General features: G+C 73.6%; 45 protein-coding genes, 3 tRNA genes and 1 rRNA gene (1 of these 49 running past the window's edge). 29 read left to right on the top strand and 20 right to left on the bottom strand.

What is annotated here, in order from left to right:
- Window positions 1-873 carry the 3' end of a RecQ family ATP-dependent DNA helicase gene (locus PU704_RS07170; RefSeq protein ID WP_277550829.1) on the top strand. The gene continues 1,311 nt to the left of window position 1, outside the view, so 873 of the gene's 2,184 nt are visible here — the last part of the coding sequence; its start codon lies beyond the left edge, outside the window; its stop codon occupies window positions 871-873.
- A 36-nt stretch (window positions 874-909) separates the two neighbouring features.
- Here PU704_RS07170 and PU704_RS07165 read toward each other — a convergent pair whose 3' ends face one another.
- From PU704_RS07165 to PU704_RS07155, 3 genes are read right to left on the bottom strand one after another with little or no spacing between them, the layout of a single operon-like run.
- On the bottom strand, window positions 910-2,379 hold the full coding sequence (locus tag PU704_RS07165) for a lipopolysaccharide biosynthesis protein (RefSeq protein ID WP_277550828.1): 1,470 nt from the start codon (window positions 2,377-2,379) through the stop codon (window positions 910-912).
- On the bottom strand, window positions 2,379-3,761 hold the full coding sequence (locus PU704_RS07160; RefSeq protein ID WP_277550827.1) for a hypothetical protein: 1,383 nt from the start codon (window positions 3,759-3,761) through the stop codon (window positions 2,379-2,381). Before PU704_RS07160 ends, PU704_RS07165 begins: the two co-directional genes overlap by 1 nt.
- Complete coding sequence (locus PU704_RS07155; RefSeq protein ID WP_277550826.1) at window positions 3,758-4,006, bottom strand: hypothetical protein; 249 nt, start codon at window positions 4,004-4,006, stop codon at window positions 3,758-3,760. The genes PU704_RS07160 and PU704_RS07155 overlap by 4 nt, the downstream gene beginning before the upstream one ends.
- Window positions 4,007-4,210: 204 nt before the next feature.
- On the opposite strand from PU704_RS07155, the gene PU704_RS07150 reads away from it, so the two are divergent.
- The 5 genes from PU704_RS07150 to PU704_RS07130 all read left to right on the top strand — a co-directional run bounded on the left by PU704_RS07150 (window position 4,211) and on the right by PU704_RS07130 (window position 7,585).
- A tRNA-Ser gene (locus PU704_RS07150) sits at window positions 4,211-4,299 on the top strand.
- Between the two features lie 159 nt (window positions 4,300-4,458).
- The gene (locus tag PU704_RS07145) at window positions 4,459-5,382 is read left to right on the top strand and encodes an ATP-grasp fold amidoligase family protein (RefSeq protein ID WP_277550825.1); all 924 of its coding nucleotides are present in this window, start codon (window positions 4,459-4,461) and stop codon (window positions 5,380-5,382) included.
- A gap of 5 nt (window positions 5,383-5,387) precedes the next feature.
- Window positions 5,388-6,497, top strand: a complete 1,110-nt coding sequence (locus PU704_RS07140; RefSeq protein ID WP_277550824.1) for a glycosyltransferase — start codon at window positions 5,388-5,390, stop codon at window positions 6,495-6,497.
- Between the two features lie 141 nt (window positions 6,498-6,638).
- Window positions 6,639-7,058 carry a spore germination protein GerW family protein gene (locus tag PU704_RS07135; protein WP_277550823.1) on the top strand — a complete coding sequence of 140 codons (420 nt, stop codon included), beginning with the start codon at window positions 6,639-6,641 and terminating at the stop codon, window positions 7,056-7,058.
- A gap of 116 nt (window positions 7,059-7,174) precedes the next feature.
- Window positions 7,175-7,585: a phage holin family protein gene (locus PU704_RS07130; protein WP_047802998.1), complete on the top strand. Its 411-nt coding sequence runs from the start codon at window positions 7,175-7,177 to the stop codon at window positions 7,583-7,585.
- Window positions 7,586-7,597: 12 nt separating this feature from the next.
- Here the strand turns inward: PU704_RS07130 and PU704_RS07125 are convergent, their stop codons facing one another.
- On the bottom strand, window positions 7,598-9,715 hold the full coding sequence (locus tag PU704_RS07125) for a prolyl oligopeptidase family serine peptidase (protein ID WP_277550822.1): 2,118 nt from the start codon (window positions 9,713-9,715) through the stop codon (window positions 7,598-7,600).
- Window positions 9,716-9,778: 63 nt separating this feature from the next.
- Between PU704_RS07125 and PU704_RS07120 the strand changes: the two genes are divergently transcribed.
- Entirely contained in the window at window positions 9,779-11,743 is a 1,965-nt protein-coding gene (locus tag PU704_RS07120; protein ID WP_277550821.1) for an FAD/NAD(P)-binding protein, read from the top strand.
- A gap of 76 nt (window positions 11,744-11,819) precedes the next feature.
- Here the strand turns inward: PU704_RS07120 and PU704_RS07115 are convergent, their stop codons facing one another.
- The 3 genes from PU704_RS07115 to PU704_RS07105 all read right to left on the bottom strand — a co-directional run bounded on the left by PU704_RS07115 (window position 11,820) and on the right by PU704_RS07105 (window position 16,945).
- Window positions 11,820-14,465, bottom strand: a complete 2,646-nt coding sequence (locus PU704_RS07115) for an ExeM/NucH family extracellular endonuclease (RefSeq protein WP_277550820.1) — start codon at window positions 14,463-14,465, stop codon at window positions 11,820-11,822.
- A gap of 75 nt (window positions 14,466-14,540) precedes the next feature.
- Window positions 14,541-16,688 (bottom strand): bifunctional metallophosphatase/5'-nucleotidase, encoded by a 2,148-nt coding sequence (locus PU704_RS07110; RefSeq protein ID WP_277550819.1) that lies wholly within the window; start codon window positions 16,686-16,688, stop codon window positions 14,541-14,543.
- Between the two features lie 169 nt (window positions 16,689-16,857).
- Window positions 16,858-16,945: transfer RNA gene (locus PU704_RS07105), tRNA-Ser, on the bottom strand.
- An 84-nt stretch (window positions 16,946-17,029) separates the two neighbouring features.
- Here PU704_RS07105 and PU704_RS07100 point away from each other — a divergent pair.
- From PU704_RS07100 to PU704_RS07085, 4 genes are all read left to right on the top strand, one after another.
- Window positions 17,030-18,466, top strand: a complete 1,437-nt coding sequence (locus PU704_RS07100) for a cryptochrome/photolyase family protein (protein WP_277550818.1) — start codon at window positions 17,030-17,032, stop codon at window positions 18,464-18,466.
- Window positions 18,467-18,621: 155 nt separating this feature from the next.
- A complete protein-coding gene (locus tag PU704_RS07095) occupies window positions 18,622-19,605 on the top strand; it encodes an NAD(P)H-quinone oxidoreductase (protein WP_277550817.1) in 984 nt (327 codons plus the stop codon).
- 113 nt (window positions 19,606-19,718) lie between these two features.
- Window positions 19,719-20,183 carry a hypothetical protein gene (locus PU704_RS07090; protein WP_139318423.1) on the top strand — a complete coding sequence of 155 codons (465 nt, stop codon included), beginning with the start codon at window positions 19,719-19,721 and terminating at the stop codon, window positions 20,181-20,183.
- Window positions 20,184-20,243: 60 nt separating this feature from the next.
- Window positions 20,244-20,576 carry a hypothetical protein gene (locus tag PU704_RS07085; RefSeq protein WP_277550816.1) on the top strand — a complete coding sequence of 111 codons (333 nt, stop codon included), beginning with the start codon at window positions 20,244-20,246 and terminating at the stop codon, window positions 20,574-20,576.
- A 38-nt stretch (window positions 20,577-20,614) separates the two neighbouring features.
- Here PU704_RS07085 and PU704_RS07080 read toward each other — a convergent pair whose 3' ends face one another.
- The 5 genes from PU704_RS07080 to PU704_RS07060 all read right to left on the bottom strand — a co-directional run bounded on the left by PU704_RS07080 (window position 20,615) and on the right by PU704_RS07060 (window position 25,180).
- Complete coding sequence (locus PU704_RS07080) at window positions 20,615-21,196, bottom strand: glycosyltransferase family 2 protein (RefSeq protein ID WP_047803004.1); 582 nt, start codon at window positions 21,194-21,196, stop codon at window positions 20,615-20,617.
- A 167-nt stretch (window positions 21,197-21,363) separates the two neighbouring features.
- A complete protein-coding gene (locus PU704_RS07075) occupies window positions 21,364-21,795 on the bottom strand; it encodes an ATP-binding protein (protein ID WP_047803005.1) in 432 nt (143 codons plus the stop codon).
- Entirely contained in the window at window positions 21,788-22,120 is a 333-nt protein-coding gene (locus PU704_RS07070; protein ID WP_047803006.1) for an STAS domain-containing protein, read from the bottom strand. Before PU704_RS07070 ends, PU704_RS07075 begins: the two co-directional genes overlap by 8 nt.
- The gene (locus tag PU704_RS07065) at window positions 22,104-24,059 is read right to left on the bottom strand and encodes a glycosyltransferase family 2 protein (RefSeq protein WP_277550815.1); all 1,956 of its coding nucleotides are present in this window, start codon (window positions 24,057-24,059) and stop codon (window positions 22,104-22,106) included. The genes PU704_RS07070 and PU704_RS07065 overlap by 17 nt, the downstream gene beginning before the upstream one ends.
- The gene (locus tag PU704_RS07060) at window positions 24,056-25,180 is read right to left on the bottom strand and encodes a PP2C family protein-serine/threonine phosphatase (RefSeq protein ID WP_277550814.1); all 1,125 of its coding nucleotides are present in this window, start codon (window positions 25,178-25,180) and stop codon (window positions 24,056-24,058) included. The genes PU704_RS07065 and PU704_RS07060 overlap by 4 nt, the downstream gene beginning before the upstream one ends.
- A gap of 88 nt (window positions 25,181-25,268) precedes the next feature.
- Between PU704_RS07060 and PU704_RS07055 the strand changes: the two genes are divergently transcribed.
- Window positions 25,269-26,963, top strand: coding sequence for a sensor histidine kinase (locus PU704_RS07055; protein ID WP_277550951.1), 1,695 nt, complete (start codon window positions 25,269-25,271; stop codon window positions 26,961-26,963).
- Between the two features lie 69 nt (window positions 26,964-27,032).
- Here PU704_RS07055 and PU704_RS07050 read toward each other — a convergent pair.
- A tRNA-Thr gene (locus PU704_RS07050) sits at window positions 27,033-27,108 on the bottom strand.
- Window positions 27,109-27,351: 243 nt separating this feature from the next.
- Here PU704_RS07050 and PU704_RS07045 point away from each other — a divergent pair.
- Both PU704_RS07045 and PU704_RS07040 read left to right on the top strand, forming a co-directional pair.
- Window positions 27,352-28,059 (top strand): HAD-IA family hydrolase, encoded by a 708-nt coding sequence (locus tag PU704_RS07045; protein ID WP_047803010.1) that lies wholly within the window; start codon window positions 27,352-27,354, stop codon window positions 28,057-28,059.
- Window positions 28,060-28,187: 128 nt separating this feature from the next.
- Window positions 28,188-28,826 carry a hypothetical protein gene (locus tag PU704_RS07040; protein ID WP_047803011.1) on the top strand — a complete coding sequence of 213 codons (639 nt, stop codon included), beginning with the start codon at window positions 28,188-28,190 and terminating at the stop codon, window positions 28,824-28,826.
- Window positions 28,827-28,865: 39 nt separating this feature from the next.
- Here the strand turns inward: PU704_RS07040 and PU704_RS07035 are convergent, their stop codons facing one another.
- The 4 genes from PU704_RS07035 to tmk are packed head-to-tail and all read right to left on the bottom strand — an operon-like array spanning window position 28,866 to window position 32,980.
- Window positions 28,866-29,480: a HutD family protein gene (locus PU704_RS07035; protein WP_277550812.1), complete on the bottom strand. Its 615-nt coding sequence runs from the start codon at window positions 29,478-29,480 to the stop codon at window positions 28,866-28,868.
- 31 nt (window positions 29,481-29,511) lie between these two features.
- Window positions 29,512-31,098 (bottom strand): alpha/beta hydrolase, encoded by a 1,587-nt coding sequence (locus PU704_RS07030; protein ID WP_277550811.1) that lies wholly within the window; start codon window positions 31,096-31,098, stop codon window positions 29,512-29,514.
- 32 nt (window positions 31,099-31,130) lie between these two features.
- Window positions 31,131-32,270: a DNA polymerase III subunit delta' gene (locus PU704_RS07025; protein WP_277550810.1), complete on the bottom strand. Its 1,140-nt coding sequence runs from the start codon at window positions 32,268-32,270 to the stop codon at window positions 31,131-31,133.
- On the bottom strand, window positions 32,267-32,980 hold the full coding sequence (tmk, locus tag PU704_RS07020; RefSeq protein WP_277550809.1) for a dTMP kinase: 714 nt from the start codon (window positions 32,978-32,980) through the stop codon (window positions 32,267-32,269). Before tmk ends, PU704_RS07025 begins: the two co-directional genes overlap by 4 nt.
- An 82-nt stretch (window positions 32,981-33,062) precedes the next feature.
- On the opposite strand from tmk, the gene PU704_RS07015 reads away from it, so the two are divergent.
- Genes PU704_RS07015 through PU704_RS07005 form a run of 3 tightly spaced genes read left to right on the top strand, consistent with a single transcriptional unit; the run spans window position 33,063 to window position 35,371 of the window.
- Window positions 33,063-34,232 (top strand): trans-sulfuration enzyme family protein, encoded by a 1,170-nt coding sequence (locus tag PU704_RS07015; protein ID WP_047803037.1) that lies wholly within the window; start codon window positions 33,063-33,065, stop codon window positions 34,230-34,232.
- A gap of 9 nt (window positions 34,233-34,241) precedes the next feature.
- On the top strand, window positions 34,242-34,556 hold the full coding sequence (locus tag PU704_RS07010) for a DUF2516 family protein (RefSeq protein ID WP_047803014.1): 315 nt from the start codon (window positions 34,242-34,244) through the stop codon (window positions 34,554-34,556).
- 56 nt (window positions 34,557-34,612) lie between these two features.
- The gene (locus tag PU704_RS07005) at window positions 34,613-35,371 is read left to right on the top strand and encodes a phosphoglyceromutase (RefSeq protein WP_047803015.1); all 759 of its coding nucleotides are present in this window, start codon (window positions 34,613-34,615) and stop codon (window positions 35,369-35,371) included.
- Window positions 35,372-35,471: 100 nt separating this feature from the next.
- On the opposite strand, the gene phoU is transcribed toward PU704_RS07005, so the two are convergent.
- Window positions 35,472-36,170, bottom strand: coding sequence for a phosphate signaling complex protein PhoU (gene phoU, locus PU704_RS07000; protein ID WP_047803016.1), 699 nt, complete (start codon window positions 36,168-36,170; stop codon window positions 35,472-35,474).
- 215 nt (window positions 36,171-36,385) lie between these two features.
- On the opposite strand from phoU, the gene PU704_RS06995 reads away from it, so the two are divergent.
- Both PU704_RS06995 and PU704_RS06990 read left to right on the top strand, forming a co-directional pair.
- The gene (locus PU704_RS06995; protein ID WP_047803017.1) at window positions 36,386-37,654 is read left to right on the top strand and encodes a sensor histidine kinase; all 1,269 of its coding nucleotides are present in this window, start codon (window positions 36,386-36,388) and stop codon (window positions 37,652-37,654) included.
- On the top strand, window positions 37,651-38,331 hold the full coding sequence (locus PU704_RS06990) for a response regulator transcription factor (RefSeq protein ID WP_047803018.1): 681 nt from the start codon (window positions 37,651-37,653) through the stop codon (window positions 38,329-38,331). The genes PU704_RS06995 and PU704_RS06990 overlap by 4 nt, the downstream gene beginning before the upstream one ends.
- 108 nt (window positions 38,332-38,439) lie before the next feature.
- On the opposite strand, the gene PU704_RS06985 is transcribed toward PU704_RS06990, so the two are convergent.
- Window positions 38,440-39,003, bottom strand: a complete 564-nt coding sequence (locus tag PU704_RS06985) for a hypothetical protein (protein WP_277550808.1) — start codon at window positions 39,001-39,003, stop codon at window positions 38,440-38,442.
- Window positions 39,004-39,157: 154 nt separating this feature from the next.
- Between PU704_RS06985 and PU704_RS06980 the strand changes: the two genes are divergently transcribed.
- Genes PU704_RS06980 through glgX form a run of 6 tightly spaced genes read left to right on the top strand, consistent with a single transcriptional unit; the run spans window position 39,158 to window position 45,639 of the window.
- The gene (locus tag PU704_RS06980; protein WP_047803020.1) at window positions 39,158-39,640 is read left to right on the top strand and encodes a CarD family transcriptional regulator; all 483 of its coding nucleotides are present in this window, start codon (window positions 39,158-39,160) and stop codon (window positions 39,638-39,640) included.
- Between the two features lie 7 nt (window positions 39,641-39,647).
- Entirely contained in the window at window positions 39,648-40,457 is an 810-nt protein-coding gene (gene ispD, locus PU704_RS06975; RefSeq protein ID WP_082157313.1) for a 2-C-methyl-D-erythritol 4-phosphate cytidylyltransferase, read from the top strand.
- Between the two features lie 3 nt (window positions 40,458-40,460).
- Window positions 40,461-40,952 carry a 2-C-methyl-D-erythritol 2,4-cyclodiphosphate synthase gene (ispF, locus tag PU704_RS06970; RefSeq protein ID WP_277550807.1) on the top strand — a complete coding sequence of 164 codons (492 nt, stop codon included), beginning with the start codon at window positions 40,461-40,463 and terminating at the stop codon, window positions 40,950-40,952.
- A 35-nt stretch (window positions 40,953-40,987) separates the two neighbouring features.
- A complete protein-coding gene (gene cysS, locus PU704_RS06965; protein ID WP_277550806.1) occupies window positions 40,988-42,418 on the top strand; it encodes a cysteine--tRNA ligase in 1,431 nt (476 codons plus the stop codon).
- 40 nt (window positions 42,419-42,458) lie between these two features.
- Window positions 42,459-43,433 (top strand): 23S rRNA (guanosine(2251)-2'-O)-methyltransferase RlmB, encoded by a 975-nt coding sequence (gene rlmB, locus PU704_RS06960; protein WP_277550805.1) that lies wholly within the window; start codon window positions 42,459-42,461, stop codon window positions 43,431-43,433.
- Complete coding sequence (gene glgX, locus PU704_RS06955; protein WP_277550804.1) at window positions 43,420-45,639, top strand: glycogen debranching protein GlgX; 2,220 nt, start codon at window positions 43,420-43,422, stop codon at window positions 45,637-45,639. The genes rlmB and glgX overlap by 14 nt, the downstream gene beginning before the upstream one ends.
- Before the next feature lie 87 nt (window positions 45,640-45,726).
- Here the strand turns inward: glgX and glgP are convergent, their stop codons facing one another.
- Entirely contained in the window at window positions 45,727-48,324 is a 2,598-nt protein-coding gene (glgP, locus tag PU704_RS06950; RefSeq protein ID WP_277550803.1) for an alpha-glucan family phosphorylase, read from the bottom strand.
- Window positions 48,325-48,468: 144 nt separating this feature from the next.
- Here glgP and PU704_RS06945 point away from each other — a divergent pair, with 144 nt between their 5' ends.
- The 4 genes from PU704_RS06945 to PU704_RS06930 all read left to right on the top strand — a co-directional run.
- Window positions 48,469-50,967, top strand: a complete 2,499-nt coding sequence (locus PU704_RS06945; RefSeq protein ID WP_075871263.1) for a maltotransferase domain-containing protein — start codon at window positions 48,469-48,471, stop codon at window positions 50,965-50,967.
- A gap of 107 nt (window positions 50,968-51,074) precedes the next feature.
- Entirely contained in the window at window positions 51,075-52,844 is a 1,770-nt protein-coding gene (treS, locus tag PU704_RS06940) for a maltose alpha-D-glucosyltransferase (protein ID WP_047803027.1), read from the top strand.
- 53 nt (window positions 52,845-52,897) lie between these two features.
- Window positions 52,898-56,827: a 1,4-alpha-glucan branching protein GlgB gene (gene glgB, locus PU704_RS06935; RefSeq protein ID WP_277550802.1), complete on the top strand. Its 3,930-nt coding sequence runs from the start codon at window positions 52,898-52,900 to the stop codon at window positions 56,825-56,827.
- Between the two features lie 542 nt (window positions 56,828-57,369).
- Window positions 57,370-57,671: ribosomal RNA gene (locus tag PU704_RS06930) — 16S ribosomal RNA — on the top strand; the annotation flags it as partial.

The raw sequence follows: 57,671 nt of genomic DNA, 5'->3' as shown, positions 1-57,671 counted from the left end.
CAGGGCGGCTGGCAGGCCACGGGCGCACCGTGGCGCTACGACGCCGAGCGCTACGGCCGGATCGCCGCCGCCCGGGTCGACGAGCAGAACGCCATGCTGGACTACGAGCGCACCACCGGGTGCCGCATGGAGTTCCTCGCCCGGCAGCTGGACGACCCCACGGCCGCGCCGTGCGGGCGGTGCGACACCTGCGCCGGCCCGTGGTACCCCACGACCGTCGACGAGAGCGCCACAGACTCCGCCGGGGCGGCGCTGACCCGGGTGGGCGTCGTGGTGGAGCCCCGGGCGCAGTGGCCCACGGGGATGCCGCGGCTCGGCGTGGACGTCAAGGGCCGGATCCCGGAGGACGAGCGCTGCGCCGAGGGCCGGGCCCTCGCCCGGCTCACGGACCTGGGCTGGGGCAACCGGCTGCGCGAGCTGTTCCGCACCGACGAGCAGGGCGCTCCTGTCGACGGGCCGGTGGACCCGGCCCTGGGCCGGGCCTGCGTGCAGGTCCTCGCCGAGTGGCGCTGGGCGGACCGGCCCGCAGCGGTCGTCTCGGTCCCGTCCCGCTCCCGGCCGCGGCTCGTGCGCTCGCTGGCGGAGGGCATGGCCGGGGTCGGCCACCTGCCCTACCTCGGGGAGCTCGACGTCCCCGAGGGGTTCCCCACCGGCGGGCACGGCGGCAACAGCGCCTACCGGCTGGCGGCCGTGTGGGAGAAGTTCCAGGTGGGTCCGGGACTCGCCGAGGAGCTGGACCGGCTCGGCGGACGGCCCGTGCTGCTGGTCGACGACCTCATGGACAGCCGCTGGACCCTGGCCGTGGCCGCCCGCGCCCTGCGCCGGGCCGGCTCCGGGCCGGTGCTGCCGTTCGTGCTGGCCGCCCAGGGCTGAGCCGCGGCGGACCCGGGACCGGGTCCGCTCCGTCGCTCAGCCCCGGGCGCGTCCCAGGCGGGCGGCGAGCGACCCGAGCAGCGGGCGGACGTCCCGGGCGCAGAGCAGCAGCCAGATCGAGAGGAAGGCCGCCGTGACACCCAGCGCGGGCAGCACCCGGAACTCGCCCCCCAGCAGCGCGAGCCCGGCCAGGACCATGGCGTAGCCGGCGAGGATGCGCAGCAGGACGCCGCCCCAGCGCAGGCGGTCCAGCCTCCACACGAAGAGCAGGGGCAGCAGGGCGCTGAGGAGCGAGCCGACGAGGTAGCCCACGGCCGAGGCGCGGATGCCGAGCTCGGGGCCCAGCACGAGGATGGTGGCGATCCCGACGGCCAGCCCCACGCCGTTGGACGCGGCGAGGACCTTGATGCCCCAGGACTCGGTGCCGTTGAGGCGGGCGTTGGCGGCGTTGAAGCTGGTCGCGGACACCGCGAAGAACAGGATCACCAGCAGGGGCTCGGCGGCCTGCCACTCCGGGCCGTAGACCACGTGCAGCACGGGGCCGGCCCACAGGATGCCCACGCCGAACACGGGCAGGAACACGGTCACCATGGTGCGCAGGATGGCGTCCACCTGCCGGGACAGCTCGTCGGTGTGCCCGGCGGCGAACATCCGGGCCACGCTGGGGGACAGCGCCGTCATCATGGCGCCCGAGAGCATGCTGGCGGGCGTGGCCAGGGACACGGCCGCGGCGTACAGTCCGAGGGCCTCCTCGGAGTCGTAGGTCCGGCCGATGACCACCGACAGATGGAGCAGTCCGCTCGCCGCCAGCAGGTGCGCCGAGCCCCAGGCGGTGAACACCAGGATCTCCCGGCGGCGTCCCGGAGCGAGGCGGGCCCGGGACCGGCGCCGCCAGGCGGGCAGGGCGAAGACGGTGTAGCCGGTGATCAACGGCAGCAGCAGGACCCAGTGCCAGCCCGCCAGCAGGACGAGCAGCAGCAGGGACAGGGTGGTGAACGAGCTGATGCAGTCCCACAGGGCCGTCGTCACGAACTGGTTGTTGCCGGCGCGCAGACCCCGCGTGTAGTTGTACGCCGACAGCGACAGGACCAGCAGGCCGCTCGAGACGGCATAACCCCAGGACAGGCCCAGGACGGCTGCGGTGAAGGCGGCACCGGCGGCACCGAGGACCGCCGCGCCGACCGCAGCGCTCCGGGCGGTGAACGAGGCCGCTGCCAGGTGCTCGTCCGGGTCCTGCCGCCCGCGGGCCATGGCCACGAACTTGGCCGCCGCGGTGCCCGAGGCCTGCGGCCAGAGCAGGACGAGGAAGACGGCGAGGGAGAGCACCAGATTGACCTCCCCGAGGGCCTCCTTGCCCATGAGCCGGCCCACGAGGATGCTGTACCCGAAGCGGGAGAGCCCCTGGACGAGGATCGCGACCACAGTGAGCCCGAACGAGGAGCCCAGGGACTGGTCCGTGCTCCCGTGGTTGGGCGGAGGGAACAGGGCGGCGCGCAGGCGGGACATCACCTGACCGGCGCCGAGTCCTCGGGGACGGCGCTCCCTCCGCGGGTGAGGGTCTCCCTCCCCGGGGCGTCCTCGGGCCGCGGTGGGGCAGCGGCGGCCAGGGCCGCGGCCGTGACGACGGCGAGCGCCGCCGGGACGTTGCGGTAGACGAAGAACTCGTGGATCTGGGAGTGGTTGCTCAGCACCGCGTACCAGACGGGCACCACGAGCGCGGGGGCACCGAGCACCGCGGCGACCGCGAGCCGCCGGGGGCCGCCGCGGACCACGGCGAGGACCAGCCCTGCCAGCACGGCGACGGTGCAGGCCACCAGGACCAGGGAGGACGTCGGGACCCTGTCCCACCAGTAGTCGAGGTTGCTGACGACGCCGGCGCCGAAGGCGTCCGACACCCCGTCCCAGGCGCCGCCCGTCCGTTCCGCGACCTTGCCCCGGACCACCGACAGGGTCTCGTCCACCCCCAGGAACACGACGGCGAAGAGCCACCGCGACGCCCAGGTGACGCCGAAGGCGACCACCCAGACGACTCCGGCGGTGAGCGTCACCAGCAGCGCCTCGGCCGTGCTGCGCCGGCGGTACCAGACGGCGGCGCCGAGCACGAACGCGGACATGATCCAGGGCACGGCCGGTGTGGTGAGCAGGTCCACGTAGCAGAACACCGCCGCCCCGAGCGCCGCCCCGAGGTACCCCAGGCGCAGGGAGCGTCCGGCGCCGACCGCGGTGAGCAGCACCGACAGGTAGGCGGCGGCGATGGCGAGGGAGTGGCTGAAGGACGTCGATGGGGTCGAGAGCATGTTGGTGCCCAGCAGGAACGGCAGGGTCAGTGCGAGCGCCACCGGTGTGGACGTGCGGGCCCGCACAGCCAGGGCCGCGCCCACGAGCGCCGCCACCATCAGGGCGCCGGAGACGATGCGCAGACCCTCCAGCCCGATGAGGGCCAGCGCCGGGCGGGTGAGGACCGTGTACCCGGCCCAGTACCGGAAGTAGTTGTTGTCGTCCGGGAGCTCCTCCCGGGGGACGGGGGCGTCGCCGGCGAGAGCGCGCAGATCGGCTTCGCCGCCCGCGCAGCTGGCGATCCGCGGCATGCGCACGGCTCGGCTGAAGGCGGACTCGTCGGGCTCGGCGCCGAGACCGGTGCCGACCAGCACGCACTCGGTGAACGTGTCCGAGATCCCGCCCACGCGGTCCGGCAGCGAGTTGGGTCCGTAGGTCCCCGCCTCGACCGAGGACAGGAGGTTGTCCACGATCGGCCGGTCGGGCACCGCCTGGGCGGCGGTGAGCAGGCCGAAGAACACGAACTGCAGCCCGAGCAGCAGTCCGATCCCGACGGCCCACGGGCGCCACCGGCCGCCGCGGCGCCCGTGCGCGGTCGAGCCGGGCCTCACAGCGCTTGCTCCCGGGAGCCGCCGTGCCGCGGTGCGCAGCCGATGGTCGCGGTCGGTGGCCCCGGGAGCGGGCGGCCGCTCAGCCGGGGGGTCGCCCGGTCGGCGGCGCCCTCGCTCCGGAGGTCCGCGCGGGCGAGGATTCCGGTGCCGGGCACCGTGGCGCGCCGGTCGGTGGCGGCCCTGCCGCTCGCCGCTTCCTCGTCGTGGCGGGGCGCAACGGCCACGATGCTCGGGGCGCAGGGCATAGGTCGCTCGTTTCTGGGGTCGAGGGGCGGGCCTCGCCCATTATCGCCGGGGCGGGTGCGTGGCCCAAACGGGTGGTGCACGCGGCCGGGGCCGCGGATCCGCCGCGCTGACCGGACGCCTGTCTCCTCCTGCTTTGACCCACCGCGCATCCTGCCGTTAAGCTGGCCTGTGTTGTCCGCACCAGCGCGGTGCCGGACGGCCCAGGAGACGTGCCAGAGCGGCCGAATGGACTTCACTGCTAATGAAGGGTCGGGGTTAAACTCGACCGGGGGTTCAAATCCCCCCGTCTCCGCACGTGTGATGTCTCAGGACATCGGAACACCCCGGACCTGTGGTCCGGGGTGTTCGTCTTTTCCGCCGCACCTGCCCGTCCGGGTCCGGCCAAGTGCGCGGCCGGGAATGGGTAACCTGTTCCGGACACCGCCCCCGCCAGGAAGCAGGTAAGGACCCCGTGGCCGAGCAGAGAGTACCCGGTTTCACCAAGAACCCGTGGATCGTGCGCGACGGCCCGGTGCCCGCGCTGGCCCGGAGGGCCATCAGCCTGATCCCGCTCCCGCTGCGCCGTCAGGCGTTCTTCCTCTACCGGCACCACCGCTTCTTCTCCTGGCGGCCGCGCACGTTCTCGGAGAAGGTCCAGTGGCGGATCCTGCACGACCGGCGGGACCTCATCGCGGTGGGCGGGGACAAGATCTCCATGAAGGAGTACGTGGCGGCGCTGGGCCTCGACATCCTGATCCCCCGCACGTTGTGGTCGGGCGAGGACCTGCACGCGATCCAGGACCGGAACTGGGGCTGCGCCTGGGTGCTCAAGCCCGTGACCGGATCCGGGTACGCCGCGTTCGGGGCCGGGAGCCTGCGCGAGAGCGGGATCGACGTGGACGAGGTCGGACGCTGGCGGGCCGATGACGCCCACCGGATCTACGGGGAGTGGCAGTACAGCCGGTCGCGGCCCGGGTTCCTCGTCGAGCAGCGCATCCCCACCCGGGACGGCGCCTCGCCGAACGACTACCGCTTCTTCGTCTTCGACGGCCTGGTGCACACGATCCAGGTCGACACCCCGCGCGCCGGGGACGTCCGGCGCCGCTTCTACACCCGCGACTGGCGGCCGCTCGAGGTGCGGCTGACCGGCATGGAGCTCGCGCCCGCGACCCCGCCGCCGCCGACCCTGGCGCGCATGGTGGAGCTCGCGGAGCGGATCGGCGCGGACTACGACTTCATCCGGGTGGACCTCTACGACGCCGACGGGACCATCTGGTTCGGTGAGCTGACGCCGACCCCCGGCGGCGGCCTGCCGCCGTTCGATCCGCCGGAGTTCGACCTCGAACTGGGGCAGCAGTGGAGGCTCCCCGTGTCGGGGCGCGGGGAAGAGGGCTGACCCGCGTGCGCGTCGTCGTTCTCACCACGTGGTACCCGTCCGCGCAGAGGCCGGGGGAGACCCCCTTCATCGCCCGGCACGTGCGGGCCATCGCCCGGCACCACGACGTCAGTGTGCTGCACGTGCAGATCCTGCGCACCGGGGCCTGCACCCGGGAGCAGTGGGAGGGGATCCCCGTGGTCCGTCTCCCGCTGCACCCCCTGCGCCCGGCCACCGTGCTGCGGGCCTACCGCTGGATCGGCCGCTCCCTGGCCGAGGCCCACGTCATGCACACCATGCCCTTCTCCGCCGCGCTGATCGCGCTGCTGTCCGTGCGACGCCGGCCCTGGGTGCACACGGAGCACTGGAACGGTGTGCTCACCCCCGAGCAGAACGGGCGGCTCTGGCGGCGCCTGGCCTGGAGCCGCCGGATCCTGCGCCTGCCCGACCGGACCACGGGGGTCAGCTCCGTTATGTGCGAGGTGCTGCGCCGGTTCGCGCCGGCCTCCCGGGTGGAGCGGATCGGCAACGTGGTGGAGCACGCCCCGTCCGTGACGGAGCCGCCGCGCGGGCGGACCCTCGAGCTGGTCTCCGTCGGCGCGCTGCGTGCCCTCAAGGACCCCCTGCTGGCCGTCGAGGCGGTCGCCTGGCTGCGCGCGGCCGGCCACGACGTCCGGCTCACCTGGTGCGGCGCCGGGGAGCTCGAACAGGACGTCCGGGCCCGGATCCGGGAGCACGGCCTGGAGGACCGGGTCCTGCTCGTCGGGAGCGTGGGGACCGAGGAGGTCCAGCGGCGGCTGGGCGCCGCCGACGTGTTCCTGCTCCCCAGCCGCTCGGAGACGTTCTGCGTGGCCGCCGCCGAGGCCCTGGCGGCGGGCCGGCCCGTGGTCATGGGCGCCGTCGGCGGGCAGCGGGACTTCGTGCACCCGGGCAACGGGCGGCTGGTGGCCGAGCGCACTCCCGAGGCCTTCGGCCGCGCCGTGCTCGAGGTCGCGTACGGCCACGGACTGCTGTCGGCGCAGGAGATGGCGGAGGAGGTCCGCGGCGTGTACGGGGCCGAACGGGTCGCGGCGGATCTGGACCGGTTGTACCGGTCCGTGGTCCCGCCGCAGGATGCCGGCCGCTGCCGCGCCTGAGCCCCCCGGGCACGGATGCCGTGGGACGTGCGCGCCCCGACGGCGCGCTCCGTCATACGCGGCCGTGCCCGTGACCGCCGCCGGGCCGCTTCCTAGGATGGTGCTCAGCACCGCCGGCGGACCGATCCCAGGGGGAAGACCATGTCCGAGCAGCAGCAGCCCTCCGTCCCGGCCGACCCGTCCTCGGGTCGCTCCGCCGCGCAGTGGGAGTCCGGCGCCCCCGACCGCTCCGTGCTGGAGCGCGCCCTCGACGCCGTGACGGTGCGCCGGGTGTTCGGCGAGGCCTACGAGCTCGACGGCGCCACGATCGTGCCCGTGGCCCACGTCCGCGGCTGGGGCGGCGGCGGGGGCGGCTCCGGCGAGCAGCACGGCGAGTCCGGCAGCGGATCGGGCCTCGGCTACGGGGTCAACGCCTCCCCGGCCGGGGTGTACGTGCTCCGGGACGGCGCGGTGACGTGGCAGCCGGCCGTCGAGCCGGTCCGGATCGCCCTGCCCGTCGGCCTGGCCCTCGTCGCGGCGCTCGGCGCGGTCGGCTGGGCCCTCGCCTCACGCCGCTCCTGAGTGGCCGCTCCCGCGTGGTGGTTGCCGCGCGGTCGTTGCCGCGCTGCCGCGCCGGGGCGCCGTCACCGAGCGTCCGCTCCTGTCGCCCCGGCACCGGGGCCTGACAGGATGGGGCCATGTCCTTCCTGCTCCGCGTCCTCGTCAACGCGCTCGCCATCTGGGTGGCCGCCTGGATCCTGCCCGGGATGCAGCTCACGGCCGACCCCTCCGTGGTCTCGGCCGTCGGCGGCGGGACCACGGCCTCCGTCCTGGCCTACCTCTTCGTGGGGCTGGTCTTCGGCCTGGTCAACGCGATCGTCCGGCCCGTGCTGACCATCCTGTCCCTGCCCATCACCTGCCTGACGCTGGGCCTGTTCGCCATCGTGGTCAACGCGGCGATGCTGTGGCTGACGTCCTGGCTGAGCTCGTTCACGCCGCTGCGGCTCGAGATCGACGACTTCTTCTGGACCGCGGTGCTGGCCACGCTGATCATCGGGGTCGTCTCCCTCGTGATGGGCTGGGTGGTGCCGGAGCGCGAGCGGCGCTGAGCCGGTCCGGGCTCAGTCCCGGTGCAACGCCGCCCAGAGGAACTCGTGGGAGAGGGCGTGCAGCCGGGCCGCCTGCCGGTTGTCCCCGGCGCCCGCGTGCCCGCCGTCGGTGGCCTCGTAGAACCACACGTCCTCGTGGCCCATCCCCAGCATCCGCGCCGCGGTCTTGCGGGCCTGCACCGGGCCCACCCGGTCGTCGCTCGTGGCGGTCCAGAACAGCACCGGCGGGTAGTCCCGATCCTCGCGCAGCAGGTGGTAGGGGGAGAAGGTGCGCACGGACTCCCACTGGGCGGGGTCGTCCGGGTCCCCGTACTCCGCGATCCAGGACGCCCCGGCGGACAGCTTCGTGTAGCGGCGCATGTCCAGCAGCGGCACCCCGCAGGAGACCGCGCCGAAGAGCTCCGGCCACCGGGTGAGCATGTTCCCCACGAGCAGCCCGCCGTTGGACCCGCCCGAGCAGGCCAGGCGCCGCCGCGCGCACACGCCGCGGGCCTGCAGGTCCGCGGCGACCGCCGCGAAGTCCTCGTAGGCGCGGTGCCGGTGCTCCCGCAGCGCGGCCCGGTGCCACGCCGGGCCGTACTCCCCGCCGCCCCGGATGTTGGCGAGCACGTACACCCCGGAGCGGCCGGCGTCGTCGGTGCGGGACAGCCAGGACCGCCCGAGCGCCCCGGAGTACGCGGGGGTCCGGGAGACCTCGAAGCCCCCGTAGCCCGAGAGCAGGGTCGGGTTCTCCCCGTCGAGCACCAGCTCGGCCGGACCCACCTGGAAGTACGGCACCCGGGTGCCGTCGGCGGAGACCGCGAAGTGCTGCTCGACGGCCAGCCCGGACGCGTCGAAGAACCCCGGCGCGGTCCTCGCCGGCCGTGGGGGCGCCCCGGCGCCCGCACCGGCCGGGAGGGTGCCCCGGGAGACGGTGGTCGGGGTGAGGAACCCGGAGGCCACCAGCCAGTAGTCGTTGCCCGCCTCCGGGTCCTCGTCGTCGACGGCGTAGGCGTCCAGGCTGGACAGCGCCGGCGCCCCGGGCAGCTCGACGGTGCTCCACGGGCCCGGTTCGGCCACGCGCACCACCGAGGAGACGTCCCGCAGCAGGTTCAGGATCAGCCGGTCGGCGGTCCAGGACCAGGACTGCAGCGCGGTGCGCTCGTCCGGGACGAAGACCGGTGCCACGGACCGGTCCCCGGCCAGGAAGGCCTCCAGCTCGGCCGCCAGCAGGGACCCCGCGGGGTGGACGGTGCCGTCCAGCTCCAGCTCCTCCTGGGGCCGCAGCAGCAGCCACTGCCGGTGCAGGTCCACCGTGACGCTGTCGGGCACGTCCACGTGCACCAGCTTGTCCCCGCGCACCAGGTAGGTGCGGGAGGCGAAGAAGTCGACCACGTCCACGGCCAGGTCCCGGACGAACCCGGGGGTGTGGTCGCGCACGAACACGGCCTGGACGTGCTGCTCGTCCACCTCGAAGACCTGGCGGGCCTGGGCGAGGTCCTGGCCCCGGCGGAGCACGCGCACCGTGCGGGGATAGGAGGAGGCGGTCATCGAACCGGGCCCGAAGTCGGTGCCCACGTGCACGGTGTCCGCGTCGACCCAGCTCACCGAGGACTTCGCCGTGGGGACGTCAAAGCCGCCGGGCACGAACTGCCGGCGCTCGAGGTCGAACTCGCGCACCCGCTTGGCGTCGCCGCCGTCGGGGGAGAGGCTGATCAGCGCCCGCCGGTGCTGCCCGCCGGTGTACTGCGGCCGCAGCAGCCGGGCGCCGCCGTAGACCCACTCCACGCCCTCCTCGGCGGCCAGGGCGTCGACGTCGAGCAGCAGCTCCCAGCGGGGCTCCTCGCTCAGCCAGGACTCCCACGTGGTGCGGCGGAGGACACCGCGCGGGTGCTCGGCGTCGCGCCAGAAGTTGTAGTAGTGCGGGCCGTGCTTGGCGACCATGGGGATCCGCTCGGTCGAGTCCATGACCTCGAGCACGTCCGCCTCAAGGCGACGCAGCTGCGGTCCCTCGAGCGCCGAGAGCGTGCGGGCGTTCTGCCGGGCGACCCACTGCAGGGGCGCCTCGCCCGTGATCTCCTCCAGCCACAGGTGCTCGTCGTGCGGCTGCTCGGCGGTCGGGCGGGCGGCGGTCTCAGCGGTCTCGGTCATGTCCGCCATCGTAGGCCCCGCTCCCGTCCGGCGCCGCCCGCGCGGGTCGATACCCTGAGGGTCATGAGTGCAGCGGGCAGGACAGGGACGGAACGACGTGTCACGGTGATCGGGGCGGGCCCGCGCGGGCTGTCCGTGGTGGAGCGGCTCGCGGCCCGCTCGGCGGCCTCCGGCACCCGGGTGCGCATCGACGTCGTCGACCCCTTCCCGCCCGGCCCCGGCCACGTGTGGCGGACGAACCAGTCCCCGCTCTACCTCATGAACACGCCGTCGCTGTTCCCCACGGTGATCGCCGACGACGGGGTGCTGCCCGTGGACCCGCTCGAGCCGCTGCGGAACATGAGCTTCGAGCACTGGCGGCTCGCGGCCGTGTCCGGGGGGATCGCCGTGGACCCCGACGACGCCGCGCACCTCACCCGGATGACCCCCACTTCCTATCCCTCCCGGCGGATGTACGGGGTCTACCTCGACTGGGTCTTCCGCGCCCTGCGGGACGCCCTCCCGGCCTCGGTCCAGCTGACCGTGCACCGGGCCGAGGCCGTGGGCGTGCACGTGCGCGAGCACGCGCGGCACCGCTACGACGTGGAGATCAGCGGCGGGCAGAACCTGCCGGCCGACGCCGTGGTGCTCGCCCTCGGCCACCTCGACGCCGACCTGCGCCCGGACCAGCAGGAGCTCGTGGACGGCGCCGCGGAGTTCGGGCTGACCTACTGGCCGCCGGCCGTGCCGGCCGACGTCCACTGGGACGACCTGCCGGCCGGGGAAACCGTCCTGGTGCGCGGGATGGGGCTGAACTTCTGCGACGTGCTGGCCCAGGTGACCGAGGGCCGCGGCGGGATCTACACCCAGGAGGGGGAGCGCTTCGTCTACCACCCCTCGGGCCGGGAGCCGGTGATCGTGGCCGGCTCCCGCCGCGGCGCCCCCTACCGCTCCAAGGCGGTGCTCGAGGGCTACTACGCGCGCTCCCTGAGCACCCGCTTCTTCACCCTCGACGCCGTGCGGGCGCTCGCGGTGCGGGCCGACGGGCCCCTGTCCTTCGAAGCGGACCTCTACCCGCTGATCCGCAAGGACGCCCAGTGGAACTACTACACGGCTCTGGCCAGGACGGCTCCCGAGGCCTTCGAGACCGACCCGGAGGAGTTCCTGGCCCGCTTCGACGCCGTGCTCGGCACGGGGGACGACCACCCGGAGGGGCCGTGGACCTCCCGCGCGGAGCGGCTCATCGCCTCGGCGGTGGTCCCGGGCCGGCAGCTGAACGCGCTCCGGCTCGCCCGCCCGTTCGAGGGGATCGGCTTCGGCTCCCACGACGAGTTCGCCGCGGCCGTGGTCCATCACCTGGACCGGGACGTGCACGGGGCCCTCGCGGGGGAGGACGACCCGCTGCAGATGGCGGTCGCCTCGCTCAACGCCGCGCGCACCGTGCTCAAGGCGGTGCTCGCGGACATCGGGATCGGCGACGCCTCCTGGACGGACGAGCTGCGCCGGAGCTTCGAGCCGTTCGTGGAGGGCCTCGCCTCGGGGCCGCCCGTGCTGCGGACCCAGCAGCTGGCGGCCCTCGCCCGGGCCGGGGTGGTCCGCTTCCTGGGCCCCGACCCGCAGTTCCTCGTGCACGAGGAGGAGGGCCGGTTCGTGGCCGGTTCGCCGTGGGTCAAGGACGAGCCCTTCCACGCCGAGCACCTGGTGGAGGCCATGTCACCGCCCAACGACGTCCGCCGCAACATCTCGCCGCTGCTGACCGCGATGCACCGGGAGGGCCTGGTCCGGGTGCGGGCGATGGAGACCCGGGACGGCGTCGCGACCGTGCCCAGCACCGGCCTCGACGTCAGCCGCCCCCCGTACCGGGCCGTGCGGGTCGACGGCGGCGTGGAGCCCGGTGTGCACGTGCTCGGCATCCAGCTCTCGGCGGTGCAGTGGGGCGTGGCGATCGCCGCGGAGGCCGGGGCCTCCGCGGAGCTGGGCGCGCGGACCCTGGCCGACGCCGACCGCATCGCCGAGGCCGTGCTGGCCCCCGCTGTGCGCCGCGAGTGACCACAGCAGGTCGTGATCCCTCGGGTGCAGCGGGGTCGCTCAGCGGCGGGAGCGCGATCGGCGTGCCGTGGGCCGGTCAGCCGAGGCGGCCCTGCAGCACCTCGCGGGCGCGGTCGCTGGCGTGCTCCCGGAGGCCCTTGCCGGGGTGCTCGCCGGAGTGGCCCCGGCCGGGGTGCTCGCCGGAGCTGCCCCGGCCCGGCTTCTGCGGGTCGGTGGGCTGCGCACCGCCGAAGGCCAGGCCCACGACCTCCGGGTTGTGGTCGGAGGCGCGGTACGGGTCCGCGGCGTAGAGGTCGACCACGTTGTGGTTGTGCCGGCTGTACTCCAGGCCCACCGACTCGTGGGCGTTGATCTCCCAGATGTCCGAGCCGGTGACGAGCTCGGCCGCGGCGGGGGAGGCCAGGACGTGGTCCAAGGAGCCGAGCATGCCGCCGTAGGCGTAGGAGTACTCGCCCTCGGGGGACAGATTGGCGTAGCCGGCGTCGTGCAGGACCCGCATCGGGTCCTCCTGGTCGTAGGAGTTGAAGTCGCCCGTGAGGAAGACCCGGTCCGTGCCCTGCGAGGTCTTCAGCTGCTCGGCGAACGCGACCAGGGCCTGCGCCTGCGCGGTGCGGTCGGCGTTCCAGGCCCCGGCACCGTCCCCGGCGTCGGCGTTGGGCCCGGTGCGGGGCGCGGAGCCCTTGGACTTGAAGTGGTTGACCACCACGGTGAAGTCGTCGTCGGCGCTCCCGCCGGCGGGGCGGAACGTCTGGGCCAGCGGCTCCCGGGCGTTGTCGAAGTTCTCCTCGTCCTGCAGGATCACGGACTCGCCCACGGGGCCGACCGCGGCCGGCCGGTAGATGAACGCCGTGCGGATGACGTCCTCGTCCTCGAGGGCGGGCCGCTTCGCCGGCGAGGGCACGTAGGCCCAGGTCTCCGCCCCCGCCGCCGCGTTGAGGGCCGCGACCAGGTCCGCGAGCGCCTGGTCGCGGTCCTTGCCGAACTTCGCGGAGTTCTCGATCTCCTCGAGGGAGACGACCTCGGCGCCGAGGGCGTTGATCGCGGCCACGATCTTGGCCTGCTGGCGCTCCAGGTCCTCCTGCTCGGCCGCGCCGCGGGCCAGGCAGCCGCCGCGCACGGAGATCGGGTCCCCGGCGCGGTCGGTGTAGTAGGAGCATCCGGAGAGCTCGTCCCCGGTGGTGCTGAAGTAGTTGAGCACGTTGAACGTGGCGAGCTGGAGGTCCCCTCCCACGTCCTCCGGGGCGGCGGTGCGGGTGTTCTCGGCGACGACCGGCGCGTCCTGCGGGTTGCTCCCGGTGAGGTGGGTGGTGGGCTGGAGGCGCCACTCGTCGAAGGAGTAGCCGAGCACCACGGGCGCCACGAAGTCGACGGGCGCGCCGATCCGCATCGGGGTCCGCGGGGTGAGATAGGGCAGCGGCACCGACGCGTTGGCGAAGCTGCCGTAGTTGGTCGTCGCGCCGTCGTCGAGCAGCACCCCGCGGGCGGCGTTGTCCGCGGCCTGGGCGGCGGCCTCCGGGGAGCCGGGGGCCCCGACGGCGGTGGGCTGGACCAGGGGCGCGCCGCCCGCGGCGAGCCCGAGCTCGCCGTAGGTGTTGAGGCCGTAGTTGTCCGTGATCACGAACTCACCGGCCGGGTCGAGCAGCATGCCCTCGAGGCTCTCGCGCCGGGCGTCGTCGGCCGGCCAGCCGACCGTGGCCGGTTTGACGGCCTCCACGGGTTCGTCCAGGACTCGCAGCCCGTCGGGGCGCACGCTGAGCTGGGTCTGGCCGTAGTACTCGGCGACCGTCCCGGTGACCTCCACGTACTGGCCGAGCCGCACGTCGGCCACGGCCGAGGGGGAGTACACGAACACGCCGTCCGAGGCCTCGTGCTGCTCGAGGTCGAGGTCCCCGCCGGTGCCCGGCGTCTGCACGTACCAGCCGTCGAGGCCCCCTGTGGCGTAGACGGCGGTGACCACGCCGCGGGTGGTCACCGTCCGCCCGGCCACGGGCGAGGCGTCCCCCGTGCCCTGGATCTCCCGGATCGGGAGACTGACGGGCGGGGCCGTGGGCTCGGCGGTGGGGTCGGGGGTGGGCTCGGGCGCCGGGCCGTCGCCGCCGGAGTTCTGCGGGGTCACGGTGCCCGTGGCGGTGAAGTCGGCGGAGTTGTCGTCGGTGTCGACCCCGTCCTGGCGGGTCATCGACCGCGGGTCGCCGTTCGTGGCCGGCCCGGTGGCCGGTGCGCTCTCGAACGTGTTGGACGTGCCGTAGCCGAGCAGGTCCACGATGCCGTCCGCGCCGGTCACCGAGCCGGTGGGCGCGCTCAGGCGCTCGGCGCCGTCGGAGAGGAGGATCGTTCCGGAGGCGCCCGCGGGATTGAACGAGGTGGTCAGATCCGGGGTGGGCAGGGGCTCCCCGCTGCCGCCGTTGGACCCGCCCTGGACCAGGAAGTAGCCGCCCGGTGCGATGGTCCCGGACAGTGCGACGGCGCTGGACGTGCCGGTGCCGCCCGCGGCCCGGTACTGCAGCGTCCAGCCGGTGAGGTCCACGGTCTCGGACGTGGGGTTGTAGAGCTCGACGAACTTGTGCCGGTGGACGGCGTTGGCCGAACCGCCGTTGGTGTAGGCCTCGTTGATGACCACGGCCGTCCCGTCCGGGGCGGCGTGGACGGGAACGGTCAGCGGCGCGGCGAGCAGCGCCGCCGCCAGGGCCCCGCTCAGGGGCAGGGAGAGCAACGTCTTCACGGTGGGAGGGTTCCTTCGGTCAGAAAAAGGGAGCGGAAGGGCTAGAGGTCAGCGCAGGGAGGAGGCGGGCGGGGGTCAGCCGAAGAGGCGGCCGAGGACCTGGCGGGCGCGCTCGGAGCCGTGCTCCCAGACGCCGCGGCCGGGCTCGCCCTTCCCGGGGTGCTCACCGGGCCGGCCCTTCCCGGGGTGCTCACCGGGCCGGCCCTTGCCGGGCTGCTGGGGCTCGGCCGGCTCGGTGGGCTCCGGCTCGGCGGGCCCGGGCGTCACGCAGTCCGCGGCCAGGCCCAGGACGGCGTCCGGGACCCGCACCCGGGTGCCGGTGGGCTCGGCGACCAGCCACACCGCGGCGCCGTCGGCCAGCTCGGCCGTGTCGAGGCGGACGGAGGCCGCGCCGTCGAGGACCGGCACCGTGCCGAGCTCCGTCCCGTCCGGGGCGCCCGCGCGCACGGACAGCGAGGTGGTGTCCGGGGCGCCCAGGGACGTCATGTCGAGGGAGGAGACGTCGAAGCGCACGGTGCAGGCCTCGGCGGCGGCCCCGGTGAGCTGGACGGAGCGGCGGTCGAACCGCGGGCTGAGCGGCGCGTTCGCGGCGAGGTACTCCGAGAAGGCCTCGCGGTCGATCCGGCCGGTGTCGGTGGCGGCCGTGCCCTCGGCGAGCGCGGTGAAGTTGTCGCCGCCGGCGGTCAGGAAGGACACGGAGCCCACCACGTAGCTGCCCGCGGGGTCGTAGGGCGCGCCGTCCACCGTGATGGAGGTGATCCGGTCGCCGGCCGGACGGGAGGGGTCGGCGGTGTAGGAGACGTTCTCCGAGAGCCCCAGCTGGAGATAGGCCCGGGAGGACCCGGCGGGCTGCCACTGCTGCTCGAGGACCTGCTTGAACTGGGCGCCGGTGAGGGTGACGGTGTTCAGGTTGTTGGAGAAGGGCATCACCTGGTTCACCTCGGCCTCGGTGACCTGGCCGTCGCGGTCGCCGTCGAGGGCCTCGCCGGGGTCGTCCGCCCAGAGCAGGTCCGCGCGCAGGCCGCCGGGGTTGATCAGGCCGATCTGCACGCCGTGGGGCTCCTGCAGGGTCGCGCGGATGGACTCCGCGACGAGGTTGCCCAGGCTCGACTCGGCGCCGCGGTCGTCGCGGGCCGGCTGGCCGTCGCGGAGGCCGTAGGCGGTGGTGATGTCACCGGTGATCTGCCCGACCGGGGTGCTGCCCCGCTCGACGGCCACGGCCTCGGCCGCGGCCACGATCTCGGCGACCCGGGCGACGCGGGGGTACTGGGCCACCAGCTCCTCCTCGGTGGCGGTGACGGTCTCGCCGACGTCGAGCACCTCGGTGGTGAGGTCGACGTCGTCGGCCGCCCGGTCGTAGCTGAAGGAGACCCGCCCGAGGCTGCCGCCGTAGGAGCCGGCCTGCAGCACGGCGCGCTCGAAGTCGCCGTCGCCGTCGAGATCCACGGCCTGATCGTAGACGTCGTGGGTGTGCGCGTTGAACACCACGTCCACGGTCTCCGAGGTGCCGGTCACCAGCCGGTCGGCCAGGACGTCGGAGGCGTCCGCGGCGCCCTCGTGGTAGAGGGCGACGACGACGTCGGCCCCCGCCGCCTCGAGCCGCTCGGCCTCGGCGTTGACCGCCGCGACGGGGTCCCCGAAGGTGAGGCCCGCGATCCCGGCGGGCGAGACGAGGGTGGCGGTCTGCTGGGTGACGGCGCCGACCACGCCGATGCGCACGCCGTCGACGTCGAAGGTCGCGGAGGCCTCGGTGACGGGCGCGCCGTCGGGGCCCAGGACGTTGGCCGCGAGGTAGGGGAAGTCGGCGCGCTCGGTGATGCGCCCGGTGAGGTCTTCCACGCCGCGGTCGAACTCGTGGTTGCCCACGGCGGAGGCGTCCAGCTCCAGAGCGTCGAGCACGTCCAGGGTGGGGTTGTCCTGCTGGACGGCCGAGACGTACTCGGAGGCGCCCACGTTGTCGCCGCCGGACAGCAGCAGCGTGCCGTCCTCGTTCTCGGCGCGCAGCTGCTCGATCGCGCCCGCGAACAGGAGCGGGTCGGAGGCGAGCCGGCCGTGGTAGTCGTTGAAGTAGAGCAGGTCGACGTCCGCGTCCGCGGCCGCCGGGGCGGGGGAGGCGCCCGCGGTCTCGTCGGCGTGCGCCGCCGGGAGGACGAGCACGGACGAGGAGACGACGCCGGCGGCGAGAGCCGCGTGCAGGGCAGGACGGTGCTTCGGGGGTGTCATGACGGGGTCCTCCGGGGGCGGGGTGACGAGTCGATGTCCCCATTGGAGCATGCAGACGTGAACGTCCGGCGTCGTGACGGGCACATGTCGGCGGCCTGCCGGGAACCTGCCGGAGAGCCACGGCGACGACCCGGCCCCCGGCGCGGGGCGCCGGGGGCCGGGTCAGCAGCGGAAGGTAAGGGATTTGAACCCTTGGTACGGGGTCACCGCACACCGGTTTTCAAGACCGGCTCCTTAGGCCGCTCGGACAACCTTCCCCGCGCTCGCCGGGACGGCGGAGCGCGCCGCCCATTCTTCCACGCCGCTGGGAACGCCAGCAAAGCCCCCGCTAGGGTGGGCGCGTGAGCGCACCGGAGAGCCCCGCCCGCGGGACGACGACGATCGTGTGGTTCCGGGACGACCTGCGCGTCACCGACCACCCCGCCCTCGAGGCCGCGTGCCGGCGGGGGGAGGTGCTGGCCCTGTTCGTCCTGGACGAGGAGTCGGCGGGTGTGCGCCCCCTGGGCGCGGCCTCGAAGTGGTGGCTGCACGGGTCGCTGCGCTCCCTGCGCGCCTCCCTGGAGGAGCTGGGGATCCCGCTGGTGCTGCGCCGCGGGCCCGCCGGGGCGGTGCTGCCCGAGGTGCTCGAGCGCACCGGGGCGGGCGGGATCACCTGGAACCGCCGGTACGGCGGCCCCGAGCTGGCGGTGGACGCCGGGGTGAAGCAGTGGTGCGCGGAGCACGGGGTGGAGGCCCACTCCTTCCAGGCCTCGCTGCTGCACGAGCCGTGGGCCCTGCGCACCGGGGCCGGGGGGCCGTACAAGGTGTTCACGCCCTTCTGGAAGGCCCTGCGGGCGCTGGAGATCCGCCAGCCGCTGCCGGTGCCGGGAGCGGGACGGGGCGCGGACCGGGCCGTCGCGGCCTGCGCCGCCGGGGAGGACCCGGAGGCGTGGGGCCTGCTCCCCGAGCCCGGGCGTGCGGCCGGGCTGGCCGGGACGTGGACCCCGGGAGAGGCCGCCGCGTGGGAGCGGCTGGACGACTTCCTGGACCGCGCCGAGGACTACGACGAGGGCCACGACCGCCCCGACCGGGAGGGCACCAGCCGGCTCTCCCCGCACCTGCGCTGGGGGGAGATCAGCCCGTTCGCGGTGTGGGACGCCGCGGTCCGGCACCGCGCCGAGCAGGGGGGCAGCCCGGGGCTGGAGAAGTTCCTGACGGAGCTGGGCTGGCGGGAGTTCAACTGGCACCTGCTGCACCAGGAGCCGGAGCTGCACGTGCGCCACGTCCGCCCGGCGTTCGACGCGTTCCCGTGGCGGGACCCCGCCGAGGGCGCCGCGGACCTGCGGGCCTGGCAGGAGGGGCGCACCGGGTTCCCGCTGGTGGACGCGGGCATGCGGCAGATGCTTGCCACGGGCTGGATGCACAACCGGGTCCGGATGGTCGCCGGGTCCCTGCTGACCAAGAACCTGCTGGTGGACTGGCGCAGCGGGGAGCAGTGGTTCTGGGACCACCTCGTGGACGCCGATCCGGCCAGCGGGCCGGGCAACTGGCAGTGGGTGGCCGGCTCCGGGGCGGACGCGAGCCCGTTCTTCCGGATCTTCAACCCCCTGACGCAGGGGCGCCGGTTCGACCCCGACGCCCGCTACATCCGCCGGTGGGTCCCGGAGCTGGCCGGTGACTCCGGGGTGGATCCCCACGAACCCGGCCTGCTCGGGCCGTCGGTGGGCTACCCCGCCCCCGTGGTGGACCTGCCGGCCAGCCGCGCCCGCGCCCTGGACGCCTACGCCTCCATCCGCTGAGCGGAGCCGAACGCCCCGGGCCGCCGGTCGGACAGCGGCAGAGCGCCGGGCCCGGGGCGTTCGTCGGCGGGGGAGGACCGGCGGCCGCGGGTGACCCGGGCCGGACCCGGGGACACAATGGGAGCGCACGTCGTTCCCGACAGGAAGGCCCCAAGATGCGCGCAGTGCTCGAGACCACCCCCGGCGGACCGGAGGTGCTCGCCGTGACCGAGGTCCCCGCCCCGGAGCTCACCCCGGACAGCGTGCGGATCCGCGTCCGCGCGGCCGGCGTCAACCGGGCCGACGTCATGCAGCGCCTGGGCCGGTACCCGGTGCCCCCGGGGGCCTCGAAGGTCTTCGGGCTCGAGGTCTCGGGCACGGTCCAGGAGCTGGGCCCGGCGATCCCGGCGGAGGCCGGGATCGGGGTCGGGGACGAGGTCGTCGCGCTGCTGGACTCCGGGGGCTACGCCGAGGAGGTCGTGGTCCCCGCCGCGCAGGTGCTGCCCGTCCCGCAGGGCGTGGACGTGGAGGCCGCCGCCGGGCTGCCCGAGGTGTGCGCCACCGTCTTCTCCAACGTCTTCATGGCCGCCGCGGCCCGGGAGGGGGAGACGGTGCTCGTCCACGGCGGCACCGGCGGGATCGGCACCAACGCCATCCAGATGTGCCGGGCGCTGGGCCTGCGGGTGCTGACCACGGTCGGCGGCCCGGAAAAGGCGGCCGCGGCCGGCGAGCTCGGCGCGGAGACCATCGACTACCGCGCGGAGGACTTCGTCGCCCGCGTCCGGGAGCTGACGGACGGCCACGGCGCGGACATCGTCCTCGACGTGGTGGGCGGGGCGTACCTGGACCGCAACCTCGACGCGCTCGCCGTCAACGGGCGGCTGGTCGTGATCGGCCTGCAGGGCGGGCGCACGGGGGAGCTGGACCTGGGCAAGCTCATGGCCAAGCGCGCCGCGGTCATCGGCACCACGCTGCGCTCCCGGCCCGCCGGGGAGAAGGCCCGGATCATGGCCGCCCTCCGCGAGCACGTCTGGCCGCAGGTCGAGGCCGGGCGGATCGTCCCGGTGGTCAACCGCACCTTCCCCCTGGACCAGGTGGCGCAGGCCCACGAGTACTTCGACTCGGGCACCCACATCGGCAAGGTCCTGCTCGTCCCCTGAGCACCCGCCCCGGGCCACCGCGCCCGGGGCCTGCGCCGACCGGGCGCCGGCGGCGCGCGGACGGCCGCGCCCATCGCCGTAGGATGGACTGTCTCCTCCCGAAAGGACCGCCCGTGGCATTCCTGCGCGACTACCGCGCCGCTCGCCGTGACGAGGCCGAACTGGGACTGGGTGTGTGGCGCCGCGCCCACGACCGGTTCCGCCGAGGTCTGGACCGCTTCCACCAGATCCTCGAGACCCTCCCCGACAAGGCGCTCGCGCAGTCCGTGGTGCCCACCGCGAACGCGCTGGCCGACCTGCTGCCGGAGGTGCGGGCGATCTGCGCCGCCGCCCAGCGCACGGCGCCCAGCGGCAGCCACGACATCCCCGCCTCGACCGGGGGCTACCTCAACGACGTCCACCGGGAGCTCTCCCGGGCCGGCAACGCCATGGCCCAGGCCGCCGAGGCGCTGACCATGGCGCGGTTCATGCGCACCGACGACGAGAGCGCGGCCCACCGCCTGGACGCGGTGGTGCGCCGGGCCGAGGCGGTGCGCGGGCACGTGGATCGCGCCCGGGAGCTGCTCGAGCGCGGATGAGACGGCCGGCGGGCCCGCAGGGGATGGACCCAACAGCCTGCTGATGGTTTGATGGACGGCATGACTGCTCCAGCGTTCGACTACCGCGCGGCCGACGACGACTTCGACCCCCGCCGGTCCCGCTCGCGGCTGGGCCGCCCCGGGCGCCGGGGGCCCGGACGCTACGGCCCCGGCTACGACCTCCCCGGCTACCGCGGGGGCCCGTACGGGCGCGGCGGCGGCCGCCGCTCGGGCCTGCGGATGCTGCCGTTTCCCAACTACTCGACCCGCACCCGGCGGGGCACGAACGTCTCGGTGGGCGGCTGCTGCCTGCCCATCCCGATCGGATGCCTGACCACCACGGTCCTCGCCGGCGCGGCGGCCGTGGTCGTGGGACGCGCCGCCCGCTCCTGAGGACCGGTCCCGGGCGTCGCCGCGGGGCGCCCGGTGGGTCAGGCGGCCACCGGCTGCGCCGCGGCGCCGTGCAGCACCCCGGCCGGCGCGCCCACGGGCACGTCCTGCTCGGCCTCCAGCGGCGCGGCCAGGCGCCAGCCGACCGCCTCCAGGTCCAGCGCCAGCCGGGTGTGCCCGGTCACCGGGCCCTCGTCGCAGTAGCGGCCGAAGGACCGGTGGACGTCCTCGAGCGCGCACCAGCGGACCAGGGCCGCGGCGCCGCCCACGGCGGAGGCCCGGGCGGAGACGGCGCCCACGTTGCGGTCCCGCAGGGCGGTGAGCGCGCGGGCCAGGAACCCCGGCGGCAGCTCGGCGTCCGGGTCGAGCAGCAGGACGAGGTCGCCGGCCTCCATGCGCACCGTGCCCAGGGCCTGGTTCAGGGCCCCGGCGCGATGGTGCGGGTTGTCCACGGTGAGCAGGACCTCGGCCCCGGCGTCCAGCGCCACGTCCACGGTGGCGTCCGTGGACTCGTCCGACATCACGAGGATCCGCTCCGGCGGACGGGACTGGCGGTGGAGCGCGGTGACCGCGTGCCCCACGCGGGCCGCCTCGTCGTGGGCGGGGATGATGGCCGTGATCATGACGACGCCTCCTGCGGGCGGTGACCCCCGCGGCGGAAGACCTGGTCGGCTCCCCGAGTGCGTGCTGCAGATGACATCGGATGTCCCCCCCTGAACGTCCTGTTCTGCTCCCGATTCTAGGGATCACGACAGACAGTTCACATACGCAAATAGGGGGACGGCGGGGTCTACGGGGCCTCCGGGCCGCACTCCCGGGAGAGCTCCCACACGTTCGCCTCCCCGCGGCGCTCGAACACCACACGGCTCACGAGGGCCTGGATCAGGGCCAGTCCCCGGCCCGACTCCAGGTGCTCCTCGGCCATGGCGCGGCCGAGGTCCACCTCCGCCGGGGCGGCGCCGATCTCGTAGATCATCGCCTCCAGCCGGTGCGGTCCCGCGGCGAGGTCCACCTCGAGCTGGATGGGCGCCTCCGCGGCGGGCACCGCGTGGACCACCACGTTGCCGGCCGCCTCCATGACCGCCAGCGTGAAGGCCATTCGGTCGGCCTCGGGCACGAACGCTGCGGCCTCCCACAGGGCGTCGAAGTCCTCGTGCAGGGCGTCCACGGTCTCGGCGGTGGCCGGGCCGCGCCGGGAGCGGCGGGACGTGCTCTCAGTCATCGGCGAAGGCCGCGTCAGCGGTGTCGTAGGGCGTCAGGACGCGGTGCATGCTGGTGAGCTCGAGGACCATGCGCACCTGGGGACGGACGTTCGCGATCCGCAGGTCCCCGCCGGCCTGACGGGCCAGCTTGAGGCACCCGATGAGGGCGCCCAGACCGGAGGAGTCCATGAACTCCGTGCCGCCGAGGTCGACCACCACGTGGTTGCTGCCCTCGTCCACGACCCGCGCCACCACCTCCCGCAGCTTCGGCGCTCCCACCATGTTCAGCCGTCCGGTGCCCGTGATGTGGGCGAACCTCGGCTTCTGCTCAACCGTGAACTGCATCGGCTTTCCTCTCCTCCGGGTCGAAGCCCGTGTATCTCGCGGCGGTGACGAGCACGCTCAGCACCACCAGGTCGAAGGCGACCCAGGCCACGTTGACCAGGGTCCCCACCGGTTCGTTCAGCCCCAGCGCCAGGCGCAGCGTGCCGATCACCAGGGCCGCGGCGAGCAGGCCCATCACCACCAGCTGCGGGCGGATCAGGTGCCAGGCGGGGCCGGAGTCCTGCCGGACCTTGGGCGTGACCGCGAAGCCGAGGGGCCGGCCGAACCACACGTTGCGCGCGGCGGTGGTGCACGCCCGGATCCAGATGGGGAACAGGGCCAGGCTGTACTGCTGGCCGCGCCACGTGGGGATGCCCCGTCCCACCACCAGGAACAGCAGCTGGTTCACCACCATGAAGGGGATGAACCGGACGAAGAAGTCCCAGCTGAGGCTGCTGACGGGCAGGATGCCCAGCACCAGGTAGACGATGGGCGCCGCGAAGTAGACGACCGCCGCGAAACCGCTGAGGTAGCTCCACATCGTGGCGAAGTACATGAGCCGCTGGCCCCATCCGAGCCGGCGCTGCAGCAGCGGGTTCTCGCGGAGCAGGACCTGCACCGTGCCCTGCGCCCAGCGCAGGCGCTGGGTGAGCATGGTCTTGAGGTCCTCGGGGGCCAGGCCGTGGGCGAGGATCTCGTGGTGGTAGACGCTGCGCCAGCCCAGCCCGTGCAGGCGCATGGCGGTGGCCATGTCCTCGGTGACCGAGATCGTGGCCAGCGGCATCAGCGGCTGGGCCTCGCCGGGCCGCTCCACGGACACCGCCGCGAGCACCTCCCGGACCGGTTCCACCGACGCCAGAGGCGAGAGGTCGCGGCGGGACATCCGGTCCACGGCGGAGGAGAGCTCGTCCGGCCACACCATGCCGTCCTCGGGCGGCAGCTCCAGGGCTGCGATCGAGGCGAGGTCCGCCTCGATCTGGGAGAATTCCTGGGTGACGGTCCGCCGGGCGGCGGCGTCCACGGCCCGCTGCAGCCGGTAGGTCAGCTCGGTCAGCGGCGCCCCGGCCCGGAGCTCCGCGCGGGCCCGCTCGGTGGCGGCCTCGACGTCGTCGAGCATCCCGGCGACCACCGGGTTGGCCGCCTCCGGGGACTTCCGGGCCCGGCGCAGGGCGGTCCGGGTGCGGGCGAGGGAATCCCTGACGTCCTGCTCGACCTCCCGGACGTAGCCGGAGAGGCCGAGCTGCATGAGCGCCTCACGGCGCAGGATCGCGTTGGAGCCGCAGAAGAAGGCGGCGTTCCAGCCGTCCTTGCCCTGCTGGATGGGGCCGTAGAACAGCGGGGCCTGGCTGCCCAGGGGATCGTGCGCCGGGACGTTGACGAACCACTGCGGGGTCTGGACGAGCGCCACCTTGCGGTCGTTGAACCAGCCCAGGGTCCGGTCGAGGATCCGCGGGTCCGGCACCTGGTCGGCGTCGAGGATCAGCAGGAACTCGCCCTGGGTGAGCATCAGGGCGTTGTTGAGGTTGCCGGCCTTGGCGTGGCGGGGCCGGTCGGCCCAGTCCGCGCTGCGCGTCAGATAGCCCAGCCCGTGCTCGGCGGCGAGGGCCTCCAGCTCGGGCCGGGCGCCGTCGTCGAGGATCCACGTGCTGTGCGGGTGCCGGATCGCCTTCGCGGCCAGGGCGGTGCCCATCACGAGGTCGAGCGGCTCGTCGTAGGTGGTGATGAAGACGTCCACCGTGGCGCCCGCGGGCGGGTCCCCGGCCTCCCCCCGGCGCCGGAGGCGCCAGACGGTCAGCCCGAACAGCGACACGTCGACGAGGCTGTAGGTCTCGGCGAGCACGAGGGGCACGGCGATCCACCACGCGGCCCAGTTCAGCGACTCGAGCCAGCGCCAGGCGATGTAGTTGACGCCCAGCAGGAGGGTCAGGACGACCAGCAGCCGGACGAGGAAACGGTTCATGCCCCGGCCCGCGGTTCCGGGAGCCGGCGCAGGACCACCGCGGTCACGTCGTCGCCGGGTCCGTCCGCGGCCGGGGCGGCGCCGCGGGCGAGGTCGAGCACGGCCGCGCAGACCGCCCGGGCGTCCGCGCCGCGGGAGGTGGCCTCGGCCACGGCGTGCACGGCCTCGTCCACGTCCTCGTAGGCGTCGAGCAGGCCGTCGCTGACCACCACGAGCGCGTCGCCGGGTGCGAGCGCGAACCGGCCGGGCGTCCAGCTGGTGCCGGGAACCGCGCCCACGGGCGGGCCGCCCGGGCGGAGCCGCGCGACGCCGTCCGCGTGCACGTGCAGGCCCAGGCCGTGGCCGGCGTCGACGTAGTCGACCACCCCGCGGGCCGTGTCCAGCCGGGCGTGGAAGAGCGTGACGAAGGACCCGGAGTGGTCGAGGTCGTTCTCGAGGTGGCGGCAGGTGTCCCGGAAGGCCCGCTCCATGTCGGGCTGCCCGGCGGCCGAGCGCAGCACGGCCCGGACCGTGGCGGCGATGAGCGCGGCGCCCATGCCCTTGCCCATGGCGTCGGCCAGGGAGACCTGCAGGCCGCCCTCGGTGGCGTACCAGTCGAAGAAGTCCCCGCCCACGCTGCGGGAGGGCCGGCACGCGCCGGCCACGTCGTAGCCGGCCACGACCGGGGCGGCCGAGGGCAGGAGGCTGCGCTGGACCTCCGCGGCGCGGCGCAGCTCCTCCGCGTCGGCCTGCTCCGCCCGGGCACGCGGGCGGCGGAACATCGCCTCGATCCGCGCCTGCAGCTCGCGCGGGCTGAACGGTTTGCTGATGTAGTCGTCCGCCCCGAGCTCCAGGCCCTCGAGCCGGTCGATCTCGCCCGGGCGGGCGGTGACCATGAGGAGATAGGCGTCCGAGAACTCCCGGACCCGCCGGCACACCTCCATGCCGTCGAGGTCGGGCAGGTTCAGGTCGAGGGTGATGAGGTCGGCGCCGTTGCGGCGGACGGCCTCGAGGCCCTCGCGGCCGGTCGCGGCCGTGGTCACGGCGAAACCGCGCATGCCGATGGTCTGGGCGAGCAGGTTGCGGATGTCGTCGTGATCCTCGATGACGACGGCACGACGGCCCTGGGGGGAGGGGGTCATGGACCCATTAAGCCGCTAATCTTTGCGAATGTCATCCCGACCCTCCGGGGACGGCCCACCCGCGTCGGAAGTGCTTCCCGTGGACCGCATGCTCACCGCCCTGTCCCTCGACCGGCTCAGCTTCCACGAACTGTCGATGCGCCGGAGGGTGCTGCTGAGCCAGCTGCCGTTCAGCGTCACGACGGTGGTGCTCGTCCTCGGCGTCTGGGTGGCGCACGCACCCCTGCGCGGGGACCTCCAGCTCCACCTCGCGACGGCGCTGACCCTGGTGCTGACGGCCCTGTGCGTGCTGGTGCCGTGGGACCGGCTGCCCGACGGCGCGTTCCTGGCCGTGCCCGTCCTGGACTTCGTGCCCCTCACGCTGCTCCGGGAGGCGACGCTCGGCTGGGTGACCGGGGTGGGCATCATGGCGGCCTTCCCCGTCGTCTGGCTCGCCGGCTCGGGGCGGCTGCCCCGCGCCGCCGCCCCGCTGGGCTTCCTGCTGACCCTGGCCATGGTCTGGGTCCCGCTCCTCGTCCCGTCGCGGCCGCTCACCGTGCAGATGGTCACGGCGCCGCTGCTGATCCCGTTCATGCTGCTGAGCATCGGGATCACCGTCCAGGTGCTCTCGAACAGCATGGAGCGGCAGAACGCCGAGCTGACGGCCAAGGACGCGCAGCTCCGCCGCCTGCTGGCCGTGACCGCGCGCCGGGAGCGGCTGCTGCAGACCGTCATGGACGCGGTGGACGTGGGGGTGCTGGCCATCGACGAGGACGGCCACGACGTCCTCATGAACCGGCGCCAGCGCCGGATCCACCAGCTGTCGCTGCCCGAGGGCATGTCCGACGGCGCCGAGGCGGACCTGCTGATCTACGCGGATGCGGAGGGGACGCCCCTGCTCCCGGAGGAGCGGGTGGCGGCCCGCGCGGTGCGCGGGGAGTCCTTCTCGGACGTCCTGGTCTGGGCCGGCCGGGCCCCGGCTCAGCGGGTGCTCTCCGTCTCCGCGCGGGTCATGCGCGACGACGACGGACGCCCGGAGGGCTCCGTGCTGTCGTTCAACGACGTCACGGAGCTCGTCGCCGCCCTGCAGGCCAAGGACGACTTCCTGGCCGGCGTCTCGCACGAGCTGCGCACGCCGCTGACCTCGATCCGGGGCTACACCGAGCTGCTGGCCATGGACGACGGGCTGCCCGGGCACGTCCGCTCCGGCCTGGAGGTCATCGAGCGCAACGCCGACCAGCTGCTGGTCCTGGTGGAGGACCTGCTGGGCACGGCGAGCTCGGCGCTCGAGCCGCAGCTCGTGTCCGCCGACCTCGTGCAGGTGGTCGAGCAGTCCGTCGCCGCGGCCGGCCCGAAGGCCGCCGCCGGTGGAGTGGACCTGCACGTCGAGGTGCCGCGCCGCCTCGTGCTGGAGTGCGACCCCGTGCGGCTCGGCCAGGTGCTGGACAACCTCCTCTCCAACGCGATCAAGTACTCGCCGTCCGGCGGGCCCGTCACGGTGAGCGTCACCCCCGCCGGGCGCGCCGTGCAGATCCGGGTGGCCGACCGCGGCATGGGCATGCGGCCGCAGGACGCCGAGGACGTCTTCGGCCGGTTCTTCCGCAGCCCCAACGCGCGGATGAGCACGATCCCCGGGCTGGGGCTGGGGCTGGCGGTCGCCCGGGAGATCGTCGAGCGCCACGGCGGGAGCATCCGCTGCGAGAGCGCGCTGGGGGAGGGCACGGTCTTCACGGTCGTCCTGCCGCTCGCCGGCCCCGGGTCCGCCGGCGCGGGCCCGCGCGAGGCCCTGCAGCGGCACGGCTGACGCACCGAGCAGGGGCTGGGCGCGGGGACGACGAAGGCCCCGGACCCTGGTGGGTCCGGAGCCTCCGGGTGGAGCCTCCTGTCGGAATCGAACCGACGACCTTTTCATTACGAGTGAAACGCTCTACCGACTGAGCTAAGGAGGCCTGCACGTCGCCGTCCGGGACGGGATCAGTGCAGGTGAAACTGTAGCAGAGAGCGTCCGGGCGGCCGCAATTCCGGCCGTTCCGGCGTGGTGCGGGTGCGGCACCGGCCCGGTGCCCGCGTTCCCCGGGTGTTCACCCGCCCTTCGGCCGCCACGCCTTCCGGGTCCGGGGCCTGGAGCGCACCATGGACGGACACGACGACGGGGTGGCCGGTGAGGGCTCTCCCGGGACAGGAGGGCCCCGGTGGGCGAGACGGCTCAGGACCTCGACCTGGCGTTCCTGGACATGTCCGGGACCCTGTTCCACGACAACGGGATCGTGGAGCGGGCCTTCGGACGGACAGCGGCCGGCCTGGGCGTGGACCCGGGCTCCGAGCGGTTCCGGCAGATGCTGGATCACCTCCGCAGCAGTCCGGGGCAGTCGCGGTCCGAGGTGCTCGAGCAGCTCTTCGCCGCCGAGCCGGACCGGGCGCGGCGGGCCGTGCGGGACTTCGAGCGCCACCTCGACGACCTCCTGGCCGCTGAGGGAGTGTGCCCGGTGGAGGGCGCGGAGGAGGCGGTCGCGCAGCTGCGCGCGGCCGGGCTGCGGGTGTGCCTGGCCACCGGCCACAACCGGCACAGCATGAACACACTGCTGGAGCAGCTGGGCTGGACGGGCCTCGCCGACCTCAGCCTGTGTCCCTCGGACGCGGGGCGCGGGAGGCCCTGGCCGGACATGGTCCTCACCGCGGTGCTGGCCCTGGACCTCGGCGACGTCCGCCGCGTGATGGTCGTCGGGGACACGGCGGCGGACATGCAGGCCGGCCGGCGGGCCGGATCGGCCGCCGTCGTCGGGGTCCGCACGGGCGCGCACCCCGCCGAGGCCCTGCGTGCGGCCGGTGCGCACGTGGTGGTGGACTCGGTCCGGGACCTGCCCGGCCTCCTCCGGGCGCCCGTGGCCTCTCGCCGCTGATCCGCCCCGGCACGGATCCGTCCTCCGCCCCGGGAGCAGGACGGCGCCGTCTGCTGGCATGCTGTGCGGGGGGACCGGCGGGCCGCCGTTCCCCGCCCTCGTCCGCCAGCACACCCCAGAGGACCCCCATGGAACGCCCCGCCCCGCCCCTCCACCGCTCCTGGCGTACCTCGCAGCGCGTGCTGATCACGGGGCTGACGCTCGCCTTCGGGGTGCTGGGGCTGGTCGTCCTGCTCGCCGGTGCCGAGGCCGGGGTCCGGGCCTGGCACGGCCGGGCGGACCTGTGGCTGGAGGCCGCCGCGGCGACCGCCCCGGACGTCGGGGACCTGGCCCCGGGTCTCAGCTCGGAGGGCTACGACCTGGTGCACCTGCGGGTGACGGGGGCGGAGCCCTCGAGCATGGTCCTCTACGCGCTGACCCTGGCCCTGGGCACGGTGGTCTTCGCCGGCATCTGCTTCTTCCTCGCCTACCTGTGCCACCGCATCCACCTCGGCAAGCCGTTCGACCGGGTCCTGACCGTGGGGCTGACGGTCTCCTCGGTCTCGCTCGTGGCGCTGTCCCTGCTGGGCCCGTTCCTGTTCGCGGCCGCTCAGGGGAGGATCTTCGCCGCCCTCGGCGTGGAGCTCGGCCGGGCGCCGTTCGTCAACGGCTGGTCCTTCGGGGACACCGACGCGGTGCTGCTGGTCGCCGGGGTGTTCCTCGGCCTGCTGGCCCTCGCCTTCCGCGCGGGCGGCTGGTGCCAGCGCGCCGAGCTCGCCCGGGCCTGACCGGGCGGTCCGGCGCGGGTGCGCGCCGGGGCGGCCCGCTCAGTCCTGCGCCGGCGGATCCAGGGACACGACCGCCAGGAAGCCGCGGCCGGTGAGCTCGGGAGCGTCCGGCTCGCCGCCGCGCACGGTGTCGAGGACCCCGACGTCCTCGGTGGTCCTCGCCGTGGTCTCTCCGGGGGCCGTCTCCGTGCTCTGCTCCGCGGCCCCGCCGGCCGTGAGCACGGCGCGGCCGGAGAGCAGGATCGCGAGCTGGTCCGCGAACACCGGGTGCGGGCGCTTCGGGGACAGTTCCAGGACCACCACGTGCGCCCGGACGGCCTCGCGCGGGGCCAGGACCTCGAGCGCGCGGACCGGGCCGGTGGGCAGCGCGACGTCGACGGGCTCGTCGGCGGGGCCCCGGAAGGGCCGGTGCCGCTCCAGCGCCTGCTCCCGCCCGCCGGTCCCGAGCACGAGCAGCTCGCCGTCGACGACGGTGAGCACGCGCTCCGCCCCCGCGGCGGCGGGCAGCGTGCCGGGGCGCTCGAGGTCGAGCAGCGAGAGCTGCCAGGCGCCGTCCGGGCCGGCCGCGATCCGGCGCACCGTGCGGCCCCCGGCCCGGGTGACGGGCAGGTCGCCGGCGCGCAGCGGGACGGGGTGCGGGAGCGGGTCGGTCACAGGAGCCTCCGGTCGGCGGTCGTGGGCGGGGTCAGGAGCACGTGGTCCCCTCCTCGGGCAGCTCGCCCTCGAGCAGGTAGGCGTCCACGGCGTCCTGCACGCACTCGTCGCCCGAGGCGTAGGCCGTGTGCCCGTAGCTGTCGTAGCTGAGCAGGCGGGCGCTCTCCAGCTGCTCCGCGAGCGCCTCGGACCAGTGGTAGGGGGTCGCGGGGTCGTGCGTGGTCCCCACGACGAGGATCGGGCCGGCGCCGGCGGCGTCGACCGGAGCGGGCGCGGCCGCGGGCTCCACCGGCCAGCCCTGACACGCCGCGTCGCCGTAGCCGAGGTAGGGGCCGAAGGTCGGCGCGGCCTGCTCGAGCTGCTCCTGGTGCCTGGCCATCTGCTCCTCGGTGACCGTCCCGGCGGACCGGTCGAGGCAGCTGACCGCGGTGAAGGCCATCGTGGTGTTGTTCGCGTACCGGCCCTCGGCGTCACGCCCGTGGGTGGCGTCGGACAGCGCCAGCAGCGGGGAGAAGTCCCCGTCGAAGGCGGCCCCCAGGGCCTCGTTGAGCTGCCGGTAGGACGTGGTGGTGTACAGCGGGGTCAGGATGCCCTCCACCACGTTCGTGGCGGTGACCCGGCGCCCGTCCCCGGCGGTGACGGTGCCCTCCTCGACCGAGGCGATGAGCTCCTGGATCCGGGCCGTCGCCGCGTCCGTGCTCGACCCGCCGACCACGCAGCCGCGGATCTCGGCCTGGCACACCTGGACCCAGTGCCGCAGGTTCTCCTCGAAGCCCACGGCCTGGTCCGCCGTGGCCTCCTGGTCGCTGAGGGTCGGGTCCACGCCGCCGTCGAGCACGAGCCGGCCCACCCGCTCGGGGAACAGGTCGGCGTACACGGCGCCCAGATGGGTGCCGTAGGAGAAGCCCAGGTACGTGGTCCGCTCGTCGCCCAGGACCGCCCGCAGGACGTCCATGTCCCGGGCGGCGCTGGCTGTGTCCATCTCGGCCACCAGGTCCCCGGAGTTCTGCACGCACTGCGCGCCCAGCCGCCGGTACTCCTCGCGGATCTCGTCGGCGGGCTCGGACCCCGGGTCGAACATCGGCTCGGCGCGCCACGCGTCCAGCTCGGCGTCGTCGAGGCACTCGATCCCCGCGGAACGGCCCACGCCCCGCGGGTCGAAGCCCACGACGTCGTAGACCCGGCGCACCTCGTCCGTGACCGTGTACTCGGCGAAGGCCGTCGCGTCCACCCCGGAGGCACCGGGGCCGCCCGGGTTGATCAGGAGGCTCCCGCGGGCCTGCCCCTCGGCCGGGAGGCGGGACATCACCACGGTGGTGGTCTCCCCGGACGGGTCGTCGTAGTCCAGGGGCACCTCCACGGCGGCGCACCGGAGGTCGTCCTCCGCGCCGTTCGTCTCGATCTCGAACTCGCACCGGCCCCAGTCCACCGACTGGGTGTAGAACCGCTCGAGCTCCGCGGGCGTGCCCTCCACCACGGCGCCGCTCGCGCCCCCGGACGGCTCGTCCGTGCCGGAGGCGCCGAGGGAGGAGCACCCGCCCAGGAGCAGGCCCGCCGCGGTCAGCGCGGCCGCCGCGGGCAGGGGCGTGCGGCGTGGTCGGGGGGCGCGGCGGATCATGGGGCTCCTCGGGGAACGGGCGTCGGACGGGGTTACAGCAGGGAGACGGCCATCGCCTCGAACGCGAGCTGCGCACTGACGTTGGTGCGGATCCGGTCGCGGGTCCGGCTGATCGCGTCGATGCGCTGCAGGGTCTGCTCGGGGGTGGCGTTGGAGGCGTGGTCCTGCAGCTGCTGGGCCAGGTGCTCGTTGACCAGACCGGAGCCCGTGCGCAGCTGCAGGGTCAGGACGTCCCGGTAGAAGGTGGTGAGGTCGATGAGGAAGCGGTCCAGGGTGTCGGTCTGGATCCGCCGGGAGCGCCGCTTCTGGTCCGCCTCGAGCCGGTTCAGCGCGCCGCGGATGGCCGGCGGCACCCGGCCCGACTCGGGCGCTCCGAGCGCCACGAGCAGCTGCTTGCGCTCCGACTCGTTGCGGGCCTCGGCGTCCGCCTGGGACTCCTCGACCGCGATCTTGTGCAGCCGGTCCGCGGCGCGCACGGCGTCGGGCACCCCGGAGAGCTTCAGGGGGATGGACACGACCTCCTGCCGCCGCGACCGGGCGTCGTCGTAGAGGGCGAGCCGCTTGGCGATGCCGACGTGGGACTGGGCGAGCCGGGCGCTCTCCTGCGCCCGCTGCCGGGGCACCCCGTGCCGGCGGATGAGCAGCTCCGCGACGTCCTCGACCGCCGGGACCTTCAGCGTGGCGGGCCGGCAGCGGGAGCGGATGGTCACGAGCACGTCCATCGGACTGGGGGCGCACAGCAGCCAGATCGTGTTCGGCGGGGGCTCCTCGATGGCCTTGAGCATGACGTTGGAGGTGCGCTCCACCATCCGGTCGGCGTCCTCGACCACCATCACGCGCCAGCGGCCCACCGACGGCCGGTCCTGGGCGCGGACCACGAGCTCCCGGGCCTCGTCGATGGTGATCTGCGGGTTCTCCGTGACGAAGTGGGTGAGGTCGGCGTGCGAGCTGGCCAGCACCGTGCGGCACGCGTGGCAGTGCCCGCAGCCGCGGTCGGCGGGGTCCTGCTGCTCGCACAGCAGCGCCGCCGCGAAGGCCAGGGCCGCGTTGGACCGGCCGGAGCCCGGCGGACCGGTGAACAGCCACGCGTGGGTGGGGCGGTCCTCCTGCGCCGCGCGGCGCAGCTGCCCGACCACGGCCTCCTGGCCCAGGAGCTGGTCCCACACGCTCACGAGGCCACCTCCGCGGCGGTCCGGGGCAGCGCGGCCAGGCGGTTCCGGACGGCGGCCGCCAGCTCCTCGGCGGGCCGGGTCGCGTCGAGCACCAGGTAGCGGCCCGGGGCCCGTGCCGCCAGCTCGAGGAAGGCCTCGCGGTTGGCGTCGTGGAAGGTGTCGGGCTCGAGCTCCAGGCGGTCGCCGGCGCCGCCGTCGCGGGCCTCCCGGCGGGTGCGGCCCGTGGGCGCGGGGACGTCCAGCAGCACGGTGAGGTCGGGCACGAGGCCGGCGGTCGCCCAGGCGTTGAGCTCCGCGACACGGTCGACCCCGAGCCCGCGCCCGGCGCCCTGGTAGGCGGCGGAGGAGTCGGCGTAGCGGTCGCAGACCACGGTGCGCCCGGCCGCGAGGGCGGGGCGGATGAGCTGCTCGACGTGGGCGGCGCGGGCGGCCGCGAACAGCAGGGCCTCGGTGCGGGCGTCCACCGGGCCGTGCGCCGGGTCCAGGACCAGGGCGCGCACCCGCTCGCCCAGGGGGGTGCCGCCCGGTTCCCGGGTGCGCACGACGTCGTGCCCCTCCGCGCACAGCACGTCGGCGAGCAGGCGGGCCTGCGTGGACTTCCCGGCGCCGTCCCCGCCCTCGAACACGACGAAGACCCCGCGCCGGGCGGGCGCGGGGGAGCGCTCCGGGGCGGAGGAGGACGGCGGGGCGGGAGCCGGTCGGGAGGTCACCCCACCAGCCTATCGACCGCGGGGGACAGGGAGCGCTCCGCGCTCTGCCGCTGGGGACCCGGCGGGCCGCTAGCCTGTGACCATGACTGCGCGCCCCGAGACCCCGTCCGCCCACTCCACCGACGCCCTGCGCCCGGACACCGTGGTGGTGGCCGGCGGGCGGCCCGCACCGGAGCACGACGCCCCGGTCGGGCCCGCCATCGTCCTGACCTCGACGTACCGGGGCTCCGGCGGCCTCGACGCCGCCGACCGCGCCTACGGGCGCTACAGCAACCCCACGTGGGAGGACATGGAGGGAGTCCTGGCCCGGCTCGAGGGGGCCGGCCGGCCCGGGCTGCTCTACGCGTCGGGCCTGGCGGCGATCGCCTCGGTGCTGTCCCTCGTCCCCGCGGGCGGGTGCCTGGTCATGCCCCGGCACAGCTACCAGGGCTCCCTGGCCCTGGCCAAGGACCTCGAGGCGCGCGGGCTGCTGACGATCGTCACCGTGGACGTCGCGGACACCGAGGAGGTCCTGGCCGCCCTCGGCGCCGCGGACCTGCTGTGGCTCGAGAGCCCCACCAACCCCATGCTCGAGGTCGCCGACCTCCCGGCGCTGCTCGCCGCGGCGCGGGAGCGCGGTGTGCTCACGTGCGTGGACAACACCTTCGCCACACCCCTAGTCCAGCGCCCGCTGGAGCACGGCGCCGACGTGGTCGTGCACTCCGTGACCAAGTACCTGGCCGGGCACTCCGACGTCGTGCTGGGGGCGGCCGTCACCTCCGACGCCGGCCTGTGGGACCGGCTGAAGGCCCACCGCTCGCTGCACGGGGCGATCCCCGGACCGTTCGAGGCGTGGCTCGCGCTGCGGGGGATGCGGACCCTCGCGCTGCGGATCGAGCGCTCCGCGGCGACGGCGGGCGAGCTCGCCCGCCGGCTGCAGGAGCACCCGGCCGTGCTGGAGGTGCGCTACCCCGGTCTGCCCGGCGACCCGGGGCACGAGCGCGCCGCCGCGCAGATGGACGGGTTCGGCGCGATCGTGGCCATCGTCCCCGCGGGGGACGTCGAGGCGGTCGAGGCGGCGGTGGAGCGCCTGCGGGTGTGGACCCCCGCGACCTCCCTCGGCGGGGTCGAGTCGCTGATCGAGCGCCGGCGCCGGCACCACGAGGAGCCGCGCAGCGTGCCGGAGACGCTGCTGCGCCTGTCGGTGGGCATCGAGAACGTCGAGGACCTCTGGGAGGACCTCGACCGCGCCCTGTCCGCGATCGACCGGTAGGCTGGGACCGTGGACATTCCCTGGGTCTTCTATCTCGTGCGATTCATCGACATCGCCCTCGCGCTGGTCGTCGCCGGCCTGGCCGTGTGGGCCTTCGTCGACTGCCTGACCAAGGCGCCGGTGCAGTTCCAGCGCGCGTTCAAGCGCACCAAGGGCTTCTGGCTCGCCCTGACCGGGGGGTCCCTCGCGTTCACGGTCTTCACCCTGCTGCTGCTGCGGCCCAGCCTCTTCGTCCTGCTCATCGCGGGCACCGCCGTGGGCGTCTACCTCGCCGACGTCCGCCCGGCCGTGGGCCTGGAGTCCAAGGGTCCCAACAGCTGGTGACCCGCCCCGTGGCGCCCGCTTGTCCCGGGCTCGTGCCCGGATGGAAGAATGGGGCCATGGCTACCGAATCAGCACCGTACAAGCTCGTCCTGCTCCGTCACGGACAGTCCGACTGGAACGAGAAGAACCTGTTCACCGGGTGGGTGGACGTGGACCTCACCGACAAGGGCCGGGAGGAGGCCGTCCGCGGCGGTGAGCTGCTCGTGGAGAAGGGTATCGCCCCGGACGTCCTGCACACCTCGCTGCTGCGCCGGGCGATCACCACGGCGCACCTCGCGCTGGACCGGGCGGACCGGCACTGGATCCCCGTCAAGCGGTCGTGGCGGCTCAACGAGCGCCACTACGGTGCCCTGCAGGGCAAGGACAAGACCCAGGTCCGCGAGGAGTACGGCGACGAGCAGTTCATGACCTGGCGGCGCTCCTACGACGTCCCGCCGCCCGAGCTGGACGACTCCGACCAATACTCCCAGGCCGGGGACCCCCGGTACGCCGACGTGGAGGACGCCCCCCGCACCGAGTGCCTCAAGGACGTCCTCGACCGCTTCATGCCCTACTGGGAGCAGGAGATCGTGCCCGACCTGCAGGCCGGGCGCACCGTGCTCGTGGCGGCGCACGGCAACTCGCTGCGCGCGCTGGTGAAGCACCTGGACGGCATCTCCGACGACGACATCGCGGCGCTGAACATCCCCACGGGCATCCCGCTCTACTACGAGCTGGACGAGGACCTGCGTCCCGTGGTGGCCGGCGGCGAGTACCTCGACCCGGAGGCCGCGGCCAGCTCGATCAAGGCGGTCGCCAACCAGGGCAAGAAGTAGGCCCGGCACCGCAGCACGCCGAAGGGCCGGCCCCACCGCTGCGGTGGGGCCGGCCCTTCGGCGTTCCCGGGCGCGGACCGTGCCGCGCCCGGGCGGGAACTCACTCGCCGCCGTCGCGGCCCACGTGCCCGTGGCCGGTCGGGCGGTCGGAGCTGGCGGGGACCCAGTCCCCGGTCACGAGGTAGGAGACCTTGCGGGTCACCGAGACACCGTGGTCGCCGATCCGCTCGAGGTAGCGGGAGCACAGGGTGACGTCCACGGCCGTGGGCACCGAGCAGTCCCAGGTGGGGGCGGCCAGGGCGTCGAACACCGACTGGTGCAGCGCGTTGACCTCGCCCTTCAGGGCGTAGATGTCGTCGGCGAGGGAGAGGTCGCGGGTCTGGAGCACCTGGATGACGCGGTCCACGATCTGCAGGTCGAGGTCGAACATGCGGGTGAACGTCTCCACGAGCGGCTCGGGGATGACCGGGTCCGGGTAGCGCAGGCGGACGGCCTGGGCCAGGTGGCGGGCCAGGTCCCCGGCGCGCTCGAGGGAGGCGCTCATCCGCAGCGCCCCCACGATCATCCGCAGGTCCGAGGCCACCGGGCTCTGCAGGGCGAGGATGTCGATCGAGCGCTCGTCGAGGTCGTTCTGCAGGAAGTCGATCCGGGCGTCGTTGGAGATGACCTCCTCGGCCAGCTGGATGTCCGCGTCGAGGAGGGCGTCCTTGGCGCGGGCGAGGGCCTCGCGCACCAGGGTCGCGATCTGGATGAGCTCCTCCCCGACCTGGTGGAGTTCTGCCTGGAAAACCTTGCGCACGGGTGTGTCCTTTCGAGATGCGGCACGTCCGCGGCCCGCCGCCGGGTACGGCGCGGGGCGGAACGGATGACGAGGGGCGAGGTGCGAGCACACCCGCCGCCACGGTCACAGCCAGGAGTGAACTTCCGCTCATCTTAGGATGAACGTTCGTTGAACCCGTAGCCCGTGACGCCCGGGGCGACCTCCCCGCGGCGGCGGAAGCCTAAGCTGGATCCGTGAGTCCAACTGCCATCGCCGTCGTCGCCGGCCTGCTCGGCTTCGCCCTGGGCGTGAGCGGTCTGATCGGCCTGCGGCTGAGCGGCCGCGGACGCCGCGCCCGCGCCGACGTGCAGGAGCCCACCCTGCCGGACGGCACCGCCGACGTCCTCGCCGTGATCGGGCGCGCCTACGTGGTGGTGGACGGCGTCGACGGCGTGGTGCGCGCCTCCCCGGCCGCCTACGCGTTCGGCCTGGTCCGGGGGCACACGGTGGTGCACGACCAGATGCTGGAGATGATCCGCCGCGCCCGGCGCAGCGGGGTCATCGAGGAACGGCGGGTGGAGCTGTCCCGGGGGCCCTTCCAGACCGGTGCCGTGGTGCTCGACGTCCGGGTCGCCCCCATCGCCGAGGAGTACATCCTGCTGCTCGCCGACGACCAGACCGAGATCGCCCGGGCGCAGTCGATCCGCAACGACTTCGTGGCCAACGTCTCGCACGAGCTGAAGACCCCGGTGGGAGCGATCGGGCTGCTCGCCGAGGCGATCGAGGACGCGGCCGAGGACGAGGAGGCCGTGCGCCGCTTCGCCCAGCGGCTGCACAAGGAGTCCGTCCGCCTCACCGCCCTGGTGCAGGACATCATCGAGCTCTCCCGGCTGCAGAGCGCCGACGTCGTCACCGAGGGCCGGCCCGTGGACCTCAACCAGGTGATCGCCGACGCCGTGGACCGCAACCGGTTCCCCGCCGAGACCAAGCGGATCGAGCTGGTGGTCGGCGGCCGCGTGAGCCGGCCCGTCTTCGGCGACCCCGACCTGCTGGTCACGGCGCTGCGCAACCTCATCGACAACGCGGTGCACTACTCCCCGGAGGGCACCCGCGTGGGCGTCGGCGTCCGCGAGCGGGACGGCATGGCGCAGATCTCGGTCACCGACCAGGGCCCGGGCATCCCCGAGGACGAGCAGGACCGGATCTTCGAGCGCTTCTACCGCGTGGACGCGGCCCGATCCCGGCGCACGGGCGGGACCGGGCTGGGCCTGAGCATCGTCAAGCACGTCATGTCGCAGCACGGCGGGGAGGCCACCGTGTGGTCGCAGCCGGGCCGCGGCTCCACCTTCACCCTGCGCATCCCCCAGATCGAGGGCGCCGACGAGCTCGAGGACACCGCCCCGGCGGCCTCCGGCGCGTCCGCCCCACCGGCGCCCCCGACGGCGCGACCCGAACCAGTGACCACGACCCCACGGCCGGCCGCCCCCGCGCGCCGGACCGGGAGCACGGAGGACCGACAGTGACCCGCATCCTGATCGTCGAGGACGAGGAATCCCTCAGCGACCCCCTCTCGTACCTGCTGGGGAAGGAGGGCTTCGAGGTGCAGGTCGTGGACAACGGCGTCGACGCCGTCACGGAGTTCGACCGGGCCGGGGCCGACCTGCTGCTGCTGGACCTCATGCTCCCCGGGCAGTCCGGCACCGAGGTGTGCCGGCAGGTGCGGCAGCGCTCCTCGGTGCCGATCATCATGCTCACCGCCAAGGACGCCGAGATCGACAAGGTGGTGGGGCTCGAGCTGGGCGCCGACGACTACGTCACCAAGCCATACTCCTCGCGCGAGCTCGTGGCCCGGATCCGTGCCGTGCTGCGCCGCCAGGCGGAGCCCGAGGAGCTCGTGACCGCCACCGTGCAGGCAGGCCCCGTGCGGATGGACGTGGAGCGCCACGTGGTGAGCGTCAACGGGGAGCAGGTGGCGATGCCGCTCAAGGAGTTCGAGCTGCTGGAGATGCTGCTGCGCAACGCGGGCCGGGTGCTGACCCGCGGGCAGCTCATCGACCGGGTCTGGGGATCGGACTACGTGGGGGACACCAAGACCCTCGACGTCCACGTCAAGCGCCTGCGCGCCAAGATCGAGCCCGACCCCTCCACACCGCGGCACCTGGTCACGGTGCGCGGCCTGGGCTACAAGTTCGAGGCCTGAGCGCCCGCCGCGGCGCCCACCGCGCCGGTGCACCGCTCCGGTGCACCGGAAAGGGCCCGGGCCCCGCACCGCGGGTCCCGGGCCCTGCCCGTGCGCCTCGGCCTCGGATCAGTGCTCGTCGGCCTGCTGGCCTCCCACGAAGGCCTCGTCGCCGGGCTCCGCCGGGACGTTGGACGGATTGGCCGGGGTGGTCGGGGCCCCGCCGGGAATGAACTCGGCGTAGCGGGGGAAGGTGTGGTCGAGCACCGGCACGGAGTCGATCAGGGTCTCGCCGGCCGCGCTGAACTCGGTCTCGACCATCAGGCCGGGCATGGCGCCGGCCGGCTCGAGAATCACGGGCTCGCCCTCCTCGAGCTTCACGGTGACTCCGGCCGGGACGTCGATCTCGGCGGTGGCCTCACCGGTGTCCAGGGTGACGGTCACGTCCTCGGCCGACTCGTTGTCGATGCTGCCCAGCAGCCGGCCCGGGGCCTCGGCGCTCTCGGCCACGATGAGCATGTTCGTCAGGTTGATGTCGCCCATCTCCACCACGATGCCGTCCGCGGGCGCGTAGCCCACCTCGGCGGTGGCCACCGGGTTGATGGCGCTGCACCCGCTGGCGGTGAGCAGGGCGGCCACGGCGGCGGCACTGAGGCCTGCGCGCTTCAGGGACTTGCGGGCGGCGGTCTTCACGGCGCGTACTCCTCGGAGCTCAGGACGATGTCCCGATCAGCTTATCCGTTTGCCGACGGATCGTCCGCATCGCCGGCCGCCGGGGGGCCGTTCACGGCGGATCGGCGAATCCTACACCGTGTTAGAATGGACGTTCTGAAAGGGGTATTTCCATATGGTTTTTGAGGTTGGCGAGACGGTTGTCTACCCGCACCACGGCGCGGCGACCATCGAGGAGATCAAGACCCGCACCATCAAGGGCGAAGAGAAGATGTATCTCAAGCTCAAGGTGACCCAGGGCGATCTGGTCATCGAGGTCCCCGCGGAGAACGTGGACCTGGTGGGCGTTCGCGACGTCGTCGACGAGGACGGGCTGAAGAAGGTCATCTCGGTCCTGCAGGCGAAGGACACCGAGGAGGCCAGCAACTGGTCCCGGCGGTACAAGGCCAACCTGGAGAAGCTCGCCTCGGGCGACGTCCTGAAGGTCGCCGAGGTCGTGCGCGACCTGTGGCGCCGGGACCGCGACCGCGGGCTCTCTGCGGGGGAGAAGCGGATGCTGACGAAGGCCCGCCAGATCCTCACCTCCGAGCTCGCCCTCGCCAAGAAGATCGACGAGGAAGAGGCCGAGAAGCGCCTCGACGACATCCTCGCGTCCTGACCTCCCCGTGACCGGGAACGGGCCACGGCCCACGACGGCGGATCCGCCCTCCTCGGAGGGCGGGTTCGCCGTCGTCGTCGTGGCGGCCGGGTCCGGCACCCGGCTCGGGCACGGCATCCCCAAGGCCCTCGTGCCGCTGGACGGCCGCCCCCTGCTCGAGCACGCCCTGCGCGGCGTCGCCGAGGCCGGGATCGCCGACCGGGTGCTCGTCACGGTCCCCGCCGGCGACGTCGAACTGTCCGCCCTGGCCCGGGAGCACGGGGCGTTGCCCGTGACCGGCGGCGCCTCCCGCGCCGCGTCGGTCCGCGCGGCCCTGGCCGTGCTGGAGGGCTCCGGGTGCGCCGCGGTGCTGGTCCACGACGCCGCGCGCTGCCTGACCCCGCCCTCGGTCTTCCGGTCCGTGGCGCGGCGCGTGCGCTCGGGGGCGCGGGCCGTGGTGCCGGTGCTCCCCGTCGCGGACACGATGCGCCGGGTCGACGAGGCCGGCCGCTCACTCGGGACCGTGGACCGCACGGTCCTGCGCGCGGTGCAGACCCCCCAGGGCTTCGAGCTCGCGCTGCTGCGCGCGGTCGACCGCGCCGCCGCCGAGGCCGGCACGGACCCGGAGACCGTCACCGACGACGCCTCGCTCGTGGAGACCCACGCCCCCGGCGTCGCCGTCCGGACGGTCCCGGGCCACGAGCACGCCTTCAAGATCACCCGGCCCCTCGACCTCGTGCTGGCCGAGGCCGTGCTCCGGGGCCGGGCGCCCGGCGCCGCCGGCACGGTCCCGGTCGCCGTCGGGCCCTCGACCGTCACCGTCCCCGAGGAGCGCTGACCCGTGAATCTGCCCCGCACCGGCATCGCCGTGGACGTCCACGCCTTCGGGCCCGAGGGCACCCCGCTGTGGGTCGCCGGTCTCGAGTGGCCGGGGGAGCGCGGCCTCGCGGGCCACTCGGACGGGGACGTCGTGGCCCACGCCGCCGCCGACGCCCTGTTCTCGGCCTCGGGCACCGGGGACCTGGGCTCCAACTTCGGCGTTGACCGGCCCGAGATGCAGGGCGCCTCGGGGCTGCACATTCTTGCCGAGGCGGCCCTGATCGTGCGGGCGGCCGGCTTCGAGATCGGCAACGTGGCCGTGCAGCTGATCGGCGAGCGGCCGCGCTTCGCGCCCCGCCGCGCGGAGGCCGAGGACGCCCTCAGCGCCGCCGCCGGCGCCCCCGTGACGGTCAGCGCCACGACCTCGGACTACCTCGGGTTCCCGGGCCGGGGCGAGGGGCTCGCGGCCGTGGCCACGGCCCTGGTCGTCGCCGTGGGAGCGGGCGGGGCCTGACCGGCCCGCGGGCGCGCGCCCTTATGATGGGCCGTGTGACTCTGCGCTTCTACGACACCGCCACCGCCTCCGTGCGGGACTTCGAGCCCGTCCACCCCGGTGAGGCGCGTCTGTACTACTGCGGTGCCACCGTCCAGGGGATGCCGCACATCGGGCACGTGCGCTCCGCGCTCGTCTTCGACCTGCTGGCGCGCTGGCTGGAGTTCCGCGGCCACCGGGTCACCACGGTGCGCAACGTCACCGACATCGACGACAAGATCCTCACCAACGCCGCGGCGTCGTACGCCCCCGACTACACCGGCGACCACCCCCGCGAGCCGTGGTGGGCGCTGGCCTACCGGTTCGAGCAGGTCTTCAACGCCGCCTACGACGCCATCGGCATCGCCCGGCCCACCTACGAGCCGCGCGCGACCGGCCACGTCCCCGAGATGCACGCCCTGGTCCGCGCCCTCGTCGACGCCGGGCACGCCTACCCGGCCCCGGACGGCTCGGGCGACGTCTACTTCGACGTCCGCTCCTGGGCGCGCTACGGGGAGCTCACCCACCAGTCGGTGGACGACATGCGGGACGCCCCGGACGCCGACCCGCGCGGCAAGCGCGACCCCCGCGACTTCGCCCTGTGGAAGGGGCACAAGCCCGGCGAGCCGGAGACCGCGCGCTGGGAGTCCCCGTGGGGCGCCGGCCGGCCCGGCTGGCACCTCGAGTGCTCCGCGATGGCCGGGAAGTACCTGGGGGAGCACTTCGACATCCACGGCGGCGGCCTGGACCTGCGCTTCCCCCACCACGAGAACGAGCTCGCCCAGTCGGCCGCGGCCGGGCAGCGCTTCGCGAACTTCTGGCTGCACAACGGGCTGGTCACCTCCGCGGGCGAGAAGATGTCCAAGTCGATCGGCAACACCGTCTCCCCGGCGGACATGCTCGCCGCGGCCCGCCCGCTCGCCGTGCGCTACTACCTGGGGCAGGCCCACTACCGCTCCGTGCTGGACTACCGGCCCACCTCCCTGGCCGAGGCGGCCGCCGCCGTGGAGCGCGTCGAGTCCTTCCTGCGCCACGCCGCGGACTCCGGCCTCGACCTCGCCTGGACGCCCACCGACGTGCCGGAGGCCTTCCAGGACGCCATGGACGACGACCTCAACGTGCCCCAGGCCCTCGCGGCCCTGCACGAGACCGTGCGGGCGGGCAACTCCGCGCTCGCCGACGGCGGCGACCCGTCCGCGCCCGCCCGCGCCGTGCGGGCCATGACCGACGTCCTCGGGCTGAGCGGACTCATGGACCTCGGCGGCGCCGGCGGCAACGCCGCCGAGCACGCCGCCCTCGACGCCCTCGTGCGCTCCCTGCTGACCCAGCGCGCACAGGCCCGCGCCGCCAAGGACTGGGCCCGGGCCGACGCCATCCGGGACGAGCTCGCCGCGGCCGGCGTCGCGGTCCGCGACGGCGCCGGCGGCGCCGCCTGGTCCGTGGCCTGAGCCGGCCCCCACCCACCACCGACCGAAACAGAGGAATGCCATGCCAGCCCCCAAGCGCCCCGGTGCGATCCGCAAGAACAAGAAGGGCCCCCTCGTGGGCACCGGCGGCCACGGCCGCAAGGCGCTCGAGGGGCGCGGACCGACGCCGAAGGCCGAGGACCGCCCGTACCACAAGGCGCACAAGATGAAGAAGGCCGCCGAGCGCCGCCAGCCCCAGGGCGGCCGCGCTGCCTCCCGCACCCGGGGCAAGGTCCAGGAGGACCTCGTCACCGGGCGGAACTCGGTGCTCGAGGCGCTGCGGGCGGACATCCCCGCCAAGGCCCTGCACGCGGCGAGCAAGATCGACGTGGACGACCGGGTGCGGGAGATCCTGCAGATCTGCGCCGAGCGCGGGATCACGATCCTCGAGGCCTCCAAGTCCGAGCTCGACCGGCTCACCAGCGACGCCGTGCACCAGGGCGTGGCCCTGCAGGTGCCCGCCTACGAGTACGAGGACGCCGTGGAGACCGCCCGCCGGCTCATGACCCAGTGGGAGAAGCGGCACATCCGCCGCCCGCCGCTGCTGATCGCCCTCGACGGCATCACCGATCCGCGCAACCTCGGGGCCATCATCCGCAGCGCGTCGGCCTTCTCCGGCAACGCGGTCATCGTCCCCGAGCGCCGCTCCGTGGGCGTCACCGCCTCCGCCTGGAAGACCAGCGCCGGCGCCGCCGCCCGGGTGCCCGTGGCGAAGGCGGCCAACCTGAACCGCGCGCTCGAGGAGCTCAAGGGCATGGGCTACTTCGTGGTCGGGCTCGACGGCGACGGCGACGTCCAGCTGCCCGGGCTCGAGCTCGCCACCGAACCGCTCGTGATCGTGGTCGGCGCCGAGGGCAAGGGCCTGTCCCGGCTGGTCACCGAGAACTGCGACCAGGTCGTCTCCATCCCCATCGACTCCGCCATGGAGTCCCTCAACGCCTCGATGGCCGTGGGCATCACCCTGTACGAGGTGTCACGACGCCGTGCCGGTTCCTGAGCCGCGGCGGCAGGACACCGGCCGGCCCTACGTCTCCCACCCCTACCCGCTGGGGGTGCACCCCTCGCACGAGCGCGACGGCAGCGCCAACGTGGCCGTCTACGCCCCCGGGGTGCCGGACCTCGACATCGTCTTCCGGCCGCCGGGCGGGCGCTGGCAGCGGCGCCGGCTGACCGGACGCACCGGCGGGGTGCACCACGGGACGATCCCCCCGGCCGAGCAGCAGCGGCTCTCCGAGACGGGCTTCGAGTACATGAGGCACCGGGACGAGGCCCCGGCGCTGCCCGTCGGCACGGAGTACGGCTTCGTGCCCGCGGACTCGCCGGTGGCCGCCCGCCGCCGCGGCCCGGACCCCTCCGACCAGCAGATCCTGCTCGACCCCTACGGGAAGGGCCTGCGCCGCGTGGCCGCGCCGGACGACGTCGAGGACCCCGGCCCGGACGCCTACGGCGGACGCTACGTCTCCGTGATCGCCCAGCAGGACTTCGACTGGGACGAGGACCGCCCGCCGGCCACCGCGTGGCGGGACACGGTGGTCTACGAGGCGCACGTCAAGGGCCTCACCGCCCTGCACCCGGACGTCCCCGAAGAGCTGCGGGGCACGTACGCCGGCCTGGCCCACCCGGTGATGACCGACTACCTCACCACGCTGGGCGTCACGGCCGTGGAGCTGCTGCCCGTGCACGCCCACCTGGACGAGCCCCACCTCACGAACCTGGGGCTGAGCAACTACTGGGGCTACAACACGCTGGGCTTCTTCGCCCCGCACGCCGGCTACGCCACCGAGGCCGCCCGCGCCCGCGGCCCCCAGGGCGTGCTCGACGAGTTCAAGGCGATGGTCCGCGACCTGCACCGGGCCGGCCTCGAGGTCTACCTCGACGTGGTCTACAACCACACGGCCGAGGCCGGGCAGGGCGAGCCGGCCTACTGCTGGCGCGGCCTCGGCGACGAGGCCTACTACCGGCACGGCGACGACGGCCGCTACGTGGACGTCACCGGGTGCGGCAACTCGGTGAACTTCGGCAACCCCCGCGTGGTGCAGATGGCTCTGGACTCCCTGCGCTACTGGGTGGAGCGCTGCCACGTGGACGGCTTCCGCTTCGACCTCGCCCCGGAGCTGGCCCGCGACGAGCGCCACCGCTTCACCCGCAACCACCCCTTCCTCGTCGCCGTGAACGCGGACCCGGCGCTGTTCGGCACCAAGCTCATCGCCGAGCCGTGGGACGTGGGCATGGGCGGATGGCAGACCGGGCACTTCCCCGAGGGCTGGGCGGACTGGAACGACCGCTTCCGGGACACCGTCCGCGACTTCTGGCTCACCGGCCCGCGCAGCATGAGCCTGGGCGGGGACGGGGGCAACGCCTCACGCCTGGCCGGGGCGCTCACCGGCTCCGCGGACCTGTTCGCCGCCTCCGGGCGCAGCGCCCTGGCCTCCGTGAACTTCGTGACCGCCCACGACGGCTTCACGCTGGCCGACCTCGTGTCCTACGACAACAAGCACAACCAGGCCAACCTCGAGAAGAACCGGGACGGCACCAACGACAACCACTCCTGGAACCACGGGGTCGAGGGCCCGGCCCGGGACGTGCGGATCCGGGCCGACCGCGCCCAGACCGCCCGCAACGTCATGGCCACCCTGCTCTTCTCCCAGGGCGTGCCGATGATCACCGCCGGGGACGAGTTCGGCCGCAGCCAGCGGGGGAACAACAACGCCTACTGCCAGGACAACGAGCTCTCCTGGGTGGACTGGCACCACACCCCGGCGGACCGGGCGATGCTGGCCGCGACCCGCTCCCTCGTCGCCGTGCGCGGGGAGTTCCTCGCCGGGCAGCCGTCCCACTTCCCGACCCGGCCGGACGAGGTGATGATGCACTGGTTCGGCCCGGACGGGACGCCCATGACCGCCACCGACTGGCAGGCCCCCGGCGCCCGCACCATCCAGGTGCTGATCGGCTCCTGCGGCGGGCGCGTCTCGGGGCTGATGGTGGTCAACGGCGCGAGCGCCGACATGGCGATCACGTTCCCGGACGTCACGCAGCTGCTGCTCCCCGACGAGGAGGAGCACCCGCTGCGGGCCTCGGACGGCGTCTACGCCCTGGTGCACAGCACCGCCTCGGTGCTGCACGGCCGCTACGGCGCCCGCTATCGCGCCGGGCGGCCCCAGGGCGTGCCCGCCAACTCGGTCACCCTGTTCCGGCTCCTCTGAAGCGGGTCCTCCCGGCACGAGCAGGGGCCGCACCCGTGCACGGGTGCGGCCCCTGCTCGTGCCGGCCCCGGTCCGGCCTGGACGGGCTCAGGCGTTCGCCACGAGCCCCAGCTCCGCCTTGTCGGCGAGGTGGGGGTGGGCCGGCAGCACCCGCACGGTGTAGCCGAAGGGCCCGGAGCGGTCCACGGTGATCGTCCCGCAGAACTTGTGCCGCCCGCCCCCGAGCTCGCCGGTGGGGCGCAGGGTCGCGTACTTGCGCTCGTGGATGTGATCGGTCTCCGAGACGCGGCCGTAGCCGATCTCCGCGCAGACGTCCTCCGGGGCCAGCGAGCCGAGGGTGACGTAGGCGCACACGGAGAGCTCGTCGCCGATCTGCGGGTCCTGGGCCACGCCCTCGGTGTCGACGTGCTCCACCGAGACCTGGCCCCAGGCCTGGCGCACGCGCCCGATCCACCGGGACTTCGCGCGCGCGGCGGCGTGCCCGTCCTCGGCGGCCCGGCGCCCGGACACGGCGGCGGGGACGTAGAGCTCCCGCACGTAGTCCTCGAGCATCCGCTTGGCCGAGACGCGGGGGCCCAGCGTGGCCAGGGTGTGCCGGACCATGGCCAGCCACTGGTGCGGCACCACGTCCGTGCCCGGCTCGGAGGCGTCGTCGGTCTCGCCGTAGAAGCGGGGCGCCACGTGGTTCTCGATGAGCTCGTAGAGGGCGGCCGCCTCGATGTCGTCGCGCTCGTCCGGGTGGGCGTCCTCGTCCGCGGTGGGGATGGCCCAGCCGTTCTGGCCGTCGTACATCTCGTCCCACCAGCCGTCGAGCACCGACAGGTTCAGCCCGCCGTTGAGGGCGGCCTTCATCCCCGAGGTGCCGCAGGCCTCCAGCGGTCGCAGCGGGTTGTTCAGCCACACGTCGCAGCCGGGGAACAGGGTCCGGGCCATCGCGATGTCGTAGTTGGGCAGGAAGACGATCCGGTGGCGCACCTCCGGGTCGTCCGTGAAGCGCACGAGGTCCTGGATCAGCCGCTTGCCCTGCTCGTCGGCAGGGTGGGACTTCCCCGCGACCACGAGCTGCACCGGGCGCTCCGGGTCCAGCAGGATCTTCTTGAGCCGCTGCGGGTCCCGCAGCATGAGCGTGAGCCGCTTGTAGGTGGGCACCCGGCGGGCGAAGCCGATCGTCAGCACCCCGGGGTCGAGGACCGAGTCGGTCCAGCCGAGCTCGGCGTCCGCGAGACCGCGCTTCTTCCAGGAGGCCCGCAGTCGGGCCCGGACGTCCGCCACCAGACGGGTGCGCAGCTCCCGGCGCACCGCCCACAGCTCGGCGTCGTCCACCCCGTAGATCCGCCGCCACCGTGCGGTCCGGTCGAGGTCGGAGCCCATCGGGTCCAGGGCGAGCTCCGCCATGCGGGGGTCGATCCAGGTCATGACGTGCACGCCGTTGGTGATGGAGCCGATCGGCACCTCGTCCTCGTCGAAGCCCGGCCACAGCCCCCGGAACATGCCGCGGGAGACCACGCCGTGCAGCTTGGCCACACCGTTGGCCCGCTGGGCCAGGCGCAGGCCCATCACGGCCATGTTGAACTTGGACGGGTCGCCGTCGTCGTAGTCCTCCGTGCCGAGGGACAGGACGTTGGCCGTGGGGACGGCCGGGGCGAGACCGGCGTTGAAGAAGTGCTCGATCTGCGCCCGCTCGAACCGGTCGATGCCCGCGGGCACGGGGGTGTGGGTCGTGAACACGGTGGCCGAGCGCACCGAGGCGAGGGCTTCGTCCCAGGTCAGCGGTTCACTTCCGTCGGAGGGCTCCATGAGCTCCGCGATCCGTTCGATGCCCAGGAACCCGGCGTGGCCCTCGTTGCAGTGGAAGACCTCCGGGGCCGGCGCTCCCGTCAGCCGGGAGAACGTGCGCAGGGCGCGGATCCCGCCCATCCCGAGCAGCAGCTCCTGCTGCAGGCGGTGGTCGCCGCCGCCGCCGTAGAGGCGGTCGGTGACGCTGCGGGCGTGGTCGTCGTTGTCCGGGATGTCGGAGTCGAGCAGGAGCAGCGGCACGCGCCCCACGTCGGCGCGCCAGATCTGCGCGGACAGCGAGCGCCCGTTGGGCAGCGGCAGAGTGATCCGCGCGGGAGTCCCGTCCTCCTCCCGCAGCAGGGCCAGGGGCATCCCGTCCGGGTCGAGCACCGGGTAGGACTCCTGCTGCCAGGCGTCGCGGGAGAGCGACTGCTTGAAGTACCCGTGCTGGTAGAACAGGCCTACGCCCACGACCGGCACACCGAGGTCCGAGGCGCTCTTGAGGTGGTCCCCGGCGAGGATGCCCAGCCCGCCCGAGTACTGGGGCAGCACGGAGGTCACGCCGTACTCGGCCGAGAAGTAGGCGATGGCGCGGGGGGCGTCCTCGGTCTGGGTCTTCTGGTACCACAGCTCGTCGGTGAGGTAGCACTCCAGGTCGGCGTCGAGCTCCTCGATCCGCCGCACGGTGGCGGGGTCCTCGGCGATCTGCTGGATCTCCTCCCGGGTGAGGGAGCCCAGCAGCTTGACCGGGTCGCCGTGCACGGTCTCCCAGGCCTGCGGATTGAGGTCGGCGAACAGCTGTTCGGTCGGCCGGTGCCAGGACCAGCGGAGGTTCCTCGCAAGACGGCTCAGCGGGGCGATGGACTCCGGCAGCACGGTGCGCACGGTGAATCTACGGATTGCCTTCACGCGGTCAGACTACCGGTGACCCGGCGGGAACCGGCCGTGTCGTCGCCCGGTCGCCGCCCCGGCGTGCCGGGCGCGCCCGCGGGGACGCAAACAGCGCCGCGTGCGTCGACAGCGGGCTTAACGATCGCGGGGTTTGTCGCTAACGTGTTCCAGGTGAGCCAAGCCAACACGCCGTCCCCGTCCGACCCGGCCGCGAGCCCGGCCGGCACGTCCGCCCCCGACTCCCCGACGACGTCCGCCGCCGAGGCGGCCGTGCCCGGCGACGGGACCGCAGTCCCGGCCGAGCAGCCGGCGAAGAAGGCCCCGGCGCGCCGCAGGGCCTCGACCGCCAAGCAGGCCCCGGCCGCGGACGCCGCCTCCGTCGAGGACGAGCCGGGCATCTCCGTGGTCCCCGCCGCGGAGACCGGCACCCGTGCCCGCAGGACCTCGACCCCGAAGACGTCGAGCGCCAAGACCTCGGCCGCGAAGACGTCGAGCGCGAAGACGTCGAGCGCGAAGACCTCCACTGCCAAGACGTCGACCGCGAAGACCCCGGCCGCCCGGACGTCGACGACGAAGAAGGCCACGACCACGCGCAAGGCCCCGGCGACGCGCCGGAAGGCCGCCGGGTCGGCGTTCTCCCGCGAGGACCTGGTCTACGGCCGGATCCCGATCGTCGGCGTGAGCCCCGTGGTCGAGGACGGGCGCTTCCCGGCCAAGGCCGTGCCGGGCGAGTCGATCCGGGTGGGCGCCACCGTGTTCCGGGAGGGCCACGACGCCCTCGGCGTGACCGCGGTGCTCTACGACCCGCAGGGCACCGAGACCGAGCGGGTGCCCATGCGCCTGACCACCGCCGGCACCGACCGCTACGAGGCGTGGCTGACCCCGACCTCCGAGGGCGCGTGGACCTTCGCCGTCGAGGGCTGGGGCGACCTCTACGAGACCTGGCGGCACGCCGCCGAGATCAAGGTGGGCGTGGGCCAGGACGTCGAGCTGATGATGGCCGAGGGCGTGGTGCTCTTCGACCGCGCCGCCGCGGAGCCCGGGCGCCCGGACTCCGACGTCGAGCTGTTCCGCTCCGCCTCCCGGACGCTCGGCAACCAGGAGCTGCCCGCCGAGCACCGGCTCGAGGCCGGCACCTCGGCGGAGGTCCTGGCCGTGGTCGCCGAGCGTCCGCTGCGCGATCTCGTCACCGAGAGCCGCCGCTATCCGCTGAAGGTCGAGCGCACCGCCGCCGGCCGCGGGTCCTGGTACGAGTTCTTCCCGCGCTCCGAGGGCGCCGCCCTCGACCCCGAGACCGGCACGTGGACCTCCGGGAACTTCCGGACGGCCTCCGAGCGGCTCGAGGCCGTGGCCGGGATGGGCTTCGACGTGGTCTACCTGCCCCCGATCCACCCGATCGGCACGGCACACCGCAAGGGCCCCAACAACACGCTCGTGGCCGGGCCCCAGGATCCCGGGTCCCCGTGGGCCATCGGCGCCCCCGAGGGCGGGCACGACGCCATCCACCCGGACCTCGGCACGTTCGAGGACTTCGACGGGTTCGTGGCCCGCGCCGCCGACCACGGCCTCGAGGTCGCCCTGGACCTCGCCCTGCAGGCGTCCCCGGACCACCCCTGGGTCACGGCGCACCCGGAGTGGTTCACGACCCGGGCCGACGGCTCGATCGCCTACGCCGAGAACCCGCCGAAGAAGTACCAGGACATCTACCCGATCAACTTCGACAACGACCCCGAGGGGCTGTCCCTCGAGGTGCTGCGGATCGTGGAGCTGTGGATCTCCCACGGCGTGAAGATCTTCCGGGTGGACAACCCGCACACCAAGCCCCTGTGGTTCTGGGAGTGGCTGATCGGCACCGTCAACGCCAAGCACCCCGAGGTGGTCTTCCTGGCCGAGGCGTTCACCCGGCCCGCCATGATGCAGGGCCTCGCCCGGGTGGGCTTCCAGCAGTCCTACTCCTACTTCACGTGGCGCAACACGAAGAAGGAGATCGAGGAGTACCTGCACGAGATCAGCCACGAGACCTCGGCGGTGTACCGGCCGAACTTCTTCGTGAACACCCCGGACATCCTCACGGAGTACCTCCAGTTCGGCGGTCCCGCGGCGTTCCGGATCCGCGCGGTGCTGGCCGCCACGGGCTCCCCGCTGTGGGGCGTCTACGCCGGCTACGAGCTCTTCGAGCACGTGGCCCGGCAGGGCGCCGAGGAGTACGTGGACAACGAGAAGTACCAGTTCCGCCCGCGGGACTTCGCCGGGGCGGAGGAGCGCGGGGAGTCCCTGGCCCCGTACCTCACGCGGCTCAACGAGATCCGCCGCCGGCACGCCTCGCTGGGCGACCTGCAGAACCTGACGGTGCAGTCCACGTCCGACGACGCCCTGGTCGCGTACACGAAGACCAAGACGGTGCGGCACGGTGGGTCCGCCTACAAGGACACGATCATCGTGGTCGTCAACGTGGACCCGCACGCGACCCGCGAGGGCACGGTCTGGCTCGACCTGGAGTCCCTGAACCTGGACGACGCCGACTTCAACGAGGACGGCAGCTTCTGGGTGGACGACCTGCTCAGCGGCCACTCCTGGAAGTGGGGCACGCACAACTACGTGCGCCTCGATCCGCACCACGACCCCGCGCACGTCCTGCACATCCGGCGCAACGTCAAGTAGGGGACCTTCCGGACCCCGTCGGGGCCCTCCCGGGCATCGCCACCCGGGAGGGCCCCCTTCCCACCCGAAGGCCTCCGACCCACCTGCCCGAAAGGCGGCACCCCCGCATGAGCATCTCGCCGTTCTCGCTCAACGCCCCCGGAATCTCCCACGACCCCGACTGGTTCCGCAAAGCGGTGTTCTACGAGGTCCTCGTCCGGGCGTTCTCCGACGCCAACGGTGACGGCTCCGGCGACTTCTCCGGCCTGATCGACAAGCTGGACTACCTGCAGTGGCTGGGCATCGACTGCCTCTGGCTGCCGCCCTTCTTCGAGTCCCCGCTGCGCGACGGCGGCTACGACATCTCGGACTACTACTCGGTCCTGGACGAGTTCGGCACGATCAGCGACTTCAAGCGGCTCGTCGCGGAGGCGCACGCCCGTGGCCTGCGGGTGATCATCGACCTGCCGCTGAACCACACCAGCGACCAGCACCCCTGGTTCCAGGCCTCCCGCGAGGACCCGGACGGTCCCTACGGCGACTTCTACGTCTGGTCGGACACGGACGAGCTGTACCAGGACGCGCGGATCATCTTCGTGGACACCGAGGAGTCGAACTGGACGTTCGACCCGATCCGCCGCCAGTTCTTCTGGCACCGGTTCTTCTCCCACCAGCCCGACCTCAACTTCGAGAACCCGGCCGTGGTGGAGGCCGTCCACGACGTGGTGAAGTTCTGGCTGGACATGGGCATCGACGGCTTCCGCGCCGACGCGATCCCGTACCTGATCGAGGAGGAGGGGACCAACTGCGAGAACCTCCCCGGCACCCACGACTTCCTCGTGCAGCTGCGCCGGATGATCGACGAGGAGTATCCCGGGCGCGTGGTCATCGCGGAGGCGAACCAGATGCCGCACGAGGTGGTGGAGTACTTCGGCACCGAGCAGGACCCGGAGTGCCACATGTGCTTCCACTTCCCGATCATGCCGCGGATCTTCTACGCGCTGCGGGACCAGAAGGCCGCCCCGATCGTGGACACCATGCAGGAGACGCCCGACATCCCGCGCGGGACCCAGTGGGGCACGTTCCTGCGCAACCACGACGAGCTAACGCTCGAGATGGTCACCACCGAGGAGCGCCAGGCGATGCTGGGCTGGTACGCCCCGGACTCCCGGATGCGCGCCAACGTGGGCATCCGCCGCCGGCTGGCGCCGCTGCTGGACAACTCCCGGGCGGAGATCGAGCTCATCCACGCCCTGCTCCTGTCCCTGCCGGGCAGCCCGTTCCTCTACTACGGCGACGAGATCGGGATGGGGGACAACATCTGGCTCGACGACCGTGACGCCTCCCGCACCCCGATGCAGTGGACCCCGGACCGCAACGCCGGCTTCTCCAAGGCCGACCCGGGCAAGCTGTACCTGCCCGTGGTCCAGTCGCTGGTCTACCACTACAACCAGGTCAACGTGGAGGCACAGCTGGCGTCGTCGTCGTCCCTGCTGCACTGGATGCGCCAGATGCTGGCGGTGCGGAAGGCGCACCCGGCGTTCGGTCTGGGCAGCTACGTCAACGTGGAGACCGACCACGACTCCGTGCTCGCGTTCCTGCGGGTGCTCCCGGACGAGGAGACCGAGGACGGCCGCGGCGAGACGGTGCTGTGCCTGTTCAACCTCGCCCACACCCCCGCGTGCGCCCGCATCCGGCTGCCGCAGTTCGCGGGCCGCGGGCTGCGCGAGCTCTTCGGCGGAGACCTGTTCGGGGAGGTGGACGAGGCCGGGGAGTACCGCATCACCCTCGGCAGCCAGGACTTCTTCTGGCTGCGGCTGCGCGCGGCCCGCCGCGACGACGGCACGCACCCGCAGACCACGGCCCTGCCGATCATCACGCCCGCCAAGACGTCCTGAGCGCGACCGCGCGTCCGGCCACCACCTCGCCCGCCCCGGAAGGACCCGATCCCATGACCGACCAGCACCCCGACGAGCTCCTCGACCTCCTGCGGCGCTGGCTGCCGAAGCAGCGGTGGTTCCCCTTCGCGGAGGGCGGCGCGGGCGCCGACCTGCGGGTCCTCGCCCAGCTCGCCCTGCCGGAGCAGGCGGGCGGCACGGCCCGGGTGCTGCTCGTGGAGGCCTCGGCGGGGGACCGCACCGAGCTGCTCCAGGTGCCGCTGACCCTGCGCGCGGCGCCCCTCGAGGGCGCGGAGCGGTTCCTCGTGGCGGAGCCGACGGCCCCGGCGGACACCGGTGCCGGGCCGGAGGCCGCGCCGGGCGCGGAACAGAATCCCGGTCCGCTGCGGGCGGCGCGCAAGCTCAAGGACCGCGCCGCGCGGGCCGGGCGCGCGGTGGCCGACCGCACCGGTCTGCCCGTGCCCGGGGCCGACGGCGCGGTGGCCGGCTCCTGGGTCTACGACGGCGTCGGGGACCCCGCCTTCGTGGGCCCCGCGCTCGCGCTCATGCAGCAGCAGGAGACCGCCGGGGGCGGGCCGCTGGGGCTGTCCCTGACCGGTGCGCACGGGGACGCGCTGCGCGTGCCCTACGCCGTGGAGTCCCGCGAGCAGGTCCGGGTGATCGCCAGCGAGCAGTCGAACTCCTCGGTGATCATCACCCCGCCGCCGGGCCGGGCGCAGGCCGACGCCGTCATCGTGAAGTTCTTCCGGGTGGTGGGCGAGGGCGCCAACCCGGACGTGGAGGTCGGCCACGAACTCACCGCTCTCGGCTGCCCCGCGGTCCCCGCCACGTTCGGCTGGCTCGACGCCCGCTGGCGCACCGGCCTGGCCGCCGCGGAGGGCCAGCTGGCGGTGGCCACCGAGTTCCTCGCCGGCTCCGCCGACGCCTGGGGCCGGGCCGTCGAGGCGGCCGAGCAGGGCGCCGACTTCACCGACGAGGCCCGCGAGCTGGGACGCACGACCGCCCGCGTGCACCGGGACCTGGCGCGCGCCTTCGGCACGGAGACCCCCGACGACGCGGCCCGCACCCGCCTGCTGGACGGCCTCGCCGGGCGCATCCGGTGGGCCCGGGCGGAGTCCGGGTCCCTGTTCACCGAGCACTCGGACGCTCTCGACGCGCTGCTGGGGTCCCTCGACGGCGTGACCGACCTGCCCCCGCTGCAGCGCATCCACGGGGACTACCACCTGGGGCAGGTGCTCCAGACGGAGGAGGGCCAGTTCAAGGTCCTGGACTTCGAGGGCGAGCCCCTGCGCCCGATCGAGGAGCGCACCAGGCCGGACGTGGCCCTGCGCGATGTCGTGGGGATGCTCCGCTCCTTCGACTACGCCGCCGCGTTCGGGGCGCGCGCCGGGGCGGGGGACACCGAGGAGTGGGGCCGCCGGACCGCGGAGGCCTTCCTGTCCGGCTACGAGCAGGGCGCCGGGCACGTCGTCGACCGCGACTCGCCGCTGTTCCGGGCGCTGTGGCTGGACAAGGCGCTCTACGAGGTCGTCTACGAGCAGCGCAACCGGCCGGACTGGCTGGGCGTGCCGGCCGGAGCGGTGCGCCGTTTCCTGGAGGATCTGCCGTCGCGTAGCGTGAACCCTGAACCCGCCGGCGCGGACTCCGCATCCGGCACCGGCCAAGACGACGACAGGTCCCGTTCCGCGCGGCGCGCTGCGACGGAACCGGGAACGGAAATCGAGGACGAAGTGACCGCCAGCACCCCGCAGGACCGATCCGACCCCGTCCGGGCGACCGGCCACGACGTCGCCCCGGCAGGGCCCGTCCCCGTGCCGGAGCACGTGCTCGCCGCCGTCTCCGAGGGCCGCCACCACAACCCGCACGGGGTCCTGGGCGCTCATCTGGGCCCGGACGGCAGCGTCACGGTGCGCACCCTGCGCCGATTCGCCACGGCGGTCGCCGTGGTCACGCAGGACGGCACCTTCGAGCTCGAGCACGAGTGGGGCGGCATCTTCACGGGTGTGGTCCCGGCCCACGAGCCGGGCCGGATCCCCGACTACCGGGTGGACGTGACCTACCGGGACCTCGAGCCGCAGCGGATGGACGACCCGTACCGCTTCGCGCCCACGCTGGGCGAGCTCGACCTCCACCTGATCGGGGAGGGGCGGCACGAGACGCTGTGGACCGTCCTCGGCGCCCACGTGCGCCGCTACCCCTCCGCCCTCGGGGACATCACCGGCGTGAGCTTCGCCGTGTGGGCGCCCAACGCCCAGGCCGTGCGGGTCATCGGCGACTTCAACGGCTGGGACGGCAGCGAGCACGCGATGCGCTCCCTCGGCTCCTCGGGCGTGTGGGAGATCTTCGTGCCGGGGCTGGGCTCCGGCGCCACCTACAAGTTCCGCATCCTCGGCCGGGACGGCGGCTGGCGGGAGAAGGCCGACCCCATGGCCTTCGGCACCGAGGTCCCGCCCTCCACCGCGTCGCGCGTCTTCGAGTCGACCTACGAGTTCCAGGACGACGCCTGGCTGGCCCGCCGTGCGGCCACCGACCCCCACAACGCCCCGATGAGCGTCTACGAGCTGCACATCGGCTCGTGGCGGATGGGGCTGGGCTACAAGGACCTCGCCAAGGAGCTCGTGGAGTACCTCACGTGGCAGGGCTTCACGCACGTGGAGTTCATGCCCGTGGCGGAGCACCCGTTCGGCGGGTCCTGGGGCTACCAGGTGACGTCCTACTACGCGCCGTCCTCCCGCTTCGGCAGCCCGGACGAGTTCCGCTACCTCGTGGACCAGCTCCACCAGGCCGGCATCGGCGTGATCGTGGACTGGGTCCCGGGGCACTTCCCCAAGGACGAGTGGGCCCTGGCCCGGTTCGACGGCGAGCCCCTGTACGAGCACGCCGACCCCCGCCGCGGCGAGCACAAGGACTGGGGGACCCTGATCCCCGACTACGGCCGCAACGAGGTCCGCAACTTCCTGGTGGCCAACGCCTCCTACTGGCTGGACGAGTTCCACATCGACGGGCTGCGCGTGGACGCCGTCGCCTCCATGCTCTACCTGGACTACTCGCGCAACGAGGGCGAGTGGGAGCCGAACATCTACGGCGGACGGGAGAACCTCGAGGCCATCGCGTTCCTCAAGGAGGCCAACGCCACGGCCTACAAGCGCACCCCGGGGATCGTCATGATCGCCGAGGAGTCGACCTCGTACCCGGGGGTGACCCGGCCCACCGACGCCGACGGACTGGGCTTCGGGCTGAAGTGGAACATGGGGTGGATGAACGACACCCTCGAGTACATGGCCGAGGACCCGGTCAACCGGTACTACCACCACAACAAGCTCACGTTCTCGCTCGTCTACGCCTTCTCGGAGAACTTCCTGCTGCCGATCTCCCACGACGAGGTCGTCTACGGCAAGGGCTCCCTGCTGCGCAAGATGCCCGGGGACCGGTGGCAGCAGCTGGCCAACGTCCGCGCCTACCTGGCCTTCATGTGGGCCCACCCGGGCAAGCAGCTGATCTTCATGGGCACCGAGTACGCCCAGGAGTCCGAGTGGTCCCAGGAGCACGGACTCGACTGGTGGCTCTCCGAGACCCCGCCGCACAAGGGCGTCCAGGAGCTCGTGCGCACCCTGAACACCATCTACCGCGACACCCCGGCGCTGTACGAGCGGGACAACAACCCCGCCGGCTTCGAGTGGATCGACGCCGCCGACGCCGGGCGCAACACGCTGTCCTTCACCCGGTGGGACGAGCAGGGCAACCCGCTGGTGTGCGTCGCCAACTTCGCCGGCAACCCGCACGAGAACTTCCGGCTGGGTCTGCCGTGGGCCGGCGACTGGACCGAGGTGCTCAACACCGACTCGGAGCACTTCGGCGGTTCGGGCGTGGGCAACCTCGGGAAGGTGAGCGCCACCGAGGGCGCCCACAACGGCAGCCCGGCGTCCGCCGTGCTGACCGTCCCGCCGCTGGCGGTGCTGTACCTCAGGCCTGCCGAGCACTGAGACCGGGCCGGTCCTCCCGATGGGACGGGACCGGTGCACGGGGGGAAGGGGCCCGGGTCTTCGGACCGGGGCCCCTTCCCCGTTCCCGGCCGGTGCTGCGGAGCACGGAACAGCCGGGTTGCACGGGAACGGCGAACCGGGTAACTTCTTCCAAGTCGTCGCGGCGAGGAACTCCTCCGGGAGCACCACGGGACGGCGCCCCACCCACATCGTTCCGGACCGGACGGCCAGCGCGCCGCGAGGTGCCGGGGACGTGCTAGGGTGGCGGCTCGCGAGCTTCGCCGGACGGCGGCTCCAGTCACGATCGGGTCACCAAGTGTTCACCCGAGATTGACCGGACCGACCGGGAGGGCTAAGGTTGCAGAGCACTCCGGGAGCAGGATGTCCAGCGGGACACGCTCACCGGTCTGTTGTTTGAGAACTCAATAGTGTGCCATGTTTGTTGATACCGATTGTTTTATCGGTTGATGGTTGTCGTGCGCCTCGCCTCCGTGGGGTGGCGGCAGCTTTTCGGCCGGGTTCGAAATGTTTTTCGTTGTTTTTTGACGGAGAGTTTGATCCTGGCTCAGGACGAACGCTGGCGGCGTGCTTAACACATGCAAGTCGAACGATGATCTCCCGCTTGCGGGGGTGATTAGTGGCGAACGGGTGAGTAATACGTGAGTAACCTGCCCTTGACTCTGGGATAAGCCTGGGAAACCGGGTCTAATACTGGATACTACTCCTTATCGCATGGTGGGGGGTGGAAAGGGTTTTACTGGTTTTGGATGGGCTCACGGCCTATCAGCTTGTTGGTGGGGTAATGGCTCACCAAGGCGACGACGGGTAGCCGGCCTGAGAGGGT

The sequence above is a fragment of the Kocuria oceani genome, from assembly GCF_029524215.1.
In the GTDB taxonomy this organism is placed as follows: domain Bacteria; phylum Actinomycetota; class Actinomycetes; order Actinomycetales; family Micrococcaceae; genus Kocuria; species Kocuria oceani.
Note: the sequence above shows the minus strand (reverse complement) of the source record. Positions and strands in the feature narration are given on the sequence as shown.

Coding starts and splice junctions, on each gene's coding strand:
- rlmB (WP_277550805.1), top strand. CDS start 42,459: ATGCCAGCCCCCAAGCGCCCCGGTGCGATCCGCAAGAACAAGAAGGGC.
- PU704_RS07070 (WP_047803006.1), bottom strand. CDS start 22,120: ATGCAGTTCACGGTTGAGCAGAAGCCGAGGTTCGCCCACATCACGGGC.
- PU704_RS07120 (WP_277550821.1), top strand. CDS start 9,779: ATGAGTGCAGCGGGCAGGACAGGGACGGAACGACGTGTCACGGTGATC.
- PU704_RS07005 (WP_047803015.1), top strand. CDS start 34,613: ATGGCTACCGAATCAGCACCGTACAAGCTCGTCCTGCTCCGTCACGGA.
- PU704_RS07040 (WP_047803011.1), top strand. CDS start 28,188: ATGGAACGCCCCGCCCCGCCCCTCCACCGCTCCTGGCGTACCTCGCAG.
- PU704_RS07135 (WP_277550823.1), top strand. CDS start 6,639: ATGTCCGAGCAGCAGCAGCCCTCCGTCCCGGCCGACCCGTCCTCGGGT.
- PU704_RS07095 (WP_277550817.1), top strand. CDS start 18,622: ATGCGCGCAGTGCTCGAGACCACCCCCGGCGGACCGGAGGTGCTCGCC.
- glgB (WP_277550802.1), top strand. CDS start 52,898: ATGACCGACCAGCACCCCGACGAGCTCCTCGACCTCCTGCGGCGCTGG.
- PU704_RS07110 (WP_277550819.1), bottom strand. CDS start 16,688: ATGACACCCCCGAAGCACCGTCCTGCCCTGCACGCGGCTCTCGCCGCC.
- PU704_RS07155 (WP_277550826.1), bottom strand. CDS start 4,006: ATGCCCTGCGCCCCGAGCATCGTGGCCGTTGCGCCCCGCCACGACGAG.
- PU704_RS07080 (WP_047803004.1), bottom strand. CDS start 21,196: ATGATCACGGCCATCATCCCCGCCCACGACGAGGCGGCCCGCGTGGGG.
- PU704_RS07065 (WP_277550815.1), bottom strand. CDS start 24,059: ATGAACCGTTTCCTCGTCCGGCTGCTGGTCGTCCTGACCCTCCTGCTG.
- PU704_RS07060 (WP_277550814.1), bottom strand. CDS start 25,180: ATGACCCCCTCCCCCCAGGGCCGTCGTGCCGTCGTCATCGAGGATCAC.
- PU704_RS07125 (WP_277550822.1), bottom strand. CDS start 9,715: ATGACCGAGACCGCTGAGACCGCCGCCCGCCCGACCGCCGAGCAGCCG.
- PU704_RS07075 (WP_047803005.1), bottom strand. CDS start 21,795: ATGACTGAGAGCACGTCCCGCCGCTCCCGGCGCGGCCCGGCCACCGCC.
- PU704_RS07055 (WP_277550951.1), top strand. CDS start 25,269: ATGCTCACCGCCCTGTCCCTCGACCGGCTCAGCTTCCACGAACTGTCG.
- PU704_RS07130 (WP_047802998.1), top strand. CDS start 7,175: ATGTCCTTCCTGCTCCGCGTCCTCGTCAACGCGCTCGCCATCTGGGTG.
- PU704_RS07085 (WP_277550816.1), top strand. CDS start 20,244: ATGACTGCTCCAGCGTTCGACTACCGCGCGGCCGACGACGACTTCGAC.
- PU704_RS07165 (WP_277550828.1), bottom strand. CDS start 2,379: ATGTCCCGCCTGCGCGCCGCCCTGTTCCCTCCGCCCAACCACGGGAGC.
- PU704_RS07030 (WP_277550811.1), bottom strand. CDS start 31,098: ATGATCCGCCGCGCCCCCCGACCACGCCGCACGCCCCTGCCCGCGGCG.
- PU704_RS07015 (WP_047803037.1), top strand. CDS start 33,063: ATGACTGCGCGCCCCGAGACCCCGTCCGCCCACTCCACCGACGCCCTG.
- treS (WP_047803027.1), top strand. CDS start 51,075: ATGAGCATCTCGCCGTTCTCGCTCAACGCCCCCGGAATCTCCCACGAC.
- PU704_RS06980 (WP_047803020.1), top strand. CDS start 39,158: ATGGTTTTTGAGGTTGGCGAGACGGTTGTCTACCCGCACCACGGCGCG.